Here is a 57,671-nt window from a genome sequence, read left to right as displayed (position 1 = left end):
CGCGGTGCCGGCGCCGCCGGCCATCGCCTCGAGTTGCGGCGTGCCCGCCAGCGCCTCGTGCACGAACTCGGCGGCCGGGTCCTTGCGCGGATCGGCGGTGTAGAGGCCGCGCTGGTCGGTCAGGATCACCAGCGCATCGCCCTCGATCAGGTTGGTCACGAGCGCGCCCAGCGTGTCGTTGTCGCCGAACTTGATTTCGTCGGTGACGACCGTGTCGTTCTCGTTGATGATCGGCACCACGCCCAGGCTCAGCAGCGTCAGCAGCGTGGACCGTGCATTCAGATAGCGCTCGCGGTCGGCCAGGTCGGCATGGGTCAGCAGCACCTGCGCGGTACGGATGCCATAGCGGCCGAACTGGCTTTCGTAGACCTGGGCGAGCCCCATCTGCCCGACCGCGGCGGCCGCCTGCAGCTCATGGATCTCGCGCGGGCGACGCGCCCACCCCAGCCGCTGCATGCCCTCGGCGATCGCCCCCGAACTGACCAGCACCACTTCCTTGCCGGCGGTGCGCAGCTTGGCGATCTGCGCCGCCCAGCGGGCGATGGCGTCGTGGTCAAGCCCCTTGCCATCGTTGGTGACGAGGCTCGATCCGACCTTGACGACGATGCGCCGGGCCTGCGCGATGACCGATTGGGTGGGCAACTCTGTCTCCTGAAGTGAGGTCGTGCCGGGCGATGAACCGGCGCGGAAATTCGGCGCGGGTGTTCGGGGCAGATCGTGGCGAATCGGGGCCGATGTTCGGGGCGGATATTTGGCGCGAAATCAGCCTTGTTGTCCGTCGCGGTCGACGTTGTGCAGCCGCTCGTCCAGACGCACGTCCGGCTCGGCCAGCGCCGCCGCCTCCTCGGCCTTCAGCGCGGCCAGATGGTCCTTGATCGCGTAGACCAGCTCGCGGCAGCCCTCGCCGGTCAGCGCCGAGATGCGGAACACCGGCCCCTTCCACTTGTAGCGCTTGATGAAGTCCTTGACGCGCGCCTCGCGCTCGTCCTCCGGCACCATGTCGAGCTTGTTCAGCACGAGCCAGCGCGGCTTCTCGTACAGCTCGGCGTCGTACTTCTTCAGCTCGTTGACGATGGCGCGCGCCTCGGCGACCGGATCGACGGCCTCGTCGAACGGCGCCAGATCGACGATATGCAGCAGCAGCCCGGTGCGCTGCAGATGGCGCAGGAACTGATGGCCCAGGCCCGCACCCTCGGCGGCGCCTTCGATCAGCCCCGGGATATCGGCGATCACGAACGATTGCTCGTGGTCGACGCGCACCACGCCCAGGTTCGGATGCAGCGTGGTGAACGGATAGTCCGCCACCTTCGGCCGCGCATTGGAGACGTGCGAGATGAAGGTCGACTTGCCGGCGTTCGGCATGCCCAGCAGGCCCACGTCGGCCAGCACCTTCAGTTCGAGCTTGAGCATGCGGCGCTCGCCCGGCTTGCCGTCGACCTGCTGGCGCGGCGCGCGATTGGTACTGGACTTGAAATGCAGGTTGCCCCAGCCGCCGATGCCGCCCTCGGCCAGGCACACCTTCTGGCCGTGCTCGGTCAGGTCGGCGATGACCTCGCCGCTGTCCATGTCGGTGATCAGCGTGCCGACCGGCATGCGCAGGGTCACGTCCTCGCCAGCCGCGCCGTAGCAGTCGGAGCCGCGGCCGTTCTCGCCGTTGCGGGCGACGTGCTTCTTGGCGTAGCGGAAATCGATCAGCGTGTTGATGTTGCGATCGGCCACCGCGTAGACGCTGCCGCCACGGCCGCCATCGCCGCCGTCCGGCCCGCCGAACGGCACAAACTTCTCGCGCCGGAACGACGCGCTGCCATTGCCCCCGTTACCGGCAATGACTTCGATTCGGGCTTCGTCGATGAACTTCATGATGGTTCCGTGATGGAGCGTGCCGCGTCGCAAGGCCTGGTCAGGCGCTGCCGGCGGCGGGCGACGTTCGACATTGTCGCCAGAAAAGAAAAAGCCCCGCAAGGGTTGCGGGGCCTTCGTGCTGCAAGGCAGTGATCAGGCTGCCGGAACGACGCTGACCTGCTGCTTCTTGGCAGCGCCCTTGACGGCGAACTTCACGTGGCCGTCAACCAGGGCGAAGAGGGTGTGGTCCTTGCCCACGCCGACGTTCTCGCCGGCATGCACGCGGGTACCGCGCTGGCGGACGATGATGCCGCCGGCGTTGATGGCCTGGCCACCAAACACCTTCACGCCCAGACGCTTCGATTCGGAATCGCGGCCGTTCCGTGTGGAACCGCCGCCTTTTTTCTGTGCCATGACTTAACTCCTGTCGCTTTACCTAGTTGTCGCTCGATTTGCTGTCTCGTTGCCGTCCGCGTGGACTCAGGCAACGATCGCTTCGATGCGCAGTTCGGTGTAGTTCTGGCGATGGCCTTGACGCTTCTGGTAATGCTTGCGACGGCGCATCTTGAAGATCTTCACTTTGTCGTGACGACCTTGGGAGATAACGGTAGCTTTGACGGAAGCCCCGCTGACCAGCGGCGTACCAAACTTGATCTGGTCGCCAGCGCCCACTGCGAGCACTTGGTCGAGCGTGATTTCTGCGCCAATGTCTGCCGGTATCTGTTCTACTTTCAGTTTTTCGCCAGCAGCAACCTTGTATTGCTTGCCGCCGGTTTTTACGACCGCGTACATTGTCGAACCTCTCGATGTGAATAAACGCCCAAAAGCCAGCGCCGGCGCGGCTTCGCGGTGAAGCGAAGCGGCCAGGCAATGCGCTTTCGGCCCGGTTATCTCCCGCCGGCACGGACGCAACAACAGCAGTTCAGCCGGAGGAAACTCGGCATTCTATACGAGCAGCGGGAAAAGTGCAAAGAAAACAAACACATAGGCCCGCAGAGGCGGGCAACGCACTTGCCGAAGCCGGCCCTCAGGTCGCCTCGGCCAGCAGGAATCCGGCCAGGGCGGCGAACGCGACCCACCACGCAAGGCGGCGGGAGGGACGGCGGCCATGGCCATCGGGAGCGGCGGGCTTGTTCATGCCCGCATTATAGGCGCCGCGTGTGGACCGCCTGGTGGTGCCGCCTGTGGGGCCGCCTGTGGTGCCGCCTGTGGGGCCGCCTGTGGGGCCGCCTGTGGGGCCGCCTGTGGGACCGCCTGTGGGACCGCCTGTGGGACCGCCTGTGGGGCCGCTCGTGCGCCGCTCCGGCGGCGCACCGCAGCGGGCAAGACCGGCCGCCGGACCGGTGCGCGATGGCGCGAGATGGCGCGCACGACAAGCCATCTGGACACGGCCATCGCATATAATCGCTCGTTCTGCGTAACGGTGATCATCTTGTCCGAGTCTTCCGCCTCTGCCTTGCTCGCTCCGGTCGCTGCCGACATGCGCGCCGTCGATGCAGTCATCCGGCAGCGCCTGTCTTCCGAAGTGCCCCTGATCGAACAGATCGGCGAATACATCATCGGCGCGGGCGGCAAGCGCCTGCGCCCCGTGATCCTGCTGCTGTCCGCGCGCGCGCTCGGCTATGACGGACATCGCCATCATGAACTGGCCGCGGTGGTGGAATTCATCCACACCGCCACGCTGCTGCACGACGACGTGGTCGACGAATCCGAGCTGCGGCGCGGCCGCCAGACCGCCAACGCGGTGTTCGGCAACGCCGCCAGCGTGCTGGTCGGCGACTTCCTCTATTCGCGCGCCTTCCAGATGATGGTCGATGCCGGCAGCATGCGCATCATGCAGATCCTGTCGGATGCGACCAACGTGATCGCCGAGGGCGAGGTGCTGCAGCTGCTCAACATGCACGACCCGGACGTCACCGTGGAGCGCTACCTCCAGGTGATCCGCTACAAGACCGCCAAGCTGTTCGAGGCCTCGGCCCAGCTCGGCGCGGTGCTGGCGGGCGCCGACGCGGAGATGGAGGAAGCGGCCGCCGAATACGGGCGCCGCATCGGCACCGCCTTCCAGCTGATCGACGACATGCTGGACTACACCGCCAGCGCGGAGCAGATGGGCAAGAACGCCGGCGACGATCTGCGCGAGGGCAAGCCGACGCTGCCGCTGCTGCATCTGATGGAGCATGGCACCGCGGAGCAGCGCGCGCTGGCGCGCGAGGCGATCGTCCAGGGCGGCACCGAACATTTCGACGCGGTGTTCTCCGCCATCCATCAATGCGGGGCCCTGGATGCGACCTTCGAGGCCGCAAAACGCGAGGCCGATGCGGCCGAACGCGCGGCAATGCAATTTCCCCCTTCACAACTGAAAGAAACACTGATAAAGTTATGTGCTTTCTCGCTGCAACGTCAGTTCTGACGCGGCGGGGAACAAAAACGGGGTGTAGCTTAGCCTGGTAGAGCGCTACGTTCGGGACGTAGAGGCCGGAGGTTCGAATCCTCTCACCCCGACCAGTTTTTCAGAAGGGCCGTGCAGCGATGCACGGCCCTTTTGCTTTGGTGGGTTGGGCGTGTCGTCGCATCGCCGCCGGCGCCGCGGCATTTCGGCACGCCGTTCGTTTTGGCAGGCTGCTGCGCGCCACGATTACGCAGGTACCAGGGCAAGGACCGGGCAGGTACGCCACATCGCGCCGGCCATTCCATTTTGAGACTGCGCGCATTCCCGTCCCCGGCCGGCGCGTCGCACACTGGGCCACTCCTCCACTGCGCCCTGCCTCGCCATGATCGCCACCGCCGATGCGCCGATCGAATACGACCCCGCCATGCCCTCGGCCGATGATGCGCCGGTCGTGCGCTTCGTCCAGACGCTGCTGACCGAGGCCTGCCGGCGCGGCGCCTCGGACCTGCACTTCGAACCGTACGAAGGCTTCTACCGCGTACGCTTTCGCATCGATGGACTGCTGCACGAGGTCGCGCGCCCGCCGCTGGACATTCGCGACCGCATCGCGACACGGATCAAGGTGCTGGCGCGGCTCGACATCGCCGAGAAGCGTGTGCCCCAGGATGGCCGCATGCGCTTCGTGGTGCCGCGGCGCGACGGCGATGCGGGGCCGCAGGGCGCGGCGACGCGGGCCATCGACCTGCGCGTATCCACGCTGCCGACGCTGTTCGGCGAGAAGATCGTGCTGCGCATGCTGGACGCCTCCAGCGTGCGGCTCGACATGGACGGCCTCGGCTTCGAGCCGGCGCAGCTCGCCGTGCTGCTGGAGCGTCTGCGCCGTCCGCACGGCATGGTGCTGGTCACCGGCCCGACTGGCAGCGGCAAGACCGTCTCGCTGTACGCCTTTCTCAATCTGCTGAACCAGGACGAGCGCAATATCTCGACGGCCGAGGACCCAGCAGAGATCCAGCTGGCCGGCATCAACCAGGTCAATATCCACGACAAGGTCGGCCTGAACTTTCCGGCCGTGCTGCGCGCGTTGCTGCGTCAGGACCCGGACGTGATCATGGTCGGCGAGATCCGCGACGCCGAGACCGCCGATATCGCGGTCAAGGCCGCGCAGACCGGCCATCTGGTCCTGTCGACGCTGCATACCAACGATGCGCCGGGCACGCTGACACGGCTGGCGCAGCTTGGTGTCGCGCCCTTCCATCTGGCCGCCAGCGTGCTGGTCATCACCGCGCAGCGGCTGGCCCGCATGCTGTGCGCCTGCAAACGGCCCGGCCCGGTGCCGCTGGCCGCGCTGCGCGAGGCGGGCTTCGCGGACGCCCTGCTCGATGGCAACTGGCAGCCCTGCCAGCCGGTCGGCTGCGCCGCCTGCCGCGGCAGCGGCTACCGCGGGCGCTGCGGCATCCACCAGGTAATGCCGGTCTCCGACGCGATGCAGGGCATCATCCTGTCGCGCGGCAGTACGCGCGCGCTGGCGCAGCAGGCGCGCCGCGAGGGCGTGCTATCGTTGCGCGAGGCCGGGCTGCTCAAGGTCAGGGCGGGCACGACCTCGCTGGCCGAGGTGCTGGCGACCACCAATCCATAACGAAGATCGACCGAACGATCATGCCATCCGGGTCCAACATGGCAGCCCCCGCTCCGCGCGCCGCAGTCCGCCGCCCCGCCGTGGCGCGCACGATCGCGCCACCACGAATCCGTGCCGAGGACATTGCCCGCTTCACGCGCCAGCTGTCGACGCTGCTGGGCGCGAGCGTGCCGCTGCTGCCGGCGCTCGACATCATTGCGCGCGGCCACGGCGATCCGGCGTGGCGCCGTCTGCTGGCGCAATTGCGCGGCGACATCGAGAGCGGCAGCGGCCTGGCCCAGGCCATGCGCCGGCATCCCCGCACGTTCGATGCGCTGTACTGCAGCCTGGTCGACGCCGGCGAGCAAGGCGGCGCACTGGGTGGGATGCTCGACAGGCTCTGTGCCTGCCAGGAACAAGCAATCGCGCTGCGCCGTCAGGTACGCGCCGCGCTGCGCTATCCGCTGGTGGTGCTCGCGGTAGCCGCCGCCGTGACGACGATCCTGATGCTGTTCGTGATTCCGGCCTTCAAGCAGGTCTTCGTCGGCTTCGGCGCCGGCGCACAACTGCCGACGCCGACGCAATTCGTCATCGCGCTGTCCGACGGCTTCGTCGTGCATTGGCAGTGGCTGCTGGCGCTGCCGCCGCTGGCGTGGCTGGGCCTGCGGCATGCGCTGGACCGCTCGCCGCCGCTGCGCCATGCGCGCGATCGGGCGCTGCTGCTGTTGCCGCTGGCCGGTCCGCTGCTGCGCAAGGCGGCGGTGGCGCGCTGGACGCGCACGCTCGCGACGCTGTCCGCCGCGGGCACGCCAGTCGTGGAGGCGATGGCGCTGGTCGCGGGGGCGTCCGGCAATCGCGTGTATCGCGACGCCACCCGGCAGATCGAACGCGCCGTGCGCTGCGGCGCCAGCCTGGCCACGGCGATGCGCGCCAGCGCCGTGTTCGACCCGATGGCGCTGCAGATGACGCGCATCGGCGAGGAATCCGGTGCGCTCGACACGATGCTGCTGCATGTCGCGCAATGCTGCGAGCGCGAGGTCGACGAGGGCGTCGCCGCGGTGGCCGGGATGGTCGAGCCGCTGATCGTCGTGGTGCTGGGCGTGCTGATCGGCGGGCTGGTGATCGCAATGTATCTACCGATCTTCAAGCTGGCGCAGGTGGTCTGAGATGCAAGGCTTCCTGTCGAACTGGAACGCGGCCATGCCGGCCGGCACCTGGACCATCGCCGCGCTGGCCGCGCTGCCGCCGTGGTTCCTGCTGGGCGCGGCGGCGCTGCTGGGGCTGGTGGTCGGCAGCTTCCTGAACGTGGTCGTGCATCGGCTGCCGCGCATGATGGAGCGCGACGAGGCCAATTATCTGGCCGCGCTGCGCCACGAGCCCGCGCCCTACCCGGAACGCTACGACCTCGTGGTGCCGCGCTCGTCGTGCCCGCACTGCGGCCATGCGATCGCCCCGTGGGAGAACATCCCGGTGCTCGGCTATCTGGTGCTGCGCGGCCGCTGCTCGGCCTGCCGGAAGCCGATCGGCCTGCGCTATCCCGCCGTCGAGCTGGCCAGCGCGGCGCTGTGCGCGCTGGCCGCCTGGCATTTCGGGCCGACCTGGCAGGCCCTGGCCGCGATGGTGCTGATCTGGTCGCTGCTGTCGCTGGCGCTGATCGATGCCGACACGCAACTGCTGCCTGACCAGATCACGCAGCCGCTGTTGTGGCTTGGCCTGCTGCTGAACCTGATGGGCGTGTTCGCGCCGATCGCCGATGCGGTGATCGGCGCGGCCGCCGGCTACCTGCTGCTGTGGACTACCTACTGGCTGTTCAAGCTGCTGCGCGGCAAGGAAGGCATGGGCTATGGCGACTTCAAGCTGATGGCAGCGCTGGGCGCCTGGTTCGGCTGGCAGGCGCTGCCCGCGCTGGTGCTGGTATCGTCGGTGGTCGGGCTGGTGTACGGTCTTGCCAAGATCGCGCTGCGCCGCCACGATCGCGATACGCCGTTTCCGTTCGGCCCGTTCATTGCCGGCGCCGGACTGCTGGTGCTGTTCGCCGGCGCCGACTGGGTACTGCCGGCATTGGCGCCGGGCGCCGCCATCGAAGCGGGCGCGATGGTGAATCACTGACCCGTGCCGACAACGCCCCTGTCGAACGCCGCAACAACGCACCACCAGCGCACCACCAGCGCACCGACAATGCCCCAACAACGCCCCATTCACCCTGGAGACATATGCTGGAAATCGGATTGACCGGGGGCATCGGCTCCGGCAAGAGCCGCGTCGCCGATCTGTTTGCCGAGCGCGGCGCCGCGCTGATCGATACCGATCTGATCGCGCACGAGATCACGGCGCCCGGCGGCGCGGCGATTCCCGCGCTGGTCGAGGCTTTCGGCCCCACGTGTCTGCGCGCCGACGGCGCGATGGACCGCGACGCGATGCGCGCGCTCGTGTTCTCCGATCCAACCGCGAAGGCCCGGCTCGAAGCGATCACGCATCCGCTGATCCGCGAGGTCACCGAGCAGCGCGCGGCCCGGATCCGCGCCGGCGGCGCCCATCCCTATCTGATCCACGTGGTACCGCTGCTGGTCGAATCGGGCCGCTGGCGCGAGCGCGTCGATCGCGTGCTGGTGGTCGACTGCAGCGAAGCGACGCAGATCGCCCGCGTGATGGCGCGCAACGGCTTCTCGCGCGAGCAGGTCGAGGCCATCATGGCCAGGCAGGCCACGCGCGCGCAGCGGCTGGCGGTCGCCGACGATGTGATCGACAACGATGGACCGGTCGAGGCGCTGCCGCCGCAGGTCGAGACGCTCGATCGCCGCTATCGCGCGATGCAGCCCGCGTCGCGCACGCCCGCCACGCGCTGAGCATCCCTGACACGCTCGCTTCGCCAAACGCTTCGCATCAGGCGCCGCCGAGGGCACCATCGGCGGCGTTTCATTGTCCTTGCGCGCTGTCTCGCATAGAATGCGTTGGAATATGCTGCCAAGTGCATGCATACGGCCGCATGCGAGCTTCGCATGCATTCTGTACCGATCGCCTCGCGCGCCCGCCTGAGCCGATTCGTCTGTCGAATCCAGCACCGGGCCGGCAAGCTGGCCGACGCCGCGCTGCACGGACTTCCCCTTGATTCTGTACGAATATCCTTTCAACGAACGCATCAGGACACTCCTGCGTCTGGAGGACCTGTTCGATCGGCTGGATTACTTTCTCGGACAGGAACATGCGCTGCAGCATCATGTCGCGCTGACCACGCTGTTCGAGATCATCGACGTCGCTGGCCGCGCCGACCTGAAAACCGATCTGATCAAGGAACTCGATCGCCAGCGGCAGGCGCTCAGCGCGCTGCGCTCGAGTCCGCAGATCGACCAGCAGACGCTGGACGCGGTGATCGGCGAACTCGAGCAGGCCATCGCGCAGCTGAACCAGACCGTCGGCAAGGCGGGCCAGCTGCTGACCGACAACGAGTGGCTGACCAGCATCCGCAGCCGCGCGATCATTCCCGGCGGCACCTGCGAGTTCGATCTGCCCTCGTACTATGCCTGGCAGCACCGGCCGGCCGAGGAACGGCGCGCCGACATCCTGAAGTGGGTACGGCCGCTGATTCCGCTGCGCGTGGGCACCGACGCCGTGCTGCGGCTGCTGCGCGAGTCGGGACAGAGCGGCAAGGTCATCGCCACCGGCGGCAGCTACCAGCAGATGCTGTCCGGCCGCAGCTACCAGCTGATGCAGGTGCTGCTCGACGATTCGCTGCTGGCCTTCATCCCCGAGATGAGCGCCAACAAGTACATGCTGTGGGTGCGCTTCACCCAGCAGGACGGCGACATGCGACCGCGCTCGGTCGACGCCGACATCCCCTTCCTGCTCAAACTCTGCAATTTCTGATTTGCCATGCCATCCGTAGTCAAATGCCCGACCTGTGGCAAGGACGTGGTCTGGGCGCCGGAAAACAAGTTCCGCCCCTTCTGCTCCGAACGTTGCAAGCAGATCGACCTGGGTGCCTGGGCCGCCGAGAAATACGTGATCGAGGGCAAGCCGGCCAATCCGGCCGAGGACCAGCAGGACCGGGACGACGACTGAGCGACGACTGAGCGACGGCTGAATATCGACTGAATGACGACTGAGCGATGGATGGGTGACGGCGAAAAAAAGCTGAGCGCCCACGCTCAGCCCGGCGCTCGGTCCTCAGACCGCCATTCGGCCCCCAAGGCACCTCGCAGCCCTCAGGCCGCCTCCTCCCCCAACCACTCGACCACCGGAATCGTCGCCGGCAGCAAGGGGCCGACGGTGACGGGCACCTGCTCCCACGAGAACGCCTGGCCTTCGCGCCCGACCGGCTCGCCGGCCCAGCCGGTGACCTTGCAGAAGTGCAGCCGCACATAGGCGTGCGGGTAATCGTGCTCGAGCACGTGCCAGCGCGTCGAGGCCGTGATGTCCAGCCCCAATTCCTCGTGCAACTCGCGCGCCAGCGCCGCTTCGACCGACTCGCCCGCTTCGAGCTTGCCGCCCGGAAATTCCCAGTAGCCCTCGTAAGGCTTGCCGGCCGGCCTTTGCGCCAGCAGGAAGCGGCCATCCGGGCGTACCAGCACGCCGACCGCGACCTCGGTGACCTTGCGCGCGCCGCTCATGCCGGCTCGCCCTGATGGGTACCGTAAGGCCTGCCGTGCTTGCCGCCCCAGTCGCGCGCGAACTGCCACGCGACGCGGCCCGAGCGCGAGCCGCGCTCCAGGGCCCAGACCAGCGCATCGCCGCGCGCCGCGGCGATATCGTCGTCGCTGCAGCCGAACTGTCGCAGCCAGTGCGCGACGATGTTCAGGTATTCGTCCTGCTTCGGCGGATAGAACGACAGCCACAGCCCAAAGCGCTCGGACAGCGAGATCTTTTCCTCGACCACCTCGCCCGGATGGATCTCGCCATCGTCGGTGTGCCGGTAGCCCTCGTTGTCCTTCATGTATTCGGGCAGCAGATGGCGGCGGTTCGAGGTCGCGTAGACCAGCACGTTGTCCGACTGCGCGGCCACCGAGCCGTCGAGCGCCGACTTCAGCGACTTGTAGCCCGATTCGCCGTCCTCGAACGACAGGTCGTCGCAGAAGATCACGAAGCGTTCCGGCCGCTGCGTCAGCTGCTCGACGATATCGCCCAGGTCGCCGAGATCGGCCTTGTCGACTTCCACCAGGCGCAGCCCCTCATCCACGAAGGCGTTCAGGCAGGCCTTGATCAGCGACGACTTGCCGGTGCCGCGCGCGCCGGTCAGCAGCACGTTGTTGGCCGGCAGCTTGTGCACGAACTGGCGCGTATTGGCGACGATGGCGTCCTTCTGGCGCTCGATGTTCTTCAGGTCGTCCAGATGGATCGGCGGCAGCTGCCGGATCGCCTGCAGATAGCCGATATTGCCGAACAGGCTCTGCCGCTTGCGCCAGCGGAAGGCGACGGCCTGCTGCCAGTCCGCCTCGGTCAGCTGCGGTGGCAGCCACTGTTCGAGCCGGGCGAGAAATTGGTCGAGACGGGAGGCGAGATCGGACATGGCGGCAATCCGGAGAGGCGGGGGATGGGAGAAGCGGAACGGCCGGGATGGCGGGGCGATGCGTGATAGCGATAGCGATAGCGATGGCGATGGCGATCTCGCCAAAGGACTCCGCCGCCATCGTTCGAACGATGCCTCGCCAGGCGGCAAGGCATCGCCCTACAACGATCAGGAACGATAGTCCGCGTTGATCGATACGTAGTCGTGCGACAGGTCGCAGGTCCAGACCGTGGCCGTGGCATTGCCGCGGCCGAGGGCGATGCGCACCGTGATCTCGGCCTGCTTCATCACGCGCTGGCCGTCTTCCTCGCGGTAGTCGGGGTGGCGGCCGCCGTCCCTGGCGACCCAGACATCGTCGAGCCACAGGTTGACGCCGCCGACATCGAGGTCGTCGACGCCGGCGTAGCCGACCGCGGCCAGGATCCGGCCCAGATTGGGATCCGAGGCGTAGAACGCGGTCTTGACCAGCGGCGAGTGGGCGACCGCATAGGCGATCTGCCGGCACTCGGCGACATCGCGTCCGCCCTCGACCTGGATCGTCATCAGCTTGGTGGCGCCTTCGCCGTCGCGCACGATCATCTGCGCGAGCTCCTGCGCCAGCGACGTCACCGCATCGCGCAGCGCCGTGAACTCCGCGCCGTCGGCGCGTTCGATCGCGGGCGCGCCGGCGCGGCCGGTGGCGATCAGGACGAACGAATCGTTGGTCGAGGTATCGCCGTCGATCGTGATGCTGTTGAACGAGTGATCGGCCGCGTGCGACACCAGCGCCTGCAGCACCGGCTGCGCCACGGTCGCATCGGTGGCGATGAAGCCCAGCATCGTCGCCATATTCGGACGGATCATGCCGGCGCCCTTGCTGATGCCGGTCAGCGTGACGGTCTTGCCGCCGATCTGGACCGTGCGCGACGCGGCCTTCGGCTGCGTGTCGGTGGTCATGATCGATTCGGCCGCCGCCAGCCAGTTGTCCTCGCGCGCGTTGGCGATCGCCTTGGGCACGCCGGCCAGCAGCCGGTCCATCGGCAACGGTTCGAGAATCACGCCGGTCGAGAACGGCAGCACCTGGTCGGCGCCGATGCCCAGCGCGCCGGCGACCGCGTCGCAGGTCGCGCGTGCGTTGGCCAGGCCCGGTTCGCCGGTGCCGGCATTGGCGTTGCCGGTGTTGATCACCAGCGCGCGGATGCCGCGGCCGGCCGCCAGATGCTCGCGGCAGACCTGCACCGGCGCGGCGCAGAAGCGGTTGCGCGTGAAGACGCCCGCGACGGTGCTGCCTTCGGCCAGGCGCACCACCAGCACGTCCTTGCGATTGGCCTTGCGGATGCCCGCTTCAGCCCAGCCAAGCTCGACGCCGGCGACCGGTTTCAGATTCTCTGCCTGCGGCAGCGGCAAGTTGACGGCCATGTTCGATTCCTTGCTTCGATGCGATACCCAGTGTCCGCCGGCGGGCTCAGCTCAGCCGGCCGTGGCACTGCTTGAACTTCTTGCCCGAGCCGCACGGGCAGGGGTCGTTGCGGCCGACGCGGGGCATGGTGGCCACTTCGCTGTCGTCGCGGGCGCCGCGTGCCGCCGCCGCGATCGCGCGCTCGCCAGTGTCGGGGCCGGCGCCGCCGAATTCGTCATGCTGGTATCGCACATTGCCCACGTGCGACAGGTCGTCCTCGATCTGCTCCGAGGCCTGCTCGAGCTCTTCCGGCGACTGGATCTGGACGTTGAAGACGATGCGCGTGACCTCGCTCTTGATCACGTCCAGCAGGCGCGCGAACAGCTCGAACGACTCGCGCTTGTACTCCTGCTTGGGATCCTTCTGCGCATAGCCGCGCAGATGGATGCCCTGGCGCAGATGGTCCAGCGCGGCGAGGTGCTCGCGCCAGTGCGTGTCGATGCTCTGCAGCATCACCGACCGCTCGAAGCCGGCGAAGGCCTCGCGGCCGACCTGCGCGACCTTGGCCTCGTAGCGCTCGGCCGCGGCCGATACGATCATCTGCAGCAGTTCCTCGTCCTCGATGCTCTGCGCGTTCTCGATGGTCTGCGCCAGCGGCAGCTCCAGGCCGAAGTCGTCGCGCAGGCGCTTCTCCAGGCCGGCGATGTCCCACTGCTCTTCCATCGATTCGGCCGGCACGTACTCGCGGAACAGATCGACCAGCACGCCCTCGCGCAGGCTCTTGATCATCTCGCCGACGTCCTGGGCTTCCAGCACCTCGTTGCGCAGCTTGTAGATTTCCTTGCGCTGGTCGTTGGCGACGTCGTCGTACTGCAGCAGCTGCTTGCGGATGTCGAAGTTGCGGCCCTCGACCTTGCGCTGCGCCGATTCGATCGAGCGCGTCACGATGCCGGCCTCGATCGGTTCGCCCTCGGGCATCTTCAGGCGGTCCATGATCGCGCGCACGCGGTCGCCGGCGAAGATGCGCAGCAGCTGGTCGTCCAGCGACAGGTAGAAGCGCGACGAGCCCGGGTCGCCCTGGCGGCCGGCACGGCCGCGCAGCTGGTTGTCGATCCGGCGCGATTCATGGCGCTCGGTGCCGACGATGTGCAGGCCGCCCGCGGCCTTGACCTGCTCGTGCAGCGACTGCCATTCCGACTTCAGCTGCGCGATGCGCGCGGCCTTTTCCTCGGCCGACAGGCTCGCATCGGCCTCGATGAAGCCGGCCTGCTTCTCGACATTGCCGCCCAGCACGATGTCGGTACCGCGGCCCGCCATGTTGGTGGCGATGGTGATCATCTTGGGCCGGCCCGCCTGCGCCACGATCTCGGCCTCGCGCGCGTGCTGCTTGGCGTTGAGCACCTGGTGCGGCAGCTTTTCCTTGTTCAGCAGGTCCGACAGGTATTCCGAGGTCTCGATCGAGGTGGTGCCGACCAGCACCGGCTGCCCGCGCTCGAAGCACTCGCGGATATCGCGCACCACGGCGTCGTAGCGCTCCTTGGTGGTCTTGAAGATCTGGTCCTGGAAGTCCTTGCGCTGGGTCGGCTTGTTGGTCGGGATCACGACCACTTCCAGGCCGTAGATCTCCTGGAATTCATAGGCCTCGGTGTCGGCCGTGCCGGTCATGCCGGCCAGCTTCTCGTACATCCGGAAGTAGTTCTGGAAGGTGATCGTCGCCAGCGTCTGGTTTTCCTGCTGGATGGTGACGCCTTCCTTGGCCTCGACCGCCTGGTGCAGGCCGTCGGACCAGCGGCGGCCGGTCATCAGGCGGCCGGTGAATTCGTCGACGATGACGACCTCGTCGTTCTGCACCACATAGTGCTGGTCGCGATGGAACAGGCTGTGCGCGCGCAGGGCCGCGTACAGGTGGTGCATCAGCGTGATGTTCTGCGGCGCGTACAGCGACTCGCCCTCGCCGATCAGGCCCAGCTGGGCCATGATCTGCTCGGCCTTCTCGTGGCCGGCCTCGGTCAGGTAGACCTGGTGCGCCTTCTCGTCGACGTAGTAATCGCCCGGCTTCTCGACGCCGGTGCCGTCGGCCTTCTCCTCGCCGATCTGGCGCTCGAGCAGCTTCGGAATGCCGTTCATGCGCTGGTACAGGTCGGTATGGTTCTCCGCCTGGCCCGAGATGATCAGCGGGGTGCGCGCCTCGTCGATCAGGATCGAATCGACCTCGTCGACGATCGCATAGTGCAACGGCCGCTGCACGCGCTGACCCGGGTCGTAGACCATGTTGTCGCGCAGGTAGTCGAAGCCGAATTCGTTGTTGGTGCCGTAGGTGATGTCGCTGTTGTAGGCCGCCTGCTTCTGGTCGTGCGGCATCTGCGACAGGTTGACGCCGACCGACAGCCCGAGGAAGTTGTACAGCCGGCCCATCCACTCGGCATCGCGCTGGGCCAGGTAGTCGTTGACCGTGACCACGTGCACGCCCTTGCCGGTCAGCGCGTTCAGGTAGACCGCCAGCGTCGCGGTCAGGGTCTTGCCCTCGCCAGTACGCATCTCGGCGATCTTGTTGTCGTTCAGCACCATGCCGCCGATCAGCTGCACGTCGAAATGGCGCATCTTCATCACGCGCTTGCTGGCCTCGCGGCAGACCGCGAAGGCTTCGGGCAACAGCGATTCGAGCGATTCGCCGCCGGCATGGCGCTGGCGGAACTGTTCGGTCATGCCGCGCAGTTCGTCGTCCGACAGTGCTTCGAACTTCGGCTCCAGCGCGTTGATCCGCTCGACTGTCCGTCGATATTGTTTGATCAGCCGCTCGTTACGGCTGCCGAAGACTTTCTTGAGAAGGCCCGTGATCATCGATTGGTGTCACCTGCGCACGATTGCGGTCCTGCCGTCCGAGCCGAAGGGCCGGACGGGAAGCGCGCGTGGCGAAGAGAGGATTAGCGCAAAACGCCGAGTTTATCACGCGCGGGGGGCGGTTCCGCGGGCGATCCCGTGCCGTTCCCGCGCACTTGCCGCGCGGTTCCCGATGCGCCGCGCGCGGGTCGGGACCGTGCCGCCATGGTGTCTCGGGCACGGCACCGCAGCGGTCGCGCCCGGGTCCGCTTGTGGCCCGCTTGGGACCCGCCTGGGGCCGGCCTGGACCGGCCTGGGACCGGCATGAGACCGCCTTGGAGCTAGAATGCGGCATGCGCCTGTTCACCCACCACGCCCTGCAAACGCCCTCCGCCAAGCCGCTGAACGACTGGCTGGCCAAGGCCGGACCGATGTCCTCGCTGATGCAGGCGGCGCGCGAGCTTGCCGCGCTGGAAGCCGAGGTGATGGCCCTGCTGCCGCCCGGCATGCGCGCCGGCATCGCGATCGGCGGCGTGCGCCAGGACACCCGCAGCCCGGGGCAGCCGAACACGCTGCTGCTGCTGGCGGCCCACGGCGCGGCCGCGGCGCGAGTGCGGCAGATTGTACCCAGCCTGCTGGCGCGGCTGCAGCAGCGCGGGGCGCGGATCGATGCGGTCAAGGTGCGGGTGCAGCCCGACGTCGCGCGCGGCGACTGGGACGTGGAGCCGGCCGAGCGGCCGAAGAAGACCGGCGTGCCGGCGGCCGGATTGAACAGCCTGGGCGAACTGGCGCAGACGCTGCCGGACTCGCCGCTGCGGGATGCGGTGCAGACGATGCTGTCGCGGCACCGCCAGGGACGCGGCTAGCGGAACCGCCGGCGGGAGAGCCCGCGGAAGAACCAGGGGAAGGGCCAGGGGAAAAGCGAGCGCGCCGGCTGGCGCGCCCTGAGGTCAGGCGAAAGCCGGCTGCAGCTGCGGCAGGAAGGCGGCCGGGGCCTCTTCCTGGCGCTCGAAGCTGACGATCTCGTAGGCCTGCTCGTCGGCCAGCAGCGCGCGCAGCAGCTGGTTGTTCAGCCCGTGGCCGGACTTGTTGGCGACGTAGGCGCCGATCAGCGGATGGCCAACCACATAGAGATCGCCGATCGCATCGAGGATCTTGTGGCGCACGAACTCGTCGCCGTAGCGCAGTTCCTCGTTGTTCAGCATGCGGTGCTCGTCGAGCACGATCGCATTGTCGAGGCTGCCGCCGCGGGCGAGACCCATCTCGCGCAGCGCCTCGACCTCGTGCGCGAAGCCGAAGGTGCGGGCCCGCGCGATCTCGCGGACATAGCTGGTGTCGCCGAAATCGATCTCGAAGGTCTGGCCGGTCTTGTCGACCGCCGGATGGCGGAAGTCGATGGTGAACGACAGCTTGAAGCCGAAGTAGGGTTCGAGCCGCGCCAGCTTGTCGCCCTCGCGCACTTCCACCGCCTTCTTGACGCGGATGAAGCGCTTGGCCGCCGGCTGCTCCTCGATGCCCGCCGACTGCAGCAGGAACACGAAGGACGCGGCGCTGCCGTCCATGATCGGAATTTCCTCGGCGTCGACGTCGACGAACAGGTTGTCGATACCCAGGCCCGCGCAGGCGGACATCAGGTGTTCGATGGTGGAAACGCGCGCGCCGTTCTTCTGCAGCACGGACGCCAGGCGCGTGTCGCCGATGGCCGAGGCCTTCACCGGGATCTCGACCGGCTCGGGCAGGTCGACGCGGGTGAAGACGATGCCGGTATCGGTCGGGGCGGGCCGCAATGTCAGCGTCACTTTACGGCCCGAGTGCAAGCCAATGCCAACGGTCTTGACCAGGGACTTGATAGTGCGCTGTTTGAGCATGACGGCCTCTGCTAATTATTAAAATCTATCGGGCTTGAGATCTGATAAACCGTATCTTACCACCGGCAAGCATATTGCGCTGCACCAGTTTTGTTTCGTCGTGTTAACGGTGTGGCATTCGACGGTTAAAGGCCCGGAAAAGATGCGGGGGATGGCGAAAAAATCGCCGCAGAAGATTGCATAAGCGGCATTTGAATCACTTCCAATGCCGCCATCTCGACATCTACAGCCCCCAAGGTCACAGAACGCCGTCTTACCCGCGCAACATCGCGAGCACCGCTTCGGCGCTGCTGACCTTGAATTCGCCCGGCGCTTCGACGGCCAGATGCGTGACCACGCCATCGTCCATCGCCATCGCATAGCGCAGCGAGCGCACGCCCATGCCGCGCTTGCCCAGGTCCTGCTCCAGGCCCAGCGCGCGCGTCCAGTCGGCGCTGCCGTCGCCGAGCATGCGCACCTTGCCGGCGGTGCCCTGCTCGCGCGCCCATGCGCCCATGACAAAGGCGTCGTTGACCGACACGCACCAGATCTCGTCGACGCCGGCGGCGCGCAGCGCGTCGGCCTGCTCGACGAAGCCGGGCACGTGGCGGGCGGAACAGGTCGGCGTGAACGCACCCGGCAGGCCGAACACGACGATGCGGCGGCCCTTGGCCAGCTCGGCCACCGAGAAGGCGTTGGGACCGAGCGCGCAGCCGCCGGCCTCGGTTTCGAAGTACTCGTACAGCGTCGCGTCGGGCACGCGTGCACCGATTTCGATCATGGCGATTTCCTCAGGCAGCCCCGGCGTTGGCGCAGCGAACGCCTTGGCCAAACCCAGTCTGCATCATAGTTGCCGCCCTCCGGCATCCCAAGTGGGACGGCGGCGCGGGCCGCTGTCGGCGGATGCCGACAGGCGGGCAAGCAGAACTGACAAAAACAGGCGCGGCGAGCTTGCGCTCGCCGCGCGGACGGGAGGCACATCCCGGCCGGGATACGGCGGGAGACCAGTCCGGGGAGGCGGCCGGCGGCGCGCCTGTCCCGGCACGGGATGCGGACGGAGGACAGCGGGCGGCGTCAACCTCCTCGCTCGCGCGAAAGGCCGGCGGCCGTCATCCGCAGCGCGGCACGGGCGGATGGGGAGCGCCCATCGTGCCCCGCTGTCGCGGATGCGCGGCCGGCAACCTGCCGGCGATGCGATCGGCTGGCCGGGGGAGCCGGCTCGCCGTGGGTCGACGTCGCGCCGTGCTCAGTCCGCCTGCTTGCGCAGGAAGGCGGGGATGTCGTACGTGTCGACACCCTTCTCCTGCAGCGCGGCCACGTGCGCCGACGCGGTTTCGCGCGAACTGCGGAACACCGCGGGCGTATCGAGGCCGCTGTAGTCCGGCGCGCTGTGCAGCGCCGAGCCATGCTGCAGGCCAGCCATCATCTGCACCGGCATGTTGTCGGTACCGGTCTTGAGCAGCGTCATCGGCTGCTGCTTCTTGCTGGCGCGGCCCAGGCCGGTGGCGACCACGGTCACGCGCAGCGCATCGCCCATCGAGTCGTCGTAGACGGTACCGAAGATCACGGTCGCGTCTTCCGCGGCATAGCTGCGGATGGTGTTCATGACTTCCTTGGTCTCCGACAGCTTCAGCGAGCGGCTGGCCGTGATGTTGACCAGCACGCCGCGCGCGCCGGACAGGTCCACGCCTTCCAGCAGCGGGCTGGCGACCGCCTGCTCGGCGGCCAGGCGCGCGCGGTCGACGCCCGACACCGTGGCCGTCCCCATCATCGCCTTGCCCTGCTCACCCATCACGGTCTTGACGTCTTCGAAGTCGACGTTGACCAGGCCGTCCACGTTGATGATCTCGGCAATGCCGGCCACCGCGTTGTGCAGCACGTCGTCCGCGCACTGGAAGCACTTGTCCATCTCGGCGTCGTCGCCCATCACCTCGAACAGCTTCTCGTTGAGCACGACGATCAGCGAGTCGACGTTGTTCTCCAGCTCGGCCGAGCCGTGCTCGGCGACCTTGGCGCGGCGCGCGCCTTCGAAGTCGAACGGCTTGCTGACCACGCCGACGGTCAGGATGCCCATCTCCTTGGCGACCTGCGCCACGATCGGCGCCGCACCGGTACCGGTGCCGCCGCCCATGCCGGCAGTGATGAAGACCATATGCGCGCCGCGCAGCGCGTCGGCGATCTGTTCGCGCGCCGATTCGGCGCAGGTGCGGCCGACCTCCGGCTTGGCGCCGGCGCCCAGGCCAGTATTGCCCAGTTGCAGCACGCGCGCCGCGGTCGAGCGCTTGAGCGCCTGCGCATCGGTGTTCATGCAGATGAATTCGACGCCCTGCACCCCGCGGTTGATCATGTGCTGCACGGCGTTGCCGCCCGCGCCGCCCACGCCGACCACCTTGATGATGGTGCCGTCCTGCATTTCCGATTCGATCATGTCAAAGTCCATCACTGCCTCCGAGAAAAATCAGTCGCCAAACGCTGCGGCCTCCCCGCCGCAACCCTTGGTTCCTGAACAAAGAACCAAAAGAAAGAAGAAAGAAACTGCTCCATCAACGCGCCGCGCCCGCCACGGTGGACAGTCGGCGACGGCGCGTCGCCAATTCATGCCGGCCGATCAGAAATTGCCGACGAACCATTCCTTCATGCGCGTCCAGATCTGCTTGACCGAACCGCTCTGCACCGCGACCTTGCGTCCGCGCATCCGTTGCACGCGGCCTTCCAGCAGCAGGCCCATCACCGTCGAGTAGCGCGGGCTCTTGACCACCTCGTGCAGATTGTCGCGGTACTCCGGAACGCCGACCCGAACCGGTTTGAGGAAGATGTCCTCTCCCAGTTCCACCATGCCGGGCATCATTGCGGTGCCGCCGGTGATCACGATGCCGGACGACAGCAATTCCTCGTAGCCGGACTCGCGCACGACCTGATGCACCAGCGAGTACAGCTCCTCGATGCGCGGCTCGATCACCGCCGCCAGCGCCTGGCGCGACAGCGTGCGCGTGCCGCGATCGCCCACGCCCGGCACCTCGATCATTTCCTCCGGATCGGCGATCGCCTGCTTGGCGATGCCGTACTGGATCTTGATGTCCTCGGCATCGGGCGTCGGCGTGCGCAGCGCCATCGCGATGTCGTTGGTGATCTGGTCGCCCGCGATCGGAATCACCGCGGTATGGCGGATCGCGCCTTCGCTGAAGATCGCGATGTCGGTGGTGCCGCCGCCGATGTCGACCAGCACCACGCCGAGCTCCTTCTCGTCCTCGGTCAGCACCGCCAGGCTCGACGCCAGCGGCTGCAGGATCAGGTCGTGTACCTCCAGCCCGCAGCGGCGCACGCACTTGACGATGTTCTGCGCCGCGCTGACCGCGCCGGTCACGATATGGACCTTGACCTCCAGGCGGATGCCGCTCATGCCGATCGGCTCGCGCACGTCCTCCTGGCCGTCGATGATGAATTCCTGGGTCAGGATGTGCAGGATCTGCTGGTCGGTCGGAATGTTGACCGCCTTCGCCGTTTCGATGACCCGCGCCACATCGGTCTGGGTCACCTCCTTGTCCTTGATCGCCACCATGCCGCTCGAGTTGAACGAACGGATGTGGCTGCCGGCAATGCCGGTGAAGACCTCGGAAATCTTGCAGTCGGCCATCAGCTCGGCTTCCTCGAGCGCCTTCTGGATCGACTGCACGGTGGCCTCGATATTGACCACGACCCCTTTCTTCAACCCCTTGGACTCGGATTGGCCCATCCCGATCACTTCGTAGCTGCCGTCGGGGCGCAATTCCGCAACCACCGCCGCCACCTTCGAGGTGCCGATGTCCAGACCAACCAACAGGTCCTTGTATTCCTTGCTCATCGGGTTTTCTCCGCGTTCTCTTTTCTCAGTCGCGTCGGATTGTTGTTGGAAGCCGGACCACGCTTCGCGCCAGTTGCATTGGCATTGGCACGGTTGGCGCCGTTCGCATTGCTCGTCCCCTGCTCGCGGGCCTTGGCGGCGGCTGCCGCCTGGGCCTCGGTCAGGAAGCGGACATTGGCTGCCCGGATGGCAAACCCGTTCGGATAGCGCAAATCCGCGTACTCGATCTGCTTGCCCCACTGCTCCGTCACCTGCGGCCAGGCGATGACGAAACGCTTGACGCGTTCCTCCATCGCCATCCGGTCAAGGTCGGTCTGTTCCCGTCCGAATTCGACCACCATGCCGTTGGACAGCCTGGCCCGCCAGGCGTAACGCCCGGACAACGTCACCGCGAGCGGCTCGGCCTTCAACGGCCGGAACCACTCGCGCATGATCTCGAGTTTGTCGACGACATCCGCCTCGCTGCCGGGCGGACCATCGAGCGCGAGCAGCCGGGCGTCCTCTTCCGCCTCGGCGGGATTGGCCACGAACAGCTCGCCATAGGTATTGATCAACCGCCCGGTATCGGGCGCGCCCCAGGTGCCCAGCGCCTCGTGTTCCTCGATCCTGACCGTCAGGCCGCTCGGCCATTCGCGCCGCACGCTGGCCTTGCGCACCCAGGGCACCGACTCGAAGGCCTGGCGCGCGGCGTCCAGGTCCAGCGTGAAGAAGTTGCCCGACAGCTTGCCCAGCGCGTTGGCCCGCACCGCGGGCGCGTTGACGTGGCGCAGCGTGCCGCCGTACATCGGCGCCAGCTCGACATGGGTAATCGCGAACACCGGCCGCTGCGCCAGCCACATCAGGCCGGCCGCGAGCGCCATCACCACCACCACGGCGTAGAGCGTGGTGGCGATCAGGTTCAGCAGGCGTGCGTTGTGCCACATGTCGGTTCGGGGTGCGCGATGGCTTCGTTGTACGGGGTCAGCCGCGGGTTATTCGGGTTTCCAGTGCTCGTTCGGATGCAGGTCCAGCGTCGCCGCGGCGACCACCTGCAGCACGAAGTCCTCGTAGCTGATGCCGGCCGCCCGCGCCGACATCGGCACCAGCGAATGGCCGGTCATGCCGGGCGAGGTGTTCATCTCCAGCAGGTAGGGCTGGCCGTCGGCGGTCAGCATCACGTCGGCACGCGCCCAGCCGCGGCAGCCCAGCACGCGGAAGGCCTCGACCGCGAGGCTGCGCACGCGCTGCTCCAGCGCATCGCCCAGGTTCGCCGGGCACAGGTACTGGGTAACGTCCGTGAAGTACTTGTTTTGATAGTCGTAGTTGGCCTCAGGCGCGACGATGCGGATCACCGGCAGCGCGACCGCGTCGCGGCCCTCGCCGACGATCGGGCAGGTCAGCTCGGCACCGTCGATGAACGCTTCGGCGATCACGTCGTTGTCCAGCGCCGCGGCCTTCTCGTAGGCGGCGCGCATCTGGCTGGCCTCGGTCACCTTGGTCAGCCCGATCGACGAGCCTTCCCGCGCCGGCTTGACGATCAGCGGCAGGCCGAGATCCGCCGCCACCGCGTCGAACTCGCGCTCGGTGCAGTCGGCCGTCAGCATCGCGAAGCGCGGGGTCGGCAGCCCATGCGTGCTCCACAGCCGCTTGGTGGCGGGCTTGTCCATCGCCAGCGCGGAGGCCAGCACGCCGCTGCCGGTGTACGGAATGCCCAGCTGCTCGAGCAGGCCCTGCATGGTGCCGTCCTCGCCGTAGCGGCCGTGCAGCGCGATGAAGACGCGGTCAAAGCCGGCCGCGGCCAGTTCGGCGACGCTGCGCAGCGCCGGATCGAAGGCATGCGCGTCGACGCCGCGCGACTGCAGCGCGGCCAGCACGCCCTGACCGGACAGCAGCGAGATTTCGCGTTCGGCCGAACGGCCGCCCATCAGCACGCCGACCTTGCCGAGCGTCTTCGGATCGATTTGGGGATTGGGGACGAAGCTCATGCCTGGCCTCCGGCTTGCGGCACGGCCGCTTGCTGTGGTTGTTGCGACGCTGACGAGGCAGCGGGTTGCGAAGGGGAAGATGCCGCCGATGCCGCGGAGGACGATGCCGCCGACGCCGCGGCCTGGCCCGACACCAGCAGGCCCGGCACCGCGCCGATCGTGCCGGCGCCCATCGTCACCACCACGTCGCCCGGGCGCGCCGCGTCCAGGACCGCTTGCGGCATGTCGTCGATCTGCTCGACGAAGACCGGCTCGACCTTGCCGGCGACGCGCAGCGCGCGCGTCAGCGCGCGGCCGTCGGCGGCCACGATCGGCGCCTCGCCGGCCGCGTAGACCTCGGCCAGCAGCAGCGCGTCGACGGTGCCGAGCACCTTGACGAAGTCCTCGAAGCAGTCGCGCGTGCGCGTGAAGCGATGCGGCTGGAACGCCAGCACCAGGCGGCGGCCCGGGAACGCGCCGCGGGCGGCGGCCAGCGTCGCCGCCATCTCGACCGGGTGATGGCCGTAGTCGTCGACCAGCGTGAAGGTGCCGCTGCCGTCCGCGCAGGCCACCTCGCCATAGCGCTGGAAGCGCCGGCCGACGCCGTGGAATTCGCGCAGCGCCTTGACGATGGCGGCGTCGGGCACCTCCAGCTCGGTGGCGATCGCGATCGCCGCCAGCGCGTTCTGCACGTTGTGCAGGCCCGGCAGGTTCAGCACCACGTCGAGCGGCGGCTCGGCATGGTTGTTCAGCTGGCGCAGCACCGTGAAATGCATCTGGCCGTCGACCGCGCGGGCGTTGACCGCGCGCACCTGGGCATCCTCGGCGAAGCCGTAGCGCACCACCGGCTTGGACACGAACGGCAGGATCTCGCGCACGTTCGGGTCGTCGACGCACAGCACCGCGATGCCGTAGAACGGCAGCCGCTGCGTGAATTCGATGAAGGCCTGCTTCAGACGGGCAAAGTCATGCCCGTAGGTGTCCATGTGGTCGGCGTCGATATTGGTGATGACCTCGATCACCGGGAACAGGTTCAGGAACGACGCGTCCGATTCGTCCGCCTCGGCGACGATGAAGTCGCCGGTGCCCAGCCGCGCGTTGGCGCCGGCCGAGTTCAGCCGGCCGCCGATCACGAAGGTCGGATCGAGTCCGCCCTCGGCCAGCACCGACGCCACCAGGCTGGTGGTGGTGGTCTTGCCGTGCGTGCCGGCGATCGCGACGCCCTGCTTCAGGCGCATCAGCTCGGCCAGCATCACCGCGCGCGGCACCACCGGAATGCGCTTGGCGCGCGCGGCCAGCACCTCGGGGTTGTCGCCGCTGACGGCGGTCGACACCACCACCGCGTTGGCGCCGGCGATATGCGCGGCGTCATGGCCGTGCATCACCGTCGCGCCCAGCGCGGTCAGGCGTCGCGTCGCGGCGTTGCTGCCCATGTCGGAACCGGACACCCGGTAGCCGAGATTGAGCAGCACCTCGGCGATGCCGCTCATGCCGGCGCCGCCGATGCCTACGAAGTGGATGTTCTTGACGATATGCTTCATGAATCCGTTGCTTGTCGGTGGACCTCGATCCCTCGGTTCCCCGTGCTCATTCCTGCCAAATCCCTGGCTAATCCCTGGCCAGCTCGCTGCAGACCTGCGCCACGCGCCGGGTCGCATCCGGCTTGGCGAGTCCGCGCGCACGCTGCGCCATCTCTTTCAGTTGCGGCCGCGACAGCCGGGCCAGCGTCTGCGCCAGCCCTTCCGCGGTCAATGCGTTCTGTTGCACCAGCAGCGCGGCGCCCTGTTCCGACAGGAAGCGCGCGTTGGTGGTCTGGTGGTCGTCCACCGCATGCGGGAACGGCACGAACAGCGCGGCCACGCCGGCGGCCGCCACTTCCGATACCGTCATCGCGCCGGCGCGGCAGATCACCAGATCGGCGTCGGCATACGCCTGCGCCATGTCGTCGATGAAGGGCACCGCTTCGGCCGCGACCCCTGCCGCGGCGTAGTTCGCCCGCAGCGTGTCGATCTGCTTGACGCCGGCCTGGTGCCGCACCAGCGGCCGCTCGCCTTCCGGCAGCAGCGCCAGCGCCTGCGGGACCACCGCATTGAGCGCCGCCGCGCCGAGGCTGCCGCCGACCACCAGCAGCCGCAGTGGACCCTGGCGGGCGTCGTAGCGCGCCGCCGGCTCGATCAGCGCCGCCACTTCCTCGCGCACCGGATTGCCGGTCCACTCGGCGCCGGGCAGCGTCTGCGGAAACGCGCACAGCACGCGATCGGCGACCTTGGCCAGCACCTTGTTGGCGAGCCCGGCGATCGAGTTCTGCTCGTGCAGCACCAGCGGCCGGCCCAGCAGCGAGGCCATCATGCCGGCCGGGAAGGTGATGTAGCCGCCCATGCCGAGCACCACGCTCGGGCGCACCCGGCGCAGCGCGCCGATGCTCTGCCAGAACGCGCGCAGCAGGTTCAGGGGCAGCAGCAGCTTGGTCAGCAGTCCCTTGCCGCGCAGCCCGCCGAACTGGATGAACTCCATCGGGATGTCGTGCTTCGGCACCAGGGTCGCTTCCATGCCGGTGCGGTTGCCGAGCCAGACCACGCGCCAGCCCTGCGCGCGCAGCGCATGCGCGACGGCGAGCCCCGGGAACACATGGCCCCCGGTGCCGCCCGCCATCACGAGCAGGGTGCGTGGCTGCGTGGAACTCATACCTTCCCTCCACGCATCAACACGCTGTTTTGGCTTCGGCCGCTTCGCTTAACTTCCTGCTGGCGCAGGAAGTTAGCCTGCGCCGAAATCGGGCGTTGCTGCGTTCCGGTCATACCTTCCCTCCACGCATCAACACGCTGTTTTGGCTTCGGCCGCTTCGCTTAACTTCCTGCTGGCGCAGGAAGTTAGCCTGCGCCGAAATCGGGCGTTGCTGCGTTCCGGTCATACCTTCCCTCCACGCATCAACACCCGATTTTCGTAATCGATACGGAGCAGCAAGGCCAACGCGACGCAGTTCATCAGGATCCCCGAACCGCCGTAGCTGACCATCGGCAGCGTCAGGCCCTTGGTCGGCAGCAGGCCCAGGTTCACGCCCATGTTGATGAAGGCCTGCCAGCCGATCCAGATGCCGATGCCCTTGGCGACCAGCCCGGCGAAGGTGCGGTCCAGCTGCAGCGCGGTGCGGCCGATCGAGAAGGCGCGGCGCACCAGCCAGTAGAACAGCACGATCGCGGTCAGCACGCCGATGAAGCCCAGCTCCTCGCCGATCACGGCCAGGATGAAGTCGGTATGCGCCTCGGGCAGGTAGTGCAGCTTCTCGATGCTGCCGCCCAGCCCCACCCCGGCCCATTCGCCGCGGCCGAAGGCGATCAGCGAATGCGTCAGCTGATAGGCCTTGCCCAGCGCGTATTCCTCGCGCCAGGGATCGAGATAGGCGAAGATCCGCTCGCGCCGCCACGGCGACACCGCGATCAGCAGCGCGAAGGTGCCCACCGCGATCGCCACCAGCGCGCCGAACAGCTTGCCGTTGACGCCGCCAAGGAACAGGATGCCCATCGCCACCGCGGCGATCACCAGGAAGGCGCCCATGTCGGGCTCGAGCAGCAGCAGCATGCCGACCACCGCCACCGCGACGCCCATCGGCAGGAAGCCCTTGCCCAGGCTCTGCATCCATTCCTGCTTGCGCACCGTGTAGTTGGCCGCGTACAGCACCACCGCGAGCTTCATCAGCTCGGACGGCTGGAAGTTCATCAGGCCCAGCGGAATCCAGCGGCGCGCGCCGTTGACGCCCTTGCCGATGAAGGGCACCAGCACCAGGATCAGCAGGATCAGCGCCAGCACGAACAGCTTGGGCGCATAGCGGTCCCAGTACTTGACCGGCACCTGGAAGGCCAGCAGCCCGACGCCGAGCCCGATCAGCAGCGAGAACGCATGGCGGATCAGGAAATGGCTCTCGCGGTAATTGGCGAAGCGCGGCGAATCGGGCAGCGCGATGGTCGCCGAATAGACCATCACCAGGCCGAGCGCCAGCAGCACGATCGCTACCCACAGCAGCGGCTGGTCGTACTCCATCATCCGCGAGCGGGTCGGCTTGACGCCGGACACCGCATCGCGCAGCCCTTCCCAGGCATTGCCGATGGTCGCGCCGACGATGGTGGCGCCGACGAAGCCGCTGCGCTTGGCCTGGCGCTCTGCCTGCATCTCGCTCATGGCATGATCCCCCGGGACAGCGCCAGTTCTTCCACCGCGGCGCGGAACACCTGCGCGCGATGCACGTAATTGCGGAACATGTCCAGGCTCGCGCAGGCCGGCGACAGCAGCACCACGTCACCCGCCTGGGCCTGTTCGGCGGCCAGCCGCACCGCCGCTTCCAGCGCGCCCTCGTTCGAGCCCGCATCGAGCAGCGCAACGCCGGTGCCTTCCAGCGCCGCGCGCAGTTCGCCGGCGGCCTTGCCGATCAGCACCACCGCGCGCGCGTACTGCGCCACCGGCGCCGCCAGCGGCGAGAAATCCTGGCCCTTGCCCTCGCCACCGGCGATCAGCACCACGCGCTTGTCGAGCCCGGACAGCGCCGCGACGGTCGCGCCGACATTGGTGCCCTTGCTGTCGTCGAAGTACTCGACGTCGTCGATGGTGGCGATCCACTCGACCCGGTGCGGCTCGCCGCGGTACTCGCGCAGGCCGTGCAGCAGCGCGTTCAGCGGCAGATCGATGGCGCGGCACAGCGCCAGCGCCGCCATCGCGTTGGTGGCGTTGTGCATGCCGCGGATATGCAGCGCGTCGGCCGGCATCAGGCGCTTGTGCCGCACCGGCACCGGCGCGGCCTCGTCGCCCGCGGCGCTCTTGCGGCGGCGCGGCCTGGCCTCTTCAGTTTCGCCATCGGGCTCCGCCAGCACCAGCCAGGGCATGCCGCCCTCGCGCAGGATGCCGAAGCTGCCCGGCACTTCGGGCAGGTCGGTGCCGAAGGTCACCGGGACCATGCCCGGGCGCGCCATCTCCATCGTCAGGCGGTCGTTGCGGTTGAGCACCTGCACACAGCGGGCACCGTCGGCACCGTCGGCGCCCACGGCTTGCGGCCCGAAGATGCGCTGCTTGGCGGCCGCGTAGGCCTGCATGGTGCCGTGCCAGTCCAGATGGTCCTGCGTGACGTTGAGCACCGCGGCCGCATGCGGCGCCAGCGTATACGTGGTCTCCAGCTGGAAGCTGGACAGCTCGAGCACCCAGACCTCGGGCAGCGTCGCCGAGGCGATGCAGGCCGACAGCTTGTCCAGCGCCGACGGGCTGATATTGCCGGCGACCGCGACGGTCTTGCCGGCGCGCTCGACCAGCCGGCCGGTCAGCGCGGTGGTGGTGGTCTTGCCGTTGGTGCCGGTGATCGCCAGCAGCTTCGGCGCGTAGCCGGCCTCCGCCTGCAGATGCGCCAGCGCGCGCGCGAACAGTTCGATCTCGCCCCACACCGGGATGCCGCGCTCGCGCGCCGCGTCCAGCAGCGCGCCGGTATCGGGCTCGGTGGGCGACAGGCCCGGGCTGATCGCGATCAGCCCGATGCCGTCGAGCAGCGCCGGCAGGGCGGACGCAAAGGCGGCGCCGCCGACGAATTCGGCCGAGGGCAGCTCGGCCTGCAGGAAGGCGAGATTGGCGGGCGCCGGACGCGTGTCGGCGACGCGCAGCGCGCAGCCATACCGGCCGCACCAGCGCGCCATCGCCAGGCCCGATTCACCGAGGCCCAGTACCAGCACATGAGGGGTCTGCAACTCGCCAAACACTTCGTTTCCTGCCCTTGATTTCCTGTCGTCGATTCAACTTGCCGGTCTGCGTTCCGCCTGTGCGCCTCAGCGCAGCTTCAGCGTCGACAGCCCGATCAGCACCAGCAGCAGCGTGATCACCCAGAAGCGGACCGTCACCTGCGTTTCCTTCCAGCCGCTCAGCTCGAAATGGTGGTGCAGCGGCGCCATGCGGAACAGCCGCCGCCCTTCGCCATAACGGCGCTTGGTGAACTTGAACCAGGTGACCTGCAGCATCACCGACACCGTCTCGGCGACGAACACGCCGCCCATCACGAACAGCACGATCTCCTGGCGCACGATCACGGCAATGGTGCCGAGCGCCCCGCCCAGCGCCAGCGCGCCGACATCGCCCATGAACACCTGCGCCGGATGCGCGTTGAACCACAGGAAGGCCAGGCCCGCGCCGGCCATCGCCGAGCAGAAGATCAGCAGCTCGCCCGCCCCGGGGATATGCGGGAACAGCAGGTACTTGCTGTAGACCGCGTTGCCCATCACGTAGGCGAACACGCCGAGCGCGCTGCCGACCAGCACCACCGGCATGATCACCAGGCCGTCGAGGCCGTCGGTCAGGTTGACGGCGTTGCTCGAGCCGACGATCACGAAATAGGTCAGCACGATGAAGCCGGCCACGCCCAGCGGGTAGCTGACTTCCTTGAAGAAGGGCACCAGCAGGTTCGACTTGTAGGGCATGTCCAGCGACAGCCCGCCCTCGACCCAGCTCAGGAACAGCTCCCACACCTTGACGTTGCTGGCCTCGGAAATCGAGAAGGCCAGATAGACCGCGGCCACCAGCCCGATCAGCGTCTGCCAGAAATACTTCTCGCCGCTCGACATGCCGCGCGGGTCGCGATAGACGACCTTGCGGTAGTCGTCGACCCAGCCGATCGCGCCGTAGCCGAAGGTCACCAGCATCACCACCCAGACGAAGCGGTTGCCCCAGTCGCACCACAGCACCGTCGAGATGCCGATCGACAGCAGCACCAGCACGCCCCCCATGGTCGGCGTGCCGGACTTGACCAGATGGGTCTGCGGGCCGATGGTGCGCACCGCCTGGCCGATCTTCATCTCGGTCAGCTTGCGAATCACCCACGGACCGAGCGCGAGGCCGATCACCAGCGCCGTGAGGTTGGCCATCACGGCGCGGAAGGTCAGATAGTTGACGACCCGCAGGAAGCTGTAGTCATCTTGCAGCCATTGGGCCAGGGCCAATAACATCGTTCTTCGTTTTCCTGTCTGCTGCCGCCGCCCCTCGTTCAGGGGCCTGGCGGCCAATTCCAATCAATCGTTAAGCTTCACTGCCGTTCAGTCTCAACCCTTGTTCGCCGGCCCCGCCGGCCCAGTCGACCCGGCGGACCCGGCCGACGGCGTCACCAGCGCGTCGACCATGCGCTCCATCCGCATGAAGCGCGAGCCCTTGACCAGCACGGCGCTTGCCCGCGCGACGGTGCCGTCCGCATCGGCGGCCAGCGTCGCCGCCAGCGCGTCGGCGCCGGCAAAGTGCCGGGCGCCCTCGCCGAAGGCCTGCACCGCGTGCGGCGAGGCCTCGCCGGTGGCCCACAGCGTCTCGATGCCGCGCGCGCGCGCATAGGCGCCGATCTCGGCGTGGAACGCCGGTCCCTGATCGCCGACCTCGCCCATGTCGCCGATCACCAGCACGCGCGGCGGCGCGAAGCCGGCCAGCACGTCGATGGCGGCGCGCATCGAGTCGGGGTTGGCGTTGTAGGTGTCGTCGATCACCACGGTGCCGGCCGCGGCGCGCTTGACCTGCAGCCGGCCCTTGACCGGCGCGAAGCTGGCCAGGCCGCGCTGGATCGCCTCGACCTCGACGCCGGCGGCCAGCGCGCAGGCGATCGCCGCCAGCGCATTGCGCACGTTGTGCATGCCGAGCAGCGCCAGCCGGACCTCGAAGGCGCGGCCGGGCGCGCGTACCTGCAGCCGCTGCACGCCATCGTCGAGGCTGACCTCGGCGGTCACGTCGGCCTGGCTGGCCTCGCGGCCCTCGGCCAGGCCAAAGGTCAGCACCGGCCGGCCGCCGGCCGCGGCGCGCCAGATGCCGGCATGCGCGCCGCCGCTGGCCGCGTCGAGCGGAAACACCGCGGTGCCGTCGGCCGGCAGCGCGGCCAGGATGCTGGCGTGCTCGTGCGCGACGGCCTCGACGCTGACCATGAATTCCTGGTGCTCGCGCTGCGCGTTGGTGATCACCGCCACCGTGGGCTGCGCGATCGCCGCCAGCGTTGCGGTCTCGCCCGGATGGTTCATGCCGAGTTCGAGCACCGCCAGCCGGTGGCTCGGACGCAGGCGCAGCACCGTCAGCGGCAGCCCGATGTCGTTGTTCAGGTTGCCGCCGGTGGCCAGGCGCTGCGCTTCGCCGACCGCCGCGGCGAAGATCGCCGCGATCATTTCCTTGACCGTGGTCTTGCCGTTGCTGCCGGTCACCGCGACCGTCGGCAACGTGAACTGCGCGCGCCAGCCGGCGCCGAGCTGGCCCAGCGCGACGCGCGTATCGGGCGCCACGATCGCCGGCAAACCCGGCGCGGCGGCGCCGATGTCGCGCTCGACCAGCACCGCGGCGGCGCCCTTGGCGGCCACGTCGGCAATGAAGTCGTGCGCGTCGAAACGTTCGCCGCGCAGCGCGACGAACAGATCGCCGGGCTCGACGGTGCGGCTGTCGGTATGCACGCGGGTGAACCGCCGCGCGCCATCGCCTTCGATGCGTGCGCCGGCGATCCAGCCCGCGGCCTGCTGCAGGTCGGTCATCGTCTGTTCTGGTTTGGCCGTTGCCGTCATGCCGGTGCTCATGCTCGTACTCATGCCGATACTCCGCGCGCCGCCAGCGCCAGACGCACATGCTCGCGATCGGAGAACGGCCGCTTGCGGCCCTGGATTTCCTGCGTGGCCTCGTGGCCCTTGCCGGCCACCAGCACCACGTCGTTCGCGCCGGCATGCTTGACCGCGTAGAGGATGGCCGCGGCGCGGTCCTCGATCTGGCGGCCGCGGCGGAAGTCCTGCATGCCGTCGGCGATTGCATCGAGGATCGCCTGCGGGTCCTCGCTGCGCGGGTTGTCGCTGGTCAGCACCACCTCGTCGGCCAGCCGTTCGGCCACCGCGCCCATCTGCGGACGCTTGCCCGGATCGCGATCGCCGCCGCAACCGAACACGCACCACAGCCGGCCCTGGCGCGCCGCGGCCACCGGACGCAGCGCGTCCAGCGTCTTCTCGAGCGCGTCGGGGGTATGCGCGTAGTCGACCACGGCCAGCGGCCCTTCGTGTCCGCCGAACAGCTCCATGCGGCCGTCGACCGGGCGCAGCGCGCGCAGCGCGGCCAGCGCCGCGTCCCAGGCGACGCCATTGGCCAGCGCCGCGCCCAGCACGGCCAGCAGATTGCTGACGTTGAATTCGCCGATCAGCGGCGTGGCGACCTCGGCGCTGCCGAAGCTGCCGTCGACCTTGAACACGGTGCCGGTCGGCGTGGCCTTCACGCCGGTGGCGCGCAGCCACGCCGCGCCGCCGCTGAAGCCGGTCGGGCCGGCGGGGCCGCCGATGCCGTATTCGATCACCTGCCGCGCCGCCATGCCGCCCGCCAGCAGGCGCCGGCCCATCGCGTCGTCGCGGTTGATCACCGCGGCCTGCAGCTTCGGCCAGTGGAACAGCAGCGTCTTGGCCGCCTCGTACTCGGCCATGCTGCCGTGGTAGTCGAGGTGGTCCTGGGTCAGGTTGGTCAGCACCGCGACCTGGAACGGCGTGCCGGCGACGCGGCCCTGCTCGAGGCCGTGCGAGGACACTTCCATCGCCACCGCGGCCGCGCCGGCGGCATGCAGCTCAGCCAGGCTGTCCTGCAGCTGCACCGCGTCGGGCGTGGTGAAGCCGGTGTGCTGCAGCGCGTCCGGAAAGCCGCTGCCGAGCGTGCCGATGGTCGCGCAGCGGGTACCGGTGGCCTGCAGCACGCGCGCGAGCCACTGGCTGCACGAGGTCTTGCCGTTGGTCCCCGTGATGCCGGTGATCGCCAGTCCGCGCGCCGCGTTGCCGTACCAGGCGGCGGCGATCGGCCCGGCCAGCCGCTCCAGCCCTTCGATCGGCAGGTGCGGCACGGCATCGCCATGCGGCCACTCGTAGCCGCGGCTCTCGTAGACCACCGCCGCGGCGCCGCGCGCGAGCGCCTCGCCGATATAGGGGCGGCCGTCGGTCGACAGGCGCTGGTTGCCCAGCACATAGGCGAAGAAGACATCGCCTTGGCGCAGCCGGCGCGTGTCGCCGGTCAGGCGGGCGGTATGGCCCGACTGCTGGCCGGCGTGCTGGCGCAACCAGGCCGCTGCCTTGGCAGCGGCCTGTTCGAGGGCGGCGTGCTTGCTGCGAGCGGTCATCGGGTGGTGCTCCCGGTTCCGCGGGCGGACAGGGCTTCGGGCGGCGCATCGGGCAGGGTCTCGGGCACGCTTTCGGTGACCACCAGCTGCCGGATCGGCGAATCGGGCTGGACGTTCAGCGCGCGCAGCGTGCCGCCGGTGATCGCGGCGAACACCGGGCCGGCGACGGCGCCGCCATAGTGGCTGCCCGAGGTCGGCTCGTCGACGCTGACGGCGACGATGATGCGCGGGTTCGACATCGGCGCCAGGCCGATGAACGAGGCGCGGTACTTGCTGCGGTCGTAGCCGCGGCCGACGTGCTTGTAGGCGGTGCCGGTCTTGCCGCCGACGCGGTAGCCCATGACCTGGGCCTGGGTCGCGGTGCCGCCGGGCGCCGTCACCATCTCGAGCATGCCTCGCACGTCGCGCGCGACCTGGGGCGAGATCACGCGCTCGCCGCTGGCCGGGCCGTCGGTGCGGAACATCGTGATCGGAATCAGCTCGCCGTCGTGGGCGAAGATCGTATAGGCGTGCGCCATCTGCATCAGCGACACCGACAGGCCGTAGCCGTACGACATGGTGGCCTGCTCGATCGGCCGCCAGCTCTTGTACGGGCGCACTCGGCCCGCGGCGGCGCCGGGGAAGCCGAGCTTGGGCGCCTGGCCCAGGCCCAGGCTGGTGAACATGTCCCACATTTCCTGCGGCTTCATCAGCATCGCCATCTTGATGGTGCCGATGTTGCTGGACTTCTGGATCACGCCGGCGACGGTCAGCGGACCGTAGTTGTGGGTGTCGGAGATGGTCGCGCGCTCGAAGGTGTAGCGGCCCTCGGTCTGGAACACCGTCGACGGCGTCACGCGCTTGAGCTGCAGCGCCAGCGCGGCGGTGATCGGCTTCATCATCGAGCCGGGCTCGAAGGTGTCGGTCAGCACGCGGTTGCGCAGCTGCTCGCCGGACAGGCGCGCGCGGTCGTTCGGGTTGTAGCTGGGCCAGTTGGCCAGCGCCAGCACCTCGCCGGTCTGCGCGTCGAGCACCACCGCGCTGGCGGCCTTGGCCTTGCTGCGCTCGGCCACCGCCTTGACCTCGTTGAAGGCCAGGTACTGGATCTTGGCGTCGATCGACAGCTGCAGGTCCTGGCCGTCGCGCGGGCTGCGCAGCACGCCGATGTCCTCGACCACGCGGCCGAGCCGGTCCTTGATGACCTGGCGCGCGCCCGCCTTGCCGGCCAGCACGCCTTCGCGCGCCAGCTCCATGCCTTCCTGGCCGCGGTCCTCGACGTTGGTGAAGCCGACGATATGCGCCATCGCCTCCCCTTCCGGGTAGAAGCGCTTGTACTCGCCGCTCTGGTGCACGCCGTCGATCTTCAGCGCCGCGATCTTCTCGGCCACGTCGGGCAGCACCTGCCGCTTCAGGTAGACGAAGCTCTTGTCCTCGGTCAGCTTCTTGCGCAGATCCTTCTCGGACATGTCGAGCAGCCTGGCGAGCTGGCGCAGCTTGCCGGCATCCAGGTTCGACGGCACGTCCTCGGGCACCGCCCAGATCGCCTTGACCGGCAGGCTGGTGGCCAGCACCAGGCCGTTGCGGTCGAGGATCTTGCCGCGCGTGGCCGGCAGCTCGAGCGTGCGCTGGAAGCGCTTCTTGCCCTCGGCTTCGTAGAACTGGTTGCCCGGGCCCTGGATCCACAGCGCGCGCACGGCCAGCGCGACGAAGGCCGTGAACATCAGGAACACCACCAGCTTGGAGCGCCACATCGGCAGGCGCAGGCCGAGCACCGGGCTGGCCGAGAACTGGCCGGAGCGCGGACGCGTGGCCGCGGGCCGCGCATTGCGCGGGCGGTGCAGGCTCGGGCGGGCCATCGTCATGGACGGGCCTCCGCGGCGTTGCGCTGCTGCGTTTCGGCACCGTTGGCACCGTTGGCACCATTGGCGCCATTGGCACCGGCGGCACCGTTGGCGCCCTCGCCTTCGGTGCGCGGCAGCACGATGCCCTGCAGGTATTGGGTACGACCGGGGCTGACCGGCGACATCTTCAATTGCGCGCGGGCCGCGTCGGCGATGCGCGCGCTCTTGGACAGCGCGCTCTGCTGGTATTGCAGCCGCGACCAGTCGGTCTCGAGCTGGCGCTCCTCGGACTGCGCGCGCTCGAGCGCGACGAACAGCGTGCGCGCCTCGTGCTGGGCGCTGACGAGCGACAGCGCGCACAGGATCAGCGCGCCGAGCAGGAAGAAGGTCAGGCGGTTCATGCGCGCGCCCCACCCTGCGGCGCGGCGGGCGCCAGTTTTTCAGCGACGCGCATCACGGCCGAGCGCGCGCGGGGGTTGTCGGCGGTTTCCCGGGCACCGGGCTTGACGCGGCCGAGCAGCTTCATCGTGGGCTGGGGCAGGTCGGCCGCGCGCAGCGGCGCGCGCCGCAGCGCCGGATCGGCGTCCTGCTGCGGGCGTGCGTGCGCCTGCATGAACCGCTTGACGATGCGGTCCTCCAGCGAATGAAAGCTGATCACCACCAGCCGTCCCCCTACCTCGAGCAGATCGTAGGCCGCGCTCAGACCGCTTTCGAGGTCCGCAAGCTCTTGATTGATGAAAATCCGTAGAGCCTGAAAGGTGCGGGTCGCAGGGTCCTGACCCTTCTCGCGTGTCTTGACGGCTTTCGCCACGAGCGCGGCAAGGTCGGCAGTAGTGGCGAGGCGTCCGCCATCGCCGGGTTCGCTCCGGCGAGCAACAATCGCCTTTGCAATCTGTACAGCAAACCGTTCTTCCCCATAGTCTCGTATCACCCTCGCGATGTCCTGCTCGTCGGCCTGCGCCAGCCACTCGGCGGCGGTGATGCCGCGCGTGGTGTCCATGCGCATGTCGAGCGGGCCCTCGAACCGAAACGAAAACCCCCTCGCTGCGTCGTCGATCTGGGGCGAGCTGATCCCCAGGTCGAGCAGCACGCCCGCGACCTTCGCGCCGGCCAGGCGCTCGCCCATGGCGGCGAAGCTCGCGTGCTCAATAGAGAAGCGGGCATCCTTGATGGTGCCCGCTTCTGCGATTGCTGCCGGATCCTTGTCGAAGGCGACCAGTGCCCCTTCGGGTCCCAGCCGCGCCAGCACGGCCCGGCTGTGCCCTCCCCTGCCGAAGGTGCCGTCCACGTAGACGCCGTCGGGCCGCCACACGAGCGCATCGACGGCTTCGTCCAGCAGCACGGTGCGATGGCGCAGGGGGGTGGGCCCCGGCGTACGGGTCGGTTCCATAACCACTTCAGAAAGAGAAGTTCTTCAATGCTTCAGGCATGCCCTGGGCCATCGCCTGCTGTTCCTTGGCGGCGTAGGTCGCGGCATCCCAGACCTCGAAATGGCTGCCCATGCCGAGCAGCATCACTTCCTTGTCCAGCATGGCGGCGCTGCGCAGCTCCGGCGCGATCAGCACGCGCCCGGCGCTGTCCATTTCGACGTCGGCGGCATTGCCCAGAAAAATGCGCTTCCACCAGTGCGCGTCCATCGGCAACGCCGCAATCCGTGTGCGAAAGGTTTCCCATTCCGGCCGGGGAAAGAGCAGCAGGCATCCATCCGGGTGCTTGGTCAGCGTCACCCGGCCCTCGGCCTGTTGTTGCAGCGCTTCCCGGTGCCGCGTCGGAATCGACATCCGACCCTTGGCATCGAGGGAGAGCGCCGATGCTCCCTGAAACAAGTTCACCCCCGTCCCGCGCCTGCCTTCGGCGGCTTGGCGTGGCGTTGACTGGTCCGCTTCGGCTAGTGCACATCATCCCACACCGAAGCCCTTTCCTCACACAAAAATACACTTCCTCACACTATTCCCCACTTTAGAGGAAGCCTATTGGCCGGTCAAGGCTCGTCAACGGTGCCGAAAAGGCGTTTTTCGGAATCAGAACAAAGACTTAGCGCAGGGCGAGCGCGCACCAGGAAGGTGAATTCCTAATGAAATGAAGGTCTTAGGGGAGAAAGCCGAGAAACCACCTGAGAACTACGCGGGGAGAAGTCGCTGGCGCAAGGAAATACCGCGGTCCCGAGCCCGGCCAAAGGATACAACGATTCGATGCGGAGAGCCGCTGGGGAGAGCCCGCGGCGGGCGCCGGACGACGCGGTCCGGCGCGCCGTGCGGGTCGCGACGGGACCGTCGGCTCCGCGTCAGGCCCGCTTCAGATCCGCTTCAGATCCGCTTCAGTCCGCTTCAGATCCGGTAAGCCGTGGTGGTCATCACGCGCGAGGCCGCGCGCATCGCCGCCCGCACCGGGGCGGGCAGCGTGATCCCGCCCGCTTCGCGCGCGCTGGCGCCATGGCGGGCCTCGTCGTCGCGCATCTGCTCGAGGATCGCGCGCGAGCGCGCATCGGCGGGAGGCAACTGCTCCAGATGGCCGGTCAGGTGCTGCTCGACCTGGCGCTCGGTCTCGGAAACGAAGCCCAGGCTCGCGCGATCGCCGGCGCGGCCGGCCAGCCAGCCGATGGCGAAGGCGCCGGCGTACCACAGCGGGTTCAGCAGGCTCGGCCGCGAGCCGAGCTCGCGCAGGCGCTCCGCGCACCAGCCGAGGTGATCCTCCTCCTCGCGCGCGGCGGCATCCATCTGCGCGCGCACCGCGCCGTCGCGCGCGGTCAGCTTCTGGGCCTGGTACAGCGCCTGGGCGCAGACCTCGCCGACATGGTTGACCCGCATCAGCCCGGCGACATGCCGGCGCTCGCCGGCGTCCAGTTGCGTATCGTCGTGCTCGCCCAGCGTCTCGGCCGGGCTGGGGCGCCCCGCACGGGTCGCGCCGGTGATGGCGCGCAGGGCGACGTCGAATTCGTGGATCAGCTTGTCCATGTCGGTACGGCGGTGGCGGCCGGCGTGACGGTGAAAGTGACGATGAGCCGCCTTGGGTCGGTTCGGGGAATTCCCGCATTGTACCGCCCCCGTTTCGGACCGCCCTCGCGGGGCGCCTTGCCAGTACTGGCCTGGGCTGGCGGGCTACTCCAAAACCCTGAGTTGTGAAAAGCCGACAATAGAACGACTGTGCGATTGTGCAAACAATGCCGTTTGTTACAGTACCCGACAACTTCTCGCGAAGTTGGGTGCGCAGACCATGGAGAGTTCAGGAGGCTGTCTCGCGCATCACACCAATAATTCTTACTACAGGAGATAAACCAGCATGAAGAAGTCGCTTCTTGCATTGGCCGCGCTCGGCGCTTTCGCCGGGACCGCTCAGGCCCAATCGAGCGTCACGCTTTACGGGGTGGTCGACGCCAACATCGAGTACGTCAGCAACATGTCCTCGACCGCGGCGGGCACGGCCGGATTCCCGGGCCGTGGAGAAAACAAGTTCGGGGTGACTTCCGGCGGCCTGTCCGGTTCGCGCTGGGGTCTGCGCGGCGTGGAAGATCTCGGCGGCGGCATGAAGGCGCTGTTCGTGCTGGAAAGCGGCTTCGGCGTGGATGACGGCCGCATGCAGCAGGGCGGCCGCCTGTTCGGCCGTCAGGCGTATGTCGGTATCGAGAGCAACCAGGTCGGCCGCATCACCTTCGGTCGCCAGTACACCTCGATGTTCGATGCATTCGCCAACTTCTCGCCGACCGGCTACGCGACGCAGTACGAACCGATCGCCTATCAGCTGGGTACCAACTTCCGCTCGGACAACACCGCCAAGTACACCGGCAAGTTCGGTCCGGTCACCGCCATCGCGCACTGGTCGTTCGGCAACGGCGTGGCCGGCGGCGGCGAAGTGCCGGGCCAGTTCCGCCGTGACACCGGCTACGGTGGTGCGGTGGCGTACGCGGCCGGTCCGCTGGGCGTGACCATCGCCTACGACCAGTCGAACCCGACGGTGGCCAACACCGGCGGCGACACCGCGACGTTCCGCAAGGCGGGTGCCGCGGCCAGCTACGCCTTCGGCCCGGCCAAGCTGATGGCAGGCTACCGCTGGGGCCAGAACAAGGCCCCGAACGACGCCACCATCTACCGCGACGACTACTACTGGGCCGGCGCCAACTACCAGGCCACCGCCGCGCTGGGCCTGACGCTGGCGTACTACTACGCCGACGTCAAGAACCTGAACGGCGTCAACGCACCGAACCCGTGGCAGGTCAGCTTCGTGGCGGACTACAACATCACCAAGCGGACCGACATCTACCTGACCGCCGCCTACACCAAGAACGCCGGCCTGAACTTCGACAGCGCCGTCATCAGCTTCGCCAACGGCTACCCGCTGGGCGCCGGCGAAGACAATATGGTCGGCGTGGGCATCGGTATCCGCCACAAGTTCTGAACGCGAGCACCGACGGCCGGCCGTGCGCCGGCCTGAAGCGCGTCTTCGAAAGGCACCTTCGGGTGCCTTTTTTATCGGCGCCGCCCGAGCCCCTGCCCGGGCTCCTGCCCGCGCCAAGCTAGGGCCAAGCTCGGCCCACCCCATGACGGCGCGCGGCGCCGCCATAGGGCTTCACCTCATCGGCATTGCCTCGTCGGCGCCACTAGAATGCAGCAGTCCCGGCGACCCGCCGGCCGTGCGAGCAGCAACGCGGCGACATCGCGGCAACACCGCAGCGATTGCGCAACGACAACGCAGCAACAACACACCGACAACACGACGCGCCTGCTCTTCCAACGGCGCGCAAGGAGACGACCGATGCAAGCCCCCCGCCGCCGCGCGCTGCGCCTGACCCTGGCCGCCACCCTGAGCGGGCTGGCCGGCCTCGCGTGGCTATCGTCCGCGCATGCCGCCGACCCGGCCGGCTATCCGGCCAAGCCGATCCGCATGGTGGTGCCCTTCGCCCCGGGCGGCACCACCGACATCCTGGCGCGCGCGGTCGCCGCGGAACTGTCGAAGCTGCCGGGCTGGAACGTGGTGGTCGACAACCGGCCCGGCGCGGGCGGCAACATCGGCGCCGAGATCGTCTCCAAGGCCGAGCCCGACGGCTACACGCTGCTGATGGGAACGGTCGGCACCCACGGTATCAACCAGTCGCTGTACAGCAAGCTGCCGTACGACCCGATCAAGGACTTCGCGCCGATCACCGAGGTCGCCGCGGTGCCGAACGTGCTGGTGCTGAACCCGGCCTTCGCGCAGCAGAACAAGATCAACAGCGTCAACGACCTGATCGCCTATGCGCGCGCCAATCCCGGCAAGCTGAACATGGCCTCGAGCGGCAACGGCACCTCGATCCATCTGGCCGGCGAACTGTTCAAGACGCAGACCCGCACCTTCATGGTCCACTTCCCGTACAAGGGCAGCGGCCCGGCGCTGACCGACCTGGCGGGCGGCACCATGCAGGTGATGTTCGACAACCTGCCTTCGTCGATGTCGCTGATCAAGGCCGGCAAGCTGAAGGCGCTGGCGGTGACCAGCGCCAAGCCGTCGCCTGCCCTGCCCGACCTGCCGACCATCGCGCAGGCGGCCAAGCTGCCCAACTACGAAGCCAGCTCGTGGTTCGGCCTGCTGGCGCCGGCCGGCACGCCGCCCGCGATCGTGTCGCGGATCCAGCAGGAAGTGGCCAAGGCGCTGGGGACGCCGGCGATGCGCGAGAAGCTGCAGGCGCAGGGCGCCGAGCCGGTAGGCAGCACGCCGCAGCAGTTCGCCCAGCATATCCGCGCCGAAACCGCCAAGTGGGCCAAGGTGGTCAAGGATTCGGGCGCGAAGGTCGACTGATCCGGCCCCTGGCGCGGCCGCCGCGGGAGCGCGCCTCGCGGCTGGCTTAGCGCATATACTTCAGGCGTCAACATTTTCCCTTGCCGCCTGCGATGCCGACTTCCGCCGCCGACGCCGCGTCCAACACGGTGCCAGTCGATCTCGAAACCCGCGCCGATGATGCCAGCCACGAGGCCCTGCGCCTGTGGCTGCGGCTGCTGACCTGCACCAACCTGGTCGAGGCCGATATCCGCGGCCGGCTGCGCGAGTCGTTCGGCTGCACGCTGCCGCGCTTCGACCTGATGGCCCAGCTCGAGCGCCATCCCGAGGGCCTGAAGATGGGCGAGCTGTCGCGCCGCATGATGGTGACCGGCGGCAACGTGACCGGCATCACCGATCAGCTGCAGCAGGAAGGGCTGGTTTCGCGCGAGCCGCTTGCCAACGACCGGCGCGCCTATCTGATCCGGCTCACGCCCGCCGGCCGCGCCGCCTTCACGCGCATGGCGCGCGCGCACGAGCAATGGGTCGAGCAATTGTTCGGCGGGCTGGCCGAAACCGAGCGGCGCGCGCTGTTCAAGCTGCTGGGCCGCCTCAAATCGACACTGGTGTCCGCATGAAATCCCTGATGACGCAACCGAGGCCGCAACCGAGGTCGCCAGCGCGGCCGCAAGCGCAAGCGTGGCGTGTATCCGGCCTGCCCGTGCGGGCCGCCGCGATGGCCGTCGCGGCCGCCACCGTGGCGGCACTGGCAGGCGGCTGCGCCAGTTCGCCGAGCGCGCCGCCGGCGCCGCAGATCACGCCGGTCAATGCCACCGTCAAGCTGGGGCGGATCGCCGAGAAACGCTTCGTCACGCGCGTCGACGTCGAACAGGCGCGCGGCTATTCCGGCTATGGGGTGGGAGTGGGCGCCGCCAGCGGCGGCGGCTGGCACGGCGGTGGCGTGGGCGTCGGCCTGGCCTTCGATCTCGGCCGGCTGCTCAATCGCCAGCCGGTGCAGCAGGTCGACATCTTCGCCTACGAGGTCAAGCTGAACGACGGCACCAATGCGACCATCAACGGCCCGGCCGCACCGGGCCTCGATGTCGGCAGCTGCGTGCGCGTGGTATACGCGGACGGACGGCGCGAGCCGGGGCTGGCGCCGTCCAACGAGTGCTGAGCCGGCGCCGGGCTGCCCGGCGCCGTGAAGGCGATCAGGCCGCCTTGCGCGAGTCGCGCAGCTCCCGCCGCAGGATCTTGCCGACGTTGGTCTTCGGCAGCTCGGTACGGAACTCGACGTACCTGGGTCGCTTGTAGCCCGTCAGCCGGTCCTTGCAGAACGCGATCACATCCTGCTCGGTCAGCGCCGGGTCCTTCTTGACCACGAACAGCTTGACCACCTCGCCCGAATGCTCGTCCGGCACGCCGACAGCCGCGACTTCCAGCACGCCCGGGCACTCCGCGACCACGCCCTCGATCTCGTTCGGGTACACGTTGAAGCCCGACACCAGGATCATGTCCTTCTTGCGGTCGACGATGCGGGTATAGCCGCGCTCGTCCATGATGCCGATGTCGCCCGTCTTGAAGAAGCCGTCCGGCGTCATGACCTTGGCGGTCTCGTCCGGCCGGTTCCAGTAGCCGGCCATCACCTGCGGCCCGCGCAGGCAGATCTCGCCTGGCTGGCCCAGCGGCACGTCGCGGCCGTCGTCGTCGCGGATCGCGATCTCGGTCGAAGGCAGCGGCAGGCCGATGGTGCCGGAGAAGGCGTCGCTGTCGGTCGGATTGCAGGTCGCCGACGGCGACGTCTCGGACAGGCCGTAGCCCTCGATGATCGGGCAGCCGGTCTTGGCGAGCCATTTCTTCGCGACCGCTTCCTGCACCGCCATGCCGCCGCCGTTGGCCACGCGCAGCCCCGAGAAATCGACCTTGTCGATGTCCGGGTGATTGATCAGCGCGTTGTACAGCGTGTTGACCGCCGGGAACATGTGGAAGCGGTACTTCTGCAACTCCTTGATGAAGCCCGGGATGTCGCGCGGATTCGGAATCAGCACGCTCAGGCCGCCGCTGCGCATGCCCAGCAGCGCGCAGACCGTCAGCGCGAAGATGTGATACAGCGGCAGCGCGGTGATGGTCACCACCTGGTCGATCGGCGCGCCCTTGGCCAGCGCGGGCTGCATCCACGCCTGCGACTGCAGCACGTTGGCGACCACGTTCCGGTGCAGCAGCACCGCACCCTTGGACACGCCGGTGGTGCCGCCGGTGTACTGCAGGAAGGCGATATCGTCCGGACCGGTGTCGACCGGCTTGCGCTGCAGCCGGCTGCCCTCGGCCAGCGCCGTGGGGAAGCGCACGCAGTTGGGCAGCTCCCACGCCGGCACCATCTTCTTGACGTTGCGCACGACGAAGTTGACGACGGCACCCTTGAGCCCGCCCAGCATGTCGCCCATGCTGGCGACCACCACATGCCGCACCGGCGTGGCGGACAACACCTGCTGCAGCGTGGCGGCGAAGTTCTCCAGGATCACGATCGCCTCGGCGCCGCTGTCCTTGAGCTGGTGCTCGAGCTCGCGCGGCGTGTACAGCGGATTGACGTTGACGACCACCATGCCCGCGCGCAGCACGCCGGCCAGCACGACCGGGTATTGCAGCACGTTCGGCATCATGATCGCGACCCGCGCCCCCGGCTTGAGACCGCGCGCCTGCAGCCAGGCGGCGAAGTGGCCGGACAGCTTGTCCAGCTCGGCATAGGTGATTGCCTTGTCCATGCAGACGAAGGCGCGCCGGTCCGCGTAGTCCCGAAAGGATTCCTCCAGCAGCTGGGCAAGCGACCGGTACTGGCTGGCGTCGATCTCGGCGGGTACGCCTGCCGGATAGTGTTTCAGCCACTGCTTTTCCATATGCCGTCTCCTGGTTTCTGAATGATCGTTCGATTTTTGCGACGCTAAACGGCGATGCTAAACGGCGGGCCCCCTTAAGACAACACCAGGACCACACGTTAGATGAAGTCCTCTGAACCGCTGCCAGTGTAAAGGCGCTCGATGGCGGAGTCGGTGCGCACGCAGGCGCGGGAATACCCTAGGACCCGCCGGGCGCGGCGATGGTTGCGCCCTTGCCGGCCGCACTGTGGGGTGCCGCGGCGTTGTCCACCGCAGCATGGTCCGCCGCAGCATGATCCGCCGCATCATGAGCCGCCGCAGCATGAGCCGCTGCATCATGAGCCGCCGCAGCGTTGCCGACCGGAGCGTTGCCCACCGCAGTACCGCCGGCGGCCGCGTTCATGGCCGCCGCGCCGGTCCCCGCCTCGTTCGGCGCCAGCGCCCGCAGCCGCGCCTTGCGCTGCTCGGGCTTGAGCTTGCCGATGCGCTCGGCCTCGGCATAGAAGGCCTTCCAGTCGCCGCCGCATTGATCGAGCAGCGCCAGGAACGCCGGCACCCATTGCTGATAGGTGGCCACCGCGGCCAGATGGGCATTGGTCAGCGGCTGCGAGAACCAGCGGTCGTAGCCGCTGTAGCCGCCCCACGACTCCTTCAGCGCCGCATAGCGCTGGCGCAGCGCGGCGAAGATCGCCGCCTTGCCGGCGCGCTTGGCGTTGTCGTCGATCGGCCGGCGGTACAGCGCGTCGAGCTCCGCGCGCGCCTGCAGCAGCATCGCGCGGAACTGCTGCCGGCGCGCGTCGTACTGCCGGTAGCTGGCGCGCGCGTCGGCCGATGCCTCGCGCGCCAGCCAGCGCTCGACGCCGGCGATCTCCACCGCGGAGGCGAACGACTCGTTGAAGGTGGTGTCGTTGCGCACGTAGACCACCTGGTGCGCCAGCTCGTGGAAGATCATCCGCGCCAGTTCGCCCTCGGGCAGATAGACGAAGGTGTTCAGCAGCGGATCGTCGAAATAGCCCAGCGTCGAATAGGCGGGCACGCCGGCCACATAGGTCTCCAGCCCCTGGCTGCGCAGCGCGGCGGCATAGCGGTGCGCGTCCTCGATCGCGTAGTAGCCGCGGTAGTTGATGCAGCCGACCACCAGGAAGCACCACTTGTGCAGCTCCATCGACAGCTCGGGCGTGGCGAACACGCTCCACACCACGTAGGGTCGATGCAGATTGGCGTAATGGCGGTAGCTGCCGTTGTCCGGCAGCGCCAGTTCGCGCGAGGCGAAATCGCGCATGCGCCCGGCCAGCGCGAGCCGGTCGGCCAGCCGCTTGTCGTTGCTGCCGTTGGCGTAGGCGATCGCGTCGGACAGCGGCGTGGCCTGGGCCATCACGCCCAGATGGCCGCTGATCGACTGCGCGTAGTAGCCGACGGCCTCGCAGCCGGCCAGCAGCGCGCCAAACGCGACGGCGGCCAGCGCGGCCGCCACGCGGACGCGAGCCGGCCGCCGTGCCATCACGTCACCGCCTGCGCGGCGGCCTCCACCTGCACCAGGCAGTCGTAGAAGACCGGCGCGCGGCCCATGTCGGTCAGGCGCTGGCTGGTCAGCTCGTTGGCGTTCTTGCCGTCCGGGGCCAGCTTCTTCCACCAGATCGACAGCCCGACCACCAGCCCCTGGCGCGCGCGGTCGGTGACGCGGGCGCGCGCCTGCATGCTGCCGCGGTCGTTGAAGGCCCGCACCATCATGCCGTCGACGATGCCGCGCGCGGCGGCGTCGTCGGGATGGATGTCCAGATGCGGCTCGCCCTCGGTGGCGCGCAGGCTGTCGACGTTGACGAAGGTGCTGTTGAGGAAATTGCGCGCCGGCGGCGAGATCATCGCCAGCGGATAGCGCGCCGCCAGCTCCGGCGCGCTGGCCGGCGCCTCGTACGGCGGCACGTAGCCGGGCAAGGGATCGAGGCCGTCCTTGACCATCTCGGCCGCGTAGAACTGGCACTTGCCGGTGGGGCTCGGGAAACCGCCCTCGGCAAACGGTGCCGCCGGCAGCTTCAGCTTCTGCCAGCCGCTTTCCTTCAGCGTCTGCCAGTCGATGCCCGCCGCGCGCGGATCGCCGCGCACGATGGCCTGCGCGGCGATGTCCTCGTCGCTGTCGGCAAAGCACGGCTCGGTAAAGCCCATGCGCCGCGCCAGCCGCCGGAAGATCTCGGTATTGGGCAGCGCCTCGCCAAGCGGCGCGATGGCCTGGTTGTTGGCGAGGAAATAAGTGTGGCCGTAGGCCTTGTGGATGTCGACGTGCTCGAGCTGGGTGGTGGCCGGGAGGATGATGTCGGCGTAATCCGCGGTATCGGTGCGGAAGTGCTCGAGCACCACGGTGAACAGGTCCTCGCGCGCGAAGCCCGCCGCCACCTTGCCCGAGTGCGGCGCGACCGCGACCGGGTTGCTGTTGTAGACGACGATCGCCTCGATCGGCGGCGTGCCGGCCGGCAGCCCTTCGCCGAGCAGCGCATCGCCGATCGTCGACATATTGATCGTGCGCGGCAGCCTGGGCCAGCTCGGCAGCAGGTCCGGGCGCTGCAGCGCGGCGTTGTCGATCGGGAAGAAGCCCGAGGTCGACAGCTGCAGCCCGCCGGCGGCGTGGCGCCACGCGCCCACCAGCGACGGCAGGCAGGCCACCGCGCGCACCGCCTGGCCGCCGCCGTGCGCCCGCTGCATGCCGTAGTTCAGGCGGATCGCCACCGGTTGCCGTTCGCGCACGGCCAGCTTGCCGTACAGGCCCGCCAGCCATTCGATCTCCTCGGCATCGATGCCGCAGATCTGCGCGGCGCGCGCGGGCGAGAACTGCGCCGCGCGGTCGCGCAGCGCGTCGAAGCCGACCGTATGCCGCGCGATGTAGTCGTGGTCGAGCAGATCGTCGCGGATCAGCACATGCATGATCGCCAGCGCCAGCGCGCCGTCGGTACCCGGCATCGGCGCGATATGCCGATGGCACTTCTCCGCCGTCAGCGAGCGGTACGGATCGATCGCCACCAGCGTCGCGCCGCGGCGCTTGGCCTGCTGCACGCGCGTCCAGAAGTGCAGGTTCGAGGCGATCGGATTGCCGCCCCAGATCACGATCAGCTTGGCGTCCTCGACATGTTCGATATCCATGCCGACGCTGGCGCCATAGGTGTAGCGCAGCGCGGTGGCGCCGGCGCTCGCGCAGATGGTGCGGTCGAGCAGCGAGGCGCCGAGCTTGTGGAAGAAGCGCGCGGCCATGCTTTCGCCCTGCACCAGCCCCATCGTGCCGGCATAGCTGTAGGGCACGATGGCCTGCGGATCGCGCGCGGCGATCGCGCCGAGCCGTTCGGCGACGATGTCGAGCGCCTCGTCCCAGCCGATCGGCGCGAATTGCCCGCTGCCCTTGGGGCCGACCCGCTTCATCGGGCTCAGCAGGCGATCGGGATGGTAGGTGCGCTCGGTATAACGCGACACCTTGGTGCACAGCACGCCCTGCGTGCCCGGGTGGTCCGGATCGCCCGCCACCTTGACGGCGCGGCCGTCCTCGACGGTGACGAGCAGCGCGCAGCTGTCGGGACAATCGTGCGGGCAGGCGGCGCGGACGATGCGGGTGGACATGGGTTCTCCGGGGGCGTTTTCCTTTGTGCCCGATTGTATTCGATCGCGCCAGGGCGGGCGGGGCCCGGCGCCCGCCGACGGCCAGGCCGACGACCCATCCACCGCGCCGCCGACCGGCCAACCGAGGCGCCGCCGACCGGCCCACCGAGGCCCCGCCGGTGCCTCACCGATGGCCCACGGACGGCCGCCTGACGGTGGCCCGATGGCCGTACGGCGAGCCGCTCAGCGCTGGTCGTTCAGATGGCAGGCCGACATCCGCAGCGGTGCGATCTCCTTCAGCGCGGGCGCCTCCTCGCGGCAACGCGGCATCGCGTACGGGCAGCGCGGATGGAAGTGGCAGCCCGACGGCGGATGCAGCGGCGACGGAATCTCGCCCTGGATCGCCACATAGGTCTTCTTGCCGACCTCCAGCTTGGGCGCCTCGGCCAGCAGCGCCTGCGTGTACGGATGGTTCGGCGCGGCGAACACCTGCTCGGTCGGCGCCGATTCGACCACGCGGCCCAGGTACATGATCACCACGCGGTCGCTGATGTGCTTGACCACGCCGAGATCGTGGCTGATGAACAGGTAGGTGAGGTTCAGTTCCTCGCGCAGCCGCATGAACAGGTTCAGCACCTGGGCCTGGATCGACACGTCTAGCGCCGCCACCGACTCGTCGCAGACCAGGAATTCCGGCCTGACCGCCAGCGCGCGCGCGATGCCGATGCGCGCGCGCTGGCCGCCGGAGAACTGGTGCGGAAAGCGCCGCAGGACGGTCGGGTCCATGCCGACCCGGGTCAGCATCTCCTCGACATAGGCCTTCTGGCCCGAGGCCGGCACGATGCCGTGCACCACCGGCGCCTCGCCGACAATATCCAGCACGCGCAGCCGCGGGTTCAGCGAGGCATACGGGTCCTGGAAGATCATCTGGATCGCCAGCTGCTTCTCGCGCTTCTTCTCGGCCGGCAGCTGCTCCAGGTCCACGCCCTTCCACAGCCGCGTGCCTTCGGTCAGCGTATGCAGGCCGACCGCCATCCGGCCCAGCGTCGACTTGCCGCAGCCCGATTCGCCGACCAGGCCGACCACCTCGCCGGCGCGGATGGCGAGGTCGACATGGTCGACCGCGTGCACCACTTCTTCCTTCGCATGCGCGCCGAACAGATTGGCGATGCGGGCGGCGGCGTCGAGCGACTTGACGAAGCGCTTGGAGACGCCGCGCAGCTCCAGCAGCGGCGTCTCGCTTGCCGCGGCCGGGGTCGTCGATGCCCCGGCGGCGGGCGCGTCGATCACGGACATATCGGTCATGCCGTTCATGCGGCCTCCTGGGTTTCGAGCACCGGATGGAAGCAGCGCAGGCGCCGTCCGTCGGGCGTGCTGCTCAGCGGCGGCTCGGTGCGGCAGATCTCGGTGGCGCGCGGGCAGCGCTCGCGGAAGGCGCAGCCGCCGGGCAGGTTCAGCAGCGACGGCGTCATGCCGGGGATCTGCCGCAGCGGCGTGCCGCGCGGATTGCGCGACGGCGCCGAGCCGATCAGCCCGTGCGTGTAGGGATGTTCGGGACGCTCGAGCACCTGCCGCACATCGCCGGCCTCGACGATCCTGCCGGCGTACATCACGCAGACGCTGTCGGCCAGGCCCGCGATCACCGACAGGTCGTGCGTGATCCAGATCAGCGCGGTGCCCGACTCGCGGCACAGCTTCTGCATCTCGTAGAGGATCTGGCCCTGGATCGTCACGTCGAGCGCGGTGGTCGGCTCGTCGGCGATGATCAGGTCCGGCTTGTTCAGCAGCGCGATGGCGATCGCCACGCGCTGGCGCATGCCGCCGGAGAACTGGTGCGGATAGGCCTGCAGCCGCTCGTCCGGCGACGGAATGCCGACCCGCGCCAGCGCATTGCGCGCGCGCTCGCGCGCCACGGCCTTGTCCACCTTCTCGTGCGCCAGCACCGCCTCGATCATCTGCGTATCGATGCGCAGCACCGGGTTCAGCGTCATCATCGGATCCTGGAAGATCATCGCGATGCGGTTGCCGCGCACGTTGCGCATCTGCGCCGGCGTCAGCCTGCGCAGGTCGCGCGTGACGCCGTCGCGGCTGGTCAGCTCGATGCGCCCGCCGACCACCTGCCCCGGCGGGTCGATCAGTCCCATGATCGAATAGCCGGTCATCGACTTGCCCGAGCCGGACTCGCCGACCAGGCCCATGATCTCGCCGCGGCCGATCGAGAAGGACACGCGATCGACCGCGCGCGCGACGCCGCCGCGCGTGAAGAAATGCGTCTCCAGGTCCTCGACCAGCAGTGTTGGTTTGCCGCTCATCCGGTATTCCCCTTGTGGCGTCGTCTCTTAAAGCGTCTGCAGGCGCGGGTTCAGGACGTCGCGCAGCTGGTCGGCGACCAGGTTCATCGCGACGATGGTGATCACCAGCGCAATGCCGGGGAAGAAGCTGATCCAGTACTTGCCGGACAGCATGTACTGCTGGCCGTTCGAGATCAGCGAACCGAGCGACGGCTCGGTGATCGGCACGCCCAGGCCGAGGAAGGACAGCGTGGCCTCCAGCGTGATCGCCGAGGCCACCTGCAGCGCGGCGATCACGATCAGCGGCGGCAGGCAGTTGGGCAGCAGGTGGCGGAACATGATGCGCCGCGCCGGCAGGCCCAGGCACGTGGCCGCCTCGATATATTCCTTGCGCCGCTCGACCAGCGCCGCGCTGCGCGTGGTGCGCGCGTAGTAGGCCCACTGCACCGCCACCAGCGCGATCACGATATTGCCGATGCCCGGACGCAGGAAGGCCAGCAGGATCAGCGCGAGCAGGATCGGCGGGAACGACAGCTGCAGATCGGCGACGCGCATGATCAGCGCCTCGACGCGTCCGCCGACGAAACCGGCAATCAACCCCAGCGTGGCGCCCAGCACCAGCGCGATCACCGTGCTGACCACGCCGACGCCGATGCTGATGCGCAGGCCGTACATCACCGCCGACAGGATGTCGCGGCCCTGCTCGTCCGAGCCCAGCAGGAAGGTCATGCCGTTGCCGGCCACCTCGCCCGGGGCCAGGCGCGCATCGAGCACGTCCAGCGTGGCGAGGTCGTAGGGATCCTGCGGCGCCAGCCACGGCGCGAAGATCGCGATCAGCACGATCGCGATCAGCACGGCCAGGCCCGCCACCGCGATCTTGCTCGAGAAGAACTGCCGGGCGAAGCGGCGCCATGGCGTGTCGACGGCCGCCGCGGCGGACGGCGTCGGCGTGCCGGTCGGGGTGCCCGGCGGGCCGGCGGGAATATCGGTGGTGGGAGCCGGCAGTCCGTCCGGCGTGCCCGGTTGCGTAGCGATGGTCATGGGATCAGCCCTTGTTGTCGGCGATGCGCACGCGCGGGTCGAGCACGCTGTAGATGATGTCGACCGCCAGGTTGATCAGGATGAACAGCGTCACGATCACCATCAGGTAGGCGACGATCACCGGCCGGTCCAGCAGCTGAATCGAATCGATGATCAGCTTGCCCATGCCGGGCCAGGCGAAGATCGTCTCGGTGACGATGGCGAAGGCGATGATCGAGCCGAACTGCAGCGCGATCACGGTGACGATCGGGATCAGGATGTTCTTGAGCACATGCACGCCGACGATGCGCGTGTTCGACAGGCCCTTGGCGCGCGCGAACTTGACGTAGTCCTGCAGCATCGCCTCCTGGGTGCCGGCGCGCGTCAGCCGGATCACCATCGCGATATTGAGCAGTGACAGCGTGACGGCCGGCAGCACCAGATGGCGGATGCCGTCGACGGTCAGGAAGCTGACCGGGATGCCGAGCACCGAGACGGTCTGTCCGCGCCCGTTCGACGGCAGCCAGCCGAGCTGCACCGCGAACACCATGATCAGCATCAGGCCGACCCAGAAGGTCGGCAGCGAGAAGCCCAGGATCGACACCGTCATGATCGACTTGCCGGCGATGCCGTTGGGCCGCAGGCCCGCCCACAGGCCCAGCGGGATGCCGAGCACGATCGCCAGCAGGATCGCGCAGATCGCCAGCTCCATGGTCGCCGGCATCCGCTCGAAGATCAGCTTCAGCGCCGGCGTGCCGTGCGCGAAAGAGATGCCGAGATTGCCCTGCAGCGCATTGGTCAGGAAGATCCAGTACTGCTCCCACAGGGGCTTGTCGAGGCCGAGCGCGGCGATGGTGCGCTTGATGTCTTCCTGATCGGCCTGCGGATTGATCAGGATGTCCACCGGATTGCCGATGGCGAACACACCGAGAAAGACCAGCAGCGACATGACGAAGAGCACGACCACGCTCTGCATCAGGCGCCGGATGATAAAGACCAGCATAGTCGGGACGCTTTTCCTTCGCCGCCGGCGCTGCGTACCGCGATGGCCCGCGCGAGGGGTCGCGCGAAGGCATGCGGCGGGACGCGGCACCGGCTGACGGCTATCGCCGCCCGATCATCGCCGGGCGGCCGTTTTCGTGGCGATCGGCGCATCGCCGGACCCGCGGGCGGCGGGGCCGGCTGCGCGGCGCGGGCCGGTTGGGCGCGCGGCGCCATTGGGCACCGCGCGCGCCGGGGCTGTCAAGTGAACAGCCTGCCGCCAGCGGTTACTGCTGCGGCTTGAAGTTGTGCGCGTAGGTCCGTTCGTCGGTCCGCGGCACGTAGGTGATGCCCTTCTGCGTGGCCCAGGTGGTCACCTGCTGATGGATCGGAATGATGCCGCCGTCGTTGATCGCGATCGCGGTCGCCTCCTGCAGCAGCTTCGAGCGCTGGGCGTCGTCGACGGTCGACAGCGCCTTCTCCAGTACCGCATCCATCTTCGGATTGCAGTACTCGCCCCAGTTGGTGGTGCCGAAGCCCTTCTTGGCATCCTCGCACGCCAGCAGCGCGCGCAGCGGCGAGCTGACCTCGCCCGTCTGCGCGCCCCAGCCGAGCAGGCCGAACGACCACTCGTGCTTGATGCCCTTGGACGAGTACGTCGCCATCGGCATGCCTTCGACCCGCGTGGCGATACCGATGCGCGTCAGGTTCTGCGCGACGGTCTGCGCGATCTTCTCGTCGTTGACGTAGCGGTTGTTCGGCGTATGCAGCGTCACGCCGAAGCCGTTCGGATAGCCGGCCTCGGCCAGCAGCTTCTTGGCGCCCTCGGGGTCATACTTGACCGTCTTCAGGTCCGGGTTATGCCCGAACAGCGTCGCCGGCACCAGGTTGTTGGTCGGCTCGGACAGGCCTTCCATCAGCCGGTCCTTGATGCCCTGCCGGTTGATGGCCATGCTGATGGCATTGCGCACGCGCGCGTCCTTCAGCGGGTTCTTGTCCATCGGCTGGCCGTCCTTGGTGGTGACGTACGGCGACTTGTCGCGCTTGGCATCGAAATACAGATAGATGACCCGGTGCGAGATCTTCGAGAAGAACGACAGCTTCGGATTCTTGCGCACTTGCGGCAGGTCCGGCGTCGGCACGTTCTCGATCGCCTGCACGTCGCCCGACAGCAGCGCGGCCAGGCGCGTGGCGGGGTTCGGGATGAAGCGCAGCGTCACCTTGTCCCAGGCGGGCTTCGGCCCCCAGTAGTCGGGGTTGCGCGTCAGTTCGACCCGGTCGTCGCGCGCGTAGCTGACGAACTTGAACGGACCGGTGCCGACCATGCCCTTGCCCTGGGCGAAATCGTCGGAGTTCAGGCCCTGCGTGGCCTTCTTCTGCACGATGAAGATCGAAGTCAGATCGTTCAGCACCAGCGGATAGGGCTGCGCGGTGATCAGCTGGATCGTGTTCGGATCGACGATCTTCTTGGCGACGATGGCCTTGGTGTAGACGTCGAACTTGCCGGGGCTGTTCTGGATTGTCGCCGGCCGGTCCAGCGACCACAGGATGTCCTCGGCGGTCAGCGGCGAGCCGTCATGGAACTTGACGCCCTTGCGGATCTTGAACTCCCACGTGGTCTCGTTGACCAGCTTCCACGACTCGGCCAGGCCCGGAATGATGCGGCTGTCCGCGTCCATCTTGATCAGGCTGTCGAAGATGTGCTCCGACACGTTGATGTTCGAGAACAGGTTGTAGAAGTGCGGGTCCATCGAGGTCGGCGGCGAGCTCATGGCCAGCTTGAAATCGGCTGCCAGTGCCTGACCGCCGGCGCCGAAGCTGATGGCTGCGGCGAGCAGGGCGGTTGCAAATGCCTTCTGGTGGTGGCGAAGCGGCATCGAGCGATTCTCCCGAAAAGTGGGGGCAACTATAACGAGCGGCCTGTGACCGTCGCAAGCTGCGACGCCGCAAATTGGTGCAGGCGTCGTGATACAAGCGGGGCCCGGCTCGCGGACGCGGTACGGCAAGCATTAACTGTTCCAGTAGAGAAGCACCGGCTGCAATGCGGGGAAACCCACCTCCGGGGATACCGCGCCGAATGACGGCGGCATATTCGACGGTATATTGGGCGGCATGTCGGGCGGCATGCTGGGGCCGCATGTAGGGGCCGTATGCCGGGCGGCGCGTTGGGCGGCATGTCGGGTGCCATTGGGCGGGTTATCGGGGAAACCTCGCGCCGTGATGGTTTTGGCGCATTCGGGCCCGGCGTCGTATGATCCGGATATTTCACCCCTGCTGTTTTCCCCAATCCGGTTTTGCCAGCCGGGGTTTTTCCGCCCTGGTTTTCAACCCTCTGGTTTATCACCGCTTACCGCTCTTGCCACGGCCATGACACTGATCCCCGAAATCCTCCAGGCGCAAGACGAGATCCGTTCGATCCGCCGCGACATCCACGCTCATCCGGAACTGCGATTCGAGGAGCAGCGCACTGCCGACGTGGTCGCGCGCACGCTCGCCGACTGGGGCATCGAGGTGCACCGCGGCCTGGGCAAGACGGGCCTCGTCGGCGTGATCCGCAACGGCAGCAGCACGCGCAGCATCGGCCTGCGCGCCGACATGGACGCGCTGCCGCTGCAGGAGGCCAATACCTTCGGCCACCGCTCGCAGCACGACGGCAAGATGCACGCGTGCGGCCACGACGGCCATACCGCGATGCTGCTCGGCGCGGCCCGTTACCTGGCACGGCACCGCAACTTCGACGGCACCGTCCACCTGATCTTCCAGCCGGCCGAGGAAGGCGGCGGCGGCGCGCGCGAGATGATCCGCGACGGGCTGTTCGAGCGTTTCCCGTGCGACGCCGTGTTCGGCATGCACAACTGGCCCGGCATGCCGGCCGGTTCGTTCGGCACCTGCCCCGGACCGCTGATGGCGTCGAGCAACGAGTTCCGCATCGTCGTGCGCGGCAAGGGCGCGCATGCGGCGATGCCGCATAACGGCAACGATCCGGTCTTCACCGCGGCGCAGATCGTCGGCGCGCTGCAGGGCATCATCACCCGCAACAAGCGGCCGATCGATGCGGCGGTGATCTCGGTCACGCAGTTCCACGCCGGCGACGCGACCAATATCGTGCCCAACGAGGCCTGGATCGGCGGCACCGTGCGCACCTTCACGTTGCCGGTACTCGACCTGATCGAGCGCCGCATGGAAGAGGTGGCGCGCGCGGTCGCCACGGCCTTCGACTGCACCATCGAATTCAGCTTCGACCGCAACTATCCGCCGACCGTCAACAGCGCCGCCGAAGCGGCCTTCGCGGTCGAAGTCGCGCGCGAGCTGGTCGGCGTCGACAACGTCGATCCGAATATCGAACCGACCATGGGCGCCGAGGACTTTTCCTTCATGCTGCTCGAGCGGCCGGGCTGCTATCTGTTCATCGGCAACGGCGAAGGCGGGCACCGCGAGGCGGGCCACGGCATTGGACCGTGCATGCTGCACAACCCCAGCTACGACTTCAACGACGAGATCCTGCCGGTCGGCTCGACCTTCTTCGTCAAGCTGGTCGAGAAATGGCTGGCGCCGGCGTGAATGGTGCGAGCGGCGTGAACGGCGTGAATGGCATGAATGGGACGGATGGGTCGGCTAGCGTGAGCGGCGCGGGCGGGACGGATGCCGGCGATATGGCCGGCACGTCCACGGTCCGGCCGGCGCTGCCGGCGCTCGATCTCGCGACCGCCAGCGCCTTCGCGCAGGTCGCGCTCGAGAACATCCTGCGGCCCTACCCCTACCGGATCGACCACATGATGACGGGCGCCGGCGACCTGGCCGAGCCGCGCGCGTTGCATCCCGTCTATTTCGGCAGCTACGACTGGCACTCGAGCGTGCATATGCACTGGCTGCTGGTCCGGCTGCTGGCGCACCGGCCCGACCTGCCCGAAGCGGGCGCGATCCGCGCGACGCTCGACATCCAGTGGCGGCCCGAAGCGGTCCAAGCCGAGCTGGCGTATTTCCAGCGGCCAGGCTCGGGCACGTTCGAGCGTCCCTATGGCTGGGCCTGGATCCTGCGCCTGCAGGCGGAACTGCGCCAGTTTCCGGGCGACGACGAACAGGTACAGCGCTGGGCGCGCGCCTGCGAACCGCTGGCGACGTATCTCGCCGGACGGCTGAGCGACTATCTCGATATCGCCGATTTTCCGATCCGCACCGGCACGCATGCCAACAGCGCCTTCGCGCTGGTGCTGGCCGACGGCTATGCCCGCGCGGACAGCCATCCGGCGCTGCGCCGCGCGATCGCGCGACGGGCGCATCGCTGGTTTGGCCACGATCAGCGCTACCCGGCTCGCTACGAGCCCGGCGGCGACGAGTTCCTGTCAGGCGGCCTGATGGAGGCGGTGCTGATGCGCAGCGTGCTGGACGACTGCGCGTTCGCGGAATGGTGGGAGATGTTTGCACCTGCACCGACCGACCTGGCGACGTGGCTGACGCCGGTGGTGGTTGGCGATCGCACCGATCCGAAGCTCGTGCATCTGGACGGGCTGAACCTGTCGCGCGCCTGGTGCTGGCGCCTGCTCGGACCGTCGCTGCCGGAACCGTTGCGGGCGAAGGCGGCGGGTGCGTGGGTCGATCATCTGGACGCGTCGCTGGCGCAGGCGGTCAGCGGCGACTATGTCGGGACGCACTGGCTGGCATCGTTCGCGGCGCTGGCATTGACCGATCCCGTGGTCCCCTGATTTCGCCACGGACGCTCGCGCTGCAGGGCTCCCGCCGCTGCGGGCCTCCGCCGCGCGGGACTCGCGCACGCTAGTCCAGCGCGATGTCGCCATACCAGGCTTCCGCCTGGCTCCTGGTGTTGTCGGTGTCGGTCATGATGCCGACGGCCAGCAGCCGGCCCGGCTCCTTGCCGAAGGCGGCGCGATAGTCCGCCCGCAGATCGCGCTCGTGGCAACGCCATTGCCTGGCGTGCCGAGTGCCTGAATCCACCACGATCATGCGGACCCGCTCGGTGTGCGGGTTCGGTATGACCGTCCCTTCCGGACGTTTGGCGCCCCAGATGTACATCAGGGTTGCGTAGGGCATCTCGCGGCCGGTCATCAGCCGCGCCATTTCGTCCATCAGATGATCTTTCAGCGACAGCGTGCTCTTGTCCCCGTCGAAGGCAACGAACACCCGTAGCGGTGCATCCTCGCGGGGTCCGCTGGCGTTGTCGCCGTCGGCGATGACGTCGCGCGTCTTCCAGGCCCAGCGCAGCTTGCCTGGCTCCCGCGGCTTCAGAGGAACATAGAGGCCCGAAGCGGAACCATCCGCGCGGGCATGCAGCACGACGCGCTGGTCGACTTCGGTCAGTGCGTATTGCGTGGGGGTCTTGCTGCGGTTGACGGTCCAGCTGTGCCAGCCCGCCGGCAATGCCTGCTCTGGGCCAAATGTCGAAAATAGCGGAAGTTGCTGCAACGGCATCGGCTCGGCGGCTTCTTGCCCGCTTTGGTCGCCAACTTTCTGGAGCTGGGCCGGGTAGTCGGAGCGCTGCGATGTCTCGTTCCGCAGCGATTTGGCAGTCGAGGCAGCCAGCCGCTGGTGGAACTTGCGGCAATCCATCGGCGAGATCCTGGCCACCTTGGGAGCCTTCGATGCGGATGCCTCGGCGTCGGGAGACGACGATGGGGATGTCGCGCATCCGGCCAATGTCGCCGCAGCCGTCAGGAAAACGCCTGCAAACAGGGGCCTGCGCAGGCCCATGCCGATGAATCCGGCCATGTTTGCGGCCATACCTTCCCCCGGACTTCCCGATTGCCCGCCCCTGGTTGGGCCGTGGCTTGATTGCGTGACGATGGCACCGCGATGCTCACAAGTGGGGCAAGCGCCGGCGCCGAGCGACACCATAACAGAGCCGATGCGGAGCGAGAACCGGTGACTTCACGCACGAGGGCGATCTGTTGTATTCCGTCTGCGTGGCGCGGTTTCCGGTGCCGTTTTCATTTTTGGGGCTTTCCGCCGCCGCAAAGCAAAACACCCCAGACCTTGGGAGATCTGGGGTGTCTTGGGGATGGAGAGCCTGGCGATGACCTACTTTCACACGGGTAGTCCGCACTATCATCGGCGCGAAGTCGTTTCACGGTCC

General features: G+C 68.2%; 48 protein-coding genes, 1 tRNA gene and 1 pseudogene (1 of these 50 running past the window's edge). 15 read left to right on the top strand and 35 right to left on the bottom strand.

All coding sequences use genetic code 11. The annotated features are described in order from the left end of the window. From proB to rplU, 4 genes are all read right to left on the bottom strand, one after another. On the bottom strand, positions 1-642 hold the 5' portion of the coding sequence (proB, locus tag K7G19_RS09915) for a glutamate 5-kinase (protein ID WP_226107095.1). The gene continues 483 nt to the left of window position 1, outside the view; 642 of the gene's 1,125 nt are visible here — the first part of the coding sequence; it begins with the start codon at positions 640-642; its stop codon lies off the left edge, out of view. Positions 643-762: 120 nt separating this feature from the next. Further along, positions 763-1,860, bottom strand: a complete 1,098-nt coding sequence (gene obgE / locus K7G19_RS09910; RefSeq protein ID WP_150082120.1) for a GTPase ObgE — start codon at positions 1,858-1,860, stop codon at positions 763-765. A 135-nt stretch (positions 1,861-1,995) separates the two neighbouring features. Next, complete coding sequence (gene rpmA / locus K7G19_RS09905; RefSeq protein WP_053822556.1) at positions 1,996-2,256, bottom strand: 50S ribosomal protein L27; 261 nt, start codon at positions 2,254-2,256, stop codon at positions 1,996-1,998. Between the two features lie 66 nt (positions 2,257-2,322). After that, on the bottom strand, positions 2,323-2,634 hold the full coding sequence (gene rplU / locus K7G19_RS09900) for a 50S ribosomal protein L21 (RefSeq protein WP_006576525.1): 312 nt from the start codon (positions 2,632-2,634) through the stop codon (positions 2,323-2,325). A 688-nt stretch (positions 2,635-3,322) separates the two neighbouring features. Here rplU and ispB point away from each other — a divergent pair. From ispB to K7G19_RS09860, 8 genes and pseudogenes are all read left to right on the top strand, one after another. Then, the gene (gene ispB / locus K7G19_RS09895) at positions 3,323-4,252 is read left to right on the top strand and encodes an octaprenyl diphosphate synthase (protein WP_150082151.1); all 930 of its coding nucleotides are present in this window, start codon (positions 3,323-3,325) and stop codon (positions 4,250-4,252) included. Between the two features lie 18 nt (positions 4,253-4,270). Continuing rightward, positions 4,271-4,347, top strand: a tRNA-Pro gene (locus K7G19_RS09890). Between the two features lie 290 nt (positions 4,348-4,637). Next, positions 4,638-5,867 (top strand): annotated as a pseudogene (locus tag K7G19_RS09885) (GspE/PulE family protein); the annotation flags it as partial. A 38-nt stretch (positions 5,868-5,905) separates the two neighbouring features. Then, the gene (locus K7G19_RS09880; protein ID WP_226107093.1) at positions 5,906-7,012 is read left to right on the top strand and encodes a type II secretion system F family protein; all 1,107 of its coding nucleotides are present in this window, start codon (positions 5,906-5,908) and stop codon (positions 7,010-7,012) included. A gap of 1 nt (position 7,013) precedes the next feature. After that, on the top strand, positions 7,014-7,955 hold the full coding sequence (locus tag K7G19_RS09875) for an A24 family peptidase (protein ID WP_283949972.1): 942 nt from the start codon (positions 7,014-7,016) through the stop codon (positions 7,953-7,955). 104 nt (positions 7,956-8,059) lie between these two features. After that, complete coding sequence (gene coaE, locus K7G19_RS09870) at positions 8,060-8,692, top strand: dephospho-CoA kinase (protein ID WP_226107091.1); 633 nt, start codon at positions 8,060-8,062, stop codon at positions 8,690-8,692. Between the two features lie 259 nt (positions 8,693-8,951). Further along, on the top strand, positions 8,952-9,710 hold the full coding sequence (gene zapD, locus K7G19_RS09865; RefSeq protein ID WP_149316581.1) for a cell division protein ZapD: 759 nt from the start codon (positions 8,952-8,954) through the stop codon (positions 9,708-9,710). Between the two features lie 6 nt (positions 9,711-9,716). Further along, entirely contained in the window at positions 9,717-9,905 is a 189-nt protein-coding gene (locus K7G19_RS09860; RefSeq protein ID WP_149316580.1) for a DNA gyrase inhibitor YacG, read from the top strand. A 143-nt stretch (positions 9,906-10,048) separates the two neighbouring features. Here K7G19_RS09860 and K7G19_RS09855 read toward each other — a convergent pair whose 3' ends face one another. The 4 genes from K7G19_RS09855 to secA form a co-directional block, all read right to left on the bottom strand. Beyond that, a complete protein-coding gene (locus tag K7G19_RS09855; protein WP_149316579.1) occupies positions 10,049-10,453 on the bottom strand; it encodes an NUDIX domain-containing protein in 405 nt (134 codons plus the stop codon). Further along, positions 10,450-11,349, bottom strand: coding sequence for an ATP-binding protein (locus K7G19_RS09850; RefSeq protein WP_149316578.1), 900 nt, complete (start codon positions 11,347-11,349; stop codon positions 10,450-10,452). Before K7G19_RS09850 ends, K7G19_RS09855 begins: the two co-directional genes overlap by 4 nt. Before the next feature lie 168 nt (positions 11,350-11,517). Next, positions 11,518-12,747 (bottom strand): bifunctional glutamate N-acetyltransferase/amino-acid acetyltransferase ArgJ, encoded by a 1,230-nt coding sequence (argJ, locus tag K7G19_RS09845; protein ID WP_149316577.1) that lies wholly within the window; start codon positions 12,745-12,747, stop codon positions 11,518-11,520. A 46-nt stretch (positions 12,748-12,793) separates the two neighbouring features. Then, a complete protein-coding gene (gene secA / locus K7G19_RS09840; RefSeq protein ID WP_149316576.1) occupies positions 12,794-15,568 on the bottom strand; it encodes a preprotein translocase subunit SecA in 2,775 nt (924 codons plus the stop codon). Positions 15,569-15,900: 332 nt separating this feature from the next. On the opposite strand from secA, the gene K7G19_RS09835 reads away from it, so the two are divergent. Next, the gene (locus tag K7G19_RS09835) at positions 15,901-16,413 is read left to right on the top strand and encodes a DciA family protein (protein ID WP_150082113.1); all 513 of its coding nucleotides are present in this window, start codon (positions 15,901-15,903) and stop codon (positions 16,411-16,413) included. 84 nt (positions 16,414-16,497) lie between these two features. Here the strand turns inward: K7G19_RS09835 and lpxC are convergent, their stop codons facing one another. From lpxC to coq7, 18 genes are all read right to left on the bottom strand, one after another. After that, a complete protein-coding gene (gene lpxC / locus K7G19_RS09830; RefSeq protein WP_150082112.1) occupies positions 16,498-17,415 on the bottom strand; it encodes a UDP-3-O-acyl-N-acetylglucosamine deacetylase in 918 nt (305 codons plus the stop codon). Positions 17,416-17,668: 253 nt separating this feature from the next. Beyond that, the gene (locus K7G19_RS09825) at positions 17,669-18,175 is read right to left on the bottom strand and encodes a peroxiredoxin (protein WP_149316573.1); all 507 of its coding nucleotides are present in this window, start codon (positions 18,173-18,175) and stop codon (positions 17,669-17,671) included. Between the two features lie 465 nt (positions 18,176-18,640). Next, positions 18,641-19,834 (bottom strand): cell division protein FtsZ, encoded by a 1,194-nt coding sequence (gene ftsZ, locus K7G19_RS09820; protein ID WP_149316572.1) that lies wholly within the window; start codon positions 19,832-19,834, stop codon positions 18,641-18,643. 168 nt (positions 19,835-20,002) lie between these two features. Beyond that, complete coding sequence (gene ftsA / locus K7G19_RS09815; RefSeq protein ID WP_226107089.1) at positions 20,003-21,235, bottom strand: cell division protein FtsA; 1,233 nt, start codon at positions 21,233-21,235, stop codon at positions 20,003-20,005. After that, on the bottom strand, positions 21,232-22,158 hold the full coding sequence (locus K7G19_RS09810) for a cell division protein FtsQ/DivIB (protein ID WP_149316570.1): 927 nt from the start codon (positions 22,156-22,158) through the stop codon (positions 21,232-21,234). Before K7G19_RS09810 ends, ftsA begins: the two co-directional genes overlap by 4 nt. A gap of 48 nt (positions 22,159-22,206) precedes the next feature. Beyond that, the gene (locus K7G19_RS09805) at positions 22,207-23,199 is read right to left on the bottom strand and encodes a D-alanine--D-alanine ligase (RefSeq protein ID WP_226107088.1); all 993 of its coding nucleotides are present in this window, start codon (positions 23,197-23,199) and stop codon (positions 22,207-22,209) included. Further along, the gene (murC, locus tag K7G19_RS09800) at positions 23,196-24,719 is read right to left on the bottom strand and encodes a UDP-N-acetylmuramate--L-alanine ligase (protein ID WP_223819431.1); all 1,524 of its coding nucleotides are present in this window, start codon (positions 24,717-24,719) and stop codon (positions 23,196-23,198) included. Before murC ends, K7G19_RS09805 begins: the two co-directional genes overlap by 4 nt. A gap of 67 nt (positions 24,720-24,786) precedes the next feature. After that, entirely contained in the window at positions 24,787-25,863 is a 1,077-nt protein-coding gene (gene murG / locus K7G19_RS09795) for an undecaprenyldiphospho-muramoylpentapeptide beta-N-acetylglucosaminyltransferase (protein ID WP_150082107.1), read from the bottom strand. Between the two features lie 222 nt (positions 25,864-26,085). After that, complete coding sequence (gene ftsW / locus K7G19_RS09790; RefSeq protein WP_149316567.1) at positions 26,086-27,354, bottom strand: putative lipid II flippase FtsW; 1,269 nt, start codon at positions 27,352-27,354, stop codon at positions 26,086-26,088. Further along, a complete protein-coding gene (murD, locus tag K7G19_RS09785; protein ID WP_226107086.1) occupies positions 27,351-28,910 on the bottom strand; it encodes a UDP-N-acetylmuramoyl-L-alanine--D-glutamate ligase in 1,560 nt (519 codons plus the stop codon). Before murD ends, ftsW begins: the two co-directional genes overlap by 4 nt. A 66-nt stretch (positions 28,911-28,976) precedes the next feature. Further along, on the bottom strand, positions 28,977-30,146 hold the full coding sequence (gene mraY / locus K7G19_RS09780; protein WP_023264842.1) for a phospho-N-acetylmuramoyl-pentapeptide-transferase: 1,170 nt from the start codon (positions 30,144-30,146) through the stop codon (positions 28,977-28,979). A gap of 93 nt (positions 30,147-30,239) precedes the next feature. Further along, positions 30,240-31,688, bottom strand: coding sequence for a UDP-N-acetylmuramoyl-tripeptide--D-alanyl-D-alanine ligase (murF, locus tag K7G19_RS09775; protein ID WP_226107645.1), 1,449 nt, complete (start codon positions 31,686-31,688; stop codon positions 30,240-30,242). A gap of 50 nt (positions 31,689-31,738) precedes the next feature. Continuing rightward, complete coding sequence (locus K7G19_RS09770; RefSeq protein WP_149316565.1) at positions 31,739-33,292, bottom strand: UDP-N-acetylmuramoyl-L-alanyl-D-glutamate--2,6-diaminopimelate ligase; 1,554 nt, start codon at positions 33,290-33,292, stop codon at positions 31,739-31,741. Next, the gene (locus K7G19_RS09765) at positions 33,289-35,133 is read right to left on the bottom strand and encodes a penicillin-binding protein 2 (RefSeq protein ID WP_149316564.1); all 1,845 of its coding nucleotides are present in this window, start codon (positions 35,131-35,133) and stop codon (positions 33,289-33,291) included. Before K7G19_RS09765 ends, K7G19_RS09770 begins: the two co-directional genes overlap by 4 nt. Next, the gene (gene ftsL, locus K7G19_RS09760) at positions 35,130-35,513 is read right to left on the bottom strand and encodes a cell division protein FtsL (RefSeq protein WP_149316563.1); all 384 of its coding nucleotides are present in this window, start codon (positions 35,511-35,513) and stop codon (positions 35,130-35,132) included. Before ftsL ends, K7G19_RS09765 begins: the two co-directional genes overlap by 4 nt. Further along, positions 35,510-36,502, bottom strand: coding sequence for a 16S rRNA (cytosine(1402)-N(4))-methyltransferase RsmH (gene rsmH / locus K7G19_RS09755; protein ID WP_149316562.1), 993 nt, complete (start codon positions 36,500-36,502; stop codon positions 35,510-35,512). The genes ftsL and rsmH overlap by 4 nt, the downstream gene beginning before the upstream one ends. Before the next feature lie 7 nt (positions 36,503-36,509). Beyond that, positions 36,510-36,938 (bottom strand): division/cell wall cluster transcriptional repressor MraZ, encoded by a 429-nt coding sequence (gene mraZ / locus K7G19_RS09750; protein WP_006577764.1) that lies wholly within the window; start codon positions 36,936-36,938, stop codon positions 36,510-36,512. A gap of 501 nt (positions 36,939-37,439) precedes the next feature. Beyond that, entirely contained in the window at positions 37,440-38,066 is a 627-nt protein-coding gene (gene coq7, locus K7G19_RS09745; RefSeq protein ID WP_149316561.1) for a 2-polyprenyl-3-methyl-6-methoxy-1,4-benzoquinone monooxygenase, read from the bottom strand. A gap of 325 nt (positions 38,067-38,391) precedes the next feature. Between coq7 and K7G19_RS09740 the strand changes: the two genes are divergently transcribed. From K7G19_RS09740 to K7G19_RS09725, 4 genes are all read left to right on the top strand, one after another. Then, on the top strand, positions 38,392-39,504 hold the full coding sequence (locus tag K7G19_RS09740; protein ID WP_149316560.1) for a porin: 1,113 nt from the start codon (positions 38,392-38,394) through the stop codon (positions 39,502-39,504). A 357-nt stretch (positions 39,505-39,861) separates the two neighbouring features. Next, on the top strand, positions 39,862-40,881 hold the full coding sequence (locus tag K7G19_RS09735; RefSeq protein ID WP_149316559.1) for a tripartite tricarboxylate transporter substrate binding protein: 1,020 nt from the start codon (positions 39,862-39,864) through the stop codon (positions 40,879-40,881). A 92-nt stretch (positions 40,882-40,973) separates the two neighbouring features. Continuing rightward, the gene (locus K7G19_RS09730) at positions 40,974-41,477 is read left to right on the top strand and encodes a MarR family winged helix-turn-helix transcriptional regulator (protein WP_150082096.1); all 504 of its coding nucleotides are present in this window, start codon (positions 40,974-40,976) and stop codon (positions 41,475-41,477) included. 98 nt (positions 41,478-41,575) lie between these two features. After that, a complete protein-coding gene (locus K7G19_RS09725) occupies positions 41,576-42,016 on the top strand; it encodes a hypothetical protein (RefSeq protein WP_149316557.1) in 441 nt (146 codons plus the stop codon). Between the two features lie 34 nt (positions 42,017-42,050). On the opposite strand, the gene K7G19_RS09720 is transcribed toward K7G19_RS09725, so the two are convergent. From K7G19_RS09720 to K7G19_RS09685, 8 genes are all read right to left on the bottom strand, one after another. Beyond that, entirely contained in the window at positions 42,051-43,733 is a 1,683-nt protein-coding gene (locus K7G19_RS09720) for a long-chain fatty acid--CoA ligase (RefSeq protein ID WP_149316556.1), read from the bottom strand. A 178-nt stretch (positions 43,734-43,911) separates the two neighbouring features. Further along, positions 43,912-45,213, bottom strand: coding sequence for an aminopeptidase (locus tag K7G19_RS09715; protein WP_226107084.1), 1,302 nt, complete (start codon positions 45,211-45,213; stop codon positions 43,912-43,914). Beyond that, a complete protein-coding gene (locus tag K7G19_RS09710) occupies positions 45,213-47,312 on the bottom strand; it encodes a molybdopterin-dependent oxidoreductase (protein WP_150082092.1) in 2,100 nt (699 codons plus the stop codon). Before K7G19_RS09710 ends, K7G19_RS09715 begins: the two co-directional genes overlap by 1 nt. A 222-nt stretch (positions 47,313-47,534) precedes the next feature. Then, positions 47,535-48,596, bottom strand: a complete 1,062-nt coding sequence (locus tag K7G19_RS09705) for an ABC transporter ATP-binding protein (RefSeq protein ID WP_149317069.1) — start codon at positions 48,594-48,596, stop codon at positions 47,535-47,537. A gap of 5 nt (positions 48,597-48,601) precedes the next feature. Beyond that, on the bottom strand, positions 48,602-49,603 hold the full coding sequence (locus K7G19_RS09700; RefSeq protein ID WP_150082090.1) for an ABC transporter ATP-binding protein: 1,002 nt from the start codon (positions 49,601-49,603) through the stop codon (positions 48,602-48,604). A gap of 27 nt (positions 49,604-49,630) precedes the next feature. After that, entirely contained in the window at positions 49,631-50,623 is a 993-nt protein-coding gene (locus K7G19_RS09695) for an ABC transporter permease (RefSeq protein ID WP_223819430.1), read from the bottom strand. Between the two features lie 4 nt (positions 50,624-50,627). Then, the gene (locus tag K7G19_RS09690) at positions 50,628-51,605 is read right to left on the bottom strand and encodes an ABC transporter permease (RefSeq protein WP_149316552.1); all 978 of its coding nucleotides are present in this window, start codon (positions 51,603-51,605) and stop codon (positions 50,628-50,630) included. A gap of 265 nt (positions 51,606-51,870) precedes the next feature. Continuing rightward, on the bottom strand, positions 51,871-53,460 hold the full coding sequence (locus K7G19_RS09685; protein WP_149316551.1) for an ABC transporter substrate-binding protein: 1,590 nt from the start codon (positions 53,458-53,460) through the stop codon (positions 51,871-51,873). Between the two features lie 490 nt (positions 53,461-53,950). Here K7G19_RS09685 and K7G19_RS09680 point away from each other — a divergent pair, with 490 nt between their 5' ends. Continuing rightward, on the top strand, positions 53,951-55,144 hold the full coding sequence (locus K7G19_RS09680) for a M20 aminoacylase family protein (RefSeq protein ID WP_150082087.1): 1,194 nt from the start codon (positions 53,951-53,953) through the stop codon (positions 55,142-55,144). A 92-nt stretch (positions 55,145-55,236) separates the two neighbouring features. Continuing rightward, on the top strand, positions 55,237-56,286 hold the full coding sequence (locus K7G19_RS09675) for a DUF2891 domain-containing protein (RefSeq protein ID WP_226107082.1): 1,050 nt from the start codon (positions 55,237-55,239) through the stop codon (positions 56,284-56,286). A 70-nt stretch (positions 56,287-56,356) separates the two neighbouring features. Here K7G19_RS09675 and K7G19_RS09670 read toward each other — a convergent pair whose 3' ends face one another. Further along, positions 56,357-57,307 carry a DUF3047 domain-containing protein gene (locus K7G19_RS09670; RefSeq protein ID WP_223819429.1) on the bottom strand — a complete coding sequence of 317 codons (951 nt, stop codon included), beginning with the start codon at positions 57,305-57,307 and terminating at the stop codon, positions 56,357-56,359. Positions 57,308-57,671: the final 364 nt, after the last annotated feature.

The organism is Cupriavidus sp. DB3 (genome assembly GCF_020418465.1).
GTDB lineage: Bacteria > Pseudomonadota > Gammaproteobacteria > Burkholderiales > Burkholderiaceae > Cupriavidus > Cupriavidus cauae.
Note: the sequence above shows the minus strand (reverse complement) of the source record. Positions and strands in the feature narration are given on the sequence as shown.

Coding starts and splice junctions, on each gene's coding strand:
- obgE (WP_150082120.1), bottom strand. CDS start 1,860: ATGAAGTTCATCGACGAAGCCCGAATCGAAGTCATTGCCGGTAACGGG.
- rpmA (WP_053822556.1), bottom strand. CDS start 2,256: ATGGCACAGAAAAAAGGCGGCGGTTCCACACGGAACGGCCGCGATTCC.
- rplU (WP_006576525.1), bottom strand. CDS start 2,634: ATGTACGCGGTCGTAAAAACCGGCGGCAAGCAATACAAGGTTGCTGCT.
- ispB (WP_150082151.1), top strand. CDS start 3,323: ATGCGCGCCGTCGATGCAGTCATCCGGCAGCGCCTGTCTTCCGAAGTG.
- K7G19_RS09880 (WP_226107093.1), top strand. CDS start 5,906: ATGGCAGCCCCCGCTCCGCGCGCCGCAGTCCGCCGCCCCGCCGTGGCG.
- K7G19_RS09875 (WP_283949972.1), top strand. CDS start 7,014: ATGCAAGGCTTCCTGTCGAACTGGAACGCGGCCATGCCGGCCGGCACC.
- coaE (WP_226107091.1), top strand. CDS start 8,060: ATGCTGGAAATCGGATTGACCGGGGGCATCGGCTCCGGCAAGAGCCGC.
- K7G19_RS09860 (WP_149316580.1), top strand. CDS start 9,717: ATGCCATCCGTAGTCAAATGCCCGACCTGTGGCAAGGACGTGGTCTGG.
- K7G19_RS09855 (WP_149316579.1), bottom strand. CDS start 10,453: ATGAGCGGCGCGCGCAAGGTCACCGAGGTCGCGGTCGGCGTGCTGGTA.
- K7G19_RS09850 (WP_149316578.1), bottom strand. CDS start 11,349: ATGTCCGATCTCGCCTCCCGTCTCGACCAATTTCTCGCCCGGCTCGAA.
- argJ (WP_149316577.1), bottom strand. CDS start 12,747: ATGGCCGTCAACTTGCCGCTGCCGCAGGCAGAGAATCTGAAACCGGTC.
- secA (WP_149316576.1), bottom strand. CDS start 15,568: ATGATCACGGGCCTTCTCAAGAAAGTCTTCGGCAGCCGTAACGAGCGG.
- K7G19_RS09835 (WP_150082113.1), top strand. CDS start 15,901: ATGCGCCTGTTCACCCACCACGCCCTGCAAACGCCCTCCGCCAAGCCG.
- lpxC (WP_150082112.1), bottom strand. CDS start 17,415: ATGCTCAAACAGCGCACTATCAAGTCCCTGGTCAAGACCGTTGGCATT.
- K7G19_RS09825 (WP_149316573.1), bottom strand. CDS start 18,175: ATGATCGAAATCGGTGCACGCGTGCCCGACGCGACGCTGTACGAGTAC.
- ftsZ (WP_149316572.1), bottom strand. CDS start 19,834: ATGGACTTTGACATGATCGAATCGGAAATGCAGGACGGCACCATCATC.
- ftsA (WP_226107089.1), bottom strand. CDS start 21,235: ATGAGCAAGGAATACAAGGACCTGTTGGTTGGTCTGGACATCGGCACC.
- K7G19_RS09810 (WP_149316570.1), bottom strand. CDS start 22,158: ATGTGGCACAACGCACGCCTGCTGAACCTGATCGCCACCACGCTCTAC.
- K7G19_RS09805 (WP_226107088.1), bottom strand. CDS start 23,199: ATGAGCTTCGTCCCCAATCCCCAAATCGATCCGAAGACGCTCGGCAAG.
- murC (WP_223819431.1), bottom strand. CDS start 24,719: ATGAAGCATATCGTCAAGAACATCCACTTCGTAGGCATCGGCGGCGCC.
- murG (WP_150082107.1), bottom strand. CDS start 25,863: ATGAGTTCCACGCAGCCACGCACCCTGCTCGTGATGGCGGGCGGCACC.
- ftsW (WP_149316567.1), bottom strand. CDS start 27,354: ATGAGCGAGATGCAGGCAGAGCGCCAGGCCAAGCGCAGCGGCTTCGTC.
- mraY (WP_023264842.1), bottom strand. CDS start 30,146: ATGTTATTGGCCCTGGCCCAATGGCTGCAAGATGACTACAGCTTCCTG.
- murF (WP_226107645.1), bottom strand. CDS start 31,688: ATGACCGACCTGCAGCAGGCCGCGGGCTGGATCGCCGGCGCACGCATC.
- K7G19_RS09770 (WP_149316565.1), bottom strand. CDS start 33,292: ATGACCGCTCGCAGCAAGCACGCCGCCCTCGAACAGGCCGCTGCCAAG.
- K7G19_RS09765 (WP_149316564.1), bottom strand. CDS start 35,133: ATGACGATGGCCCGCCCGAGCCTGCACCGCCCGCGCAATGCGCGGCCC.
- ftsL (WP_149316563.1), bottom strand. CDS start 35,513: ATGAACCGCCTGACCTTCTTCCTGCTCGGCGCGCTGATCCTGTGCGCG.
- rsmH (WP_149316562.1), bottom strand. CDS start 36,502: ATGGAACCGACCCGTACGCCGGGGCCCACCCCCCTGCGCCATCGCACC.
- coq7 (WP_149316561.1), bottom strand. CDS start 38,066: ATGGACAAGCTGATCCACGAATTCGACGTCGCCCTGCGCGCCATCACC.
- K7G19_RS09740 (WP_149316560.1), top strand. CDS start 38,392: ATGAAGAAGTCGCTTCTTGCATTGGCCGCGCTCGGCGCTTTCGCCGGG.
- K7G19_RS09735 (WP_149316559.1), top strand. CDS start 39,862: ATGCAAGCCCCCCGCCGCCGCGCGCTGCGCCTGACCCTGGCCGCCACC.
- K7G19_RS09730 (WP_150082096.1), top strand. CDS start 40,974: ATGCCGACTTCCGCCGCCGACGCCGCGTCCAACACGGTGCCAGTCGAT.
- K7G19_RS09725 (WP_149316557.1), top strand. CDS start 41,576: ATGGCCGTCGCGGCCGCCACCGTGGCGGCACTGGCAGGCGGCTGCGCC.
- K7G19_RS09720 (WP_149316556.1), bottom strand. CDS start 43,733: ATGGAAAAGCAGTGGCTGAAACACTATCCGGCAGGCGTACCCGCCGAG.
- K7G19_RS09715 (WP_226107084.1), bottom strand. CDS start 45,213: ATGGCACGGCGGCCGGCTCGCGTCCGCGTGGCGGCCGCGCTGGCCGCC.
- K7G19_RS09710 (WP_150082092.1), bottom strand. CDS start 47,312: ATGTCCACCCGCATCGTCCGCGCCGCCTGCCCGCACGATTGTCCCGAC.
- K7G19_RS09705 (WP_149317069.1), bottom strand. CDS start 48,596: ATGACCGATATGTCCGTGATCGACGCGCCCGCCGCCGGGGCATCGACG.
- K7G19_RS09700 (WP_150082090.1), bottom strand. CDS start 49,603: ATGAGCGGCAAACCAACACTGCTGGTCGAGGACCTGGAGACGCATTTC.
- K7G19_RS09695 (WP_223819430.1), bottom strand. CDS start 50,623: ATGACCATCGCTACGCAACCGGGCACGCCGGACGGACTGCCGGCTCCC.
- K7G19_RS09690 (WP_149316552.1), bottom strand. CDS start 51,605: ATGCTGGTCTTTATCATCCGGCGCCTGATGCAGAGCGTGGTCGTGCTC.
- K7G19_RS09685 (WP_149316551.1), bottom strand. CDS start 53,460: ATGCCGCTTCGCCACCACCAGAAGGCATTTGCAACCGCCCTGCTCGCC.
- K7G19_RS09680 (WP_150082087.1), top strand. CDS start 53,951: ATGACACTGATCCCCGAAATCCTCCAGGCGCAAGACGAGATCCGTTCG.
- K7G19_RS09675 (WP_226107082.1), top strand. CDS start 55,237: ATGGCCGGCACGTCCACGGTCCGGCCGGCGCTGCCGGCGCTCGATCTC.
- K7G19_RS09670 (WP_223819429.1), bottom strand. CDS start 57,307: ATGGCCGGATTCATCGGCATGGGCCTGCGCAGGCCCCTGTTTGCAGGC.